The sequence below is a fragment of the Salipiger mucosus DSM 16094 genome (assembly GCF_000442255.1).
Taxonomy (GTDB): domain Bacteria; phylum Pseudomonadota; class Alphaproteobacteria; order Rhodobacterales; family Rhodobacteraceae; genus Salipiger; species Salipiger mucosus.
This window is the reverse complement of record NZ_KE557275.1, coordinates 381590-423528: the sequence shown is the minus strand read 5'-3', so window position 1 is coordinate 423528 and position 41939 is coordinate 381590. Positions and strand designations below refer to the sequence as shown.

The window sequence follows — 41939 nt, the reverse complement described above, 5'->3', positions numbered from 1 at the left end:
CGACCGTCTCGGTGCCCGGACCGGAGACCGACGCCACCGGCGCCGCGACCGGCGCGGCGGGCCTCGGCGCCGCCACGCGGCGCGCCGAGGGCGCGGGCAGCGCCTTGCGGTCGACCTTCTTGTTCGGCGTCAGCGGGAAAGCCTCGAGCCGCAGCAGGTGCGCCGGGACCATGAACTCGGGCAGCGCCGCAGCCATCGCCGCGCGCAGCGCCGCCTCGTCCAGCGGCGCGCCGGAGGTGTAGTAGCCCACGAGCCGCGTGTCGCCCGGCTGATCCTCGCGCGCCACCACGACGGCCTGCGCGATGCCGGGCTGCGCCTCCATCACGGCCTCGATCTCGCCCAGCTCGATGCGGAAACCGCGCAGCTTGACCTGCGTGTCGACGCGGCCGATGAAATCGATCCGCCCGTCGATGCGCCGCCGCACGAGATCGCCGGTGCGATACATCCGCCCGCCATGGACGGGGTTCGCGGCAAAGCGCTCGGCGGTCAGCTCGGGGCGGTTCCAGTAGCCGCGCGTCACGCCCCGCCCGCCGATCCACAGCTCGCCCGGCTGGCCCACGCCCACCGGCGCGCCCGCCTCGTCCAGCACGTAGAGCTGCTGGTTCGCCAGAGGGTGCCCGATGTTGACCACGCCTTCACCGGCCTGCGCCGCCTCGGTCGAGGACCAGATCGTCGTCTCGGTCGGCCCGTACATGTTGGTGACCGTGGCGTCGGTGATGCGGCCGAACTCCTCGACCAGCGCGCCGGGCAGCGGCTCGCCCCCGAGGTAGAGGTGCCGCACCTTCGACAGGGCAAAGCGCGCCTCGTCGTTCATGGCGATCATCCGCGCCATCGCAGGCGTGCACTGCATGTGCGTCACCCCGTGGCGCAGGATCTGCGCGGCAATCGAGAAGTCGTCCTCGGCCAGTTCCGGCGCCGCATTGGCGCGTGTCACCACCTCGGCCAGCGGGCGCAGCCCGTCCAGCACCTGCGCCCGGTCGATGCCGTAGTCGATCAGGCAGGCGATCTCGGTCACGCCGATGCGCTTGAGCTGCTCGGTCCGCGTCAGCGCATCCTCGACGGTGCCGAAAAGGCCGCTGTCGTTGAAATAGCGCTCGAAGGCGAAGTCGAGGATCGCGTCCAGCTCGTCGGGCTCGAGCACCTCGAGGTCCAGCTCGAACGGGTTGTTCACCCCCTGCGGCCGCTTGAACGCCGGGAAGGCCCAGGCGTACTGCTTGATGAGCCCGGCGGCCGAGCGCAGGTAGTCCTTCATCGGCTCGCGGGCGATCTCGCGGGCCTCCTCGCGCGTCGCGGCAAGGCAGGTGTGCAGCATCAGCGAGACGGTGAAGTCCGCCGGGTCGTGCCCGGCCGCGCGCAGCGCGTCGTGATACAGGCGGATCTTCCCGGCGACCTCCTCGATGGATTGGCCCAGCAGGTGCGTCAGCACGTTGCAGCCTAGCCGCCCGGCCTCCTTCCAGGTCTCGGGATTGCCGGCGGTGGTGACCCAGACCGGCAGCTCCGACGAGACCGGACGCGGCTGCGTGACCACCTCGTGCAGCGAGCCGTCCTTGCGCGGAAAAGCCACCGCCTCGCCGCGCCAGAGGCGGCGGACCTGCTCGATGCTCTCGATCATCGCGGGCTTGTTCGCGGGCGGCGTGTTCTCGGGGCGCAGGACGAAGTCGTCGGGCTGCCAGCCGGAGGCGATGGCCAACCCCGCCCGCCCGTTGGTGAGGTTGTCGATCACCGCCCATTCCTCGGCGATCCGGGCGGGATGGTGCAGCGGCGCCACGACCGATCCCGAGCGCACGGCGATGTTGCGCGTCACCGCCGCGACCGCCGCGCCGGTGACCGAGGGATTGGGATAGGGCCCGCCGAAGGCGTGAAAGTGCCGCTCGGGCGTCCAGACCGCCGAAAAGCCGTGGCTGTCGGCGAATTTCGCGCCTTCGAGCAGCAGCGCGTACTTGTCGCGCCCAACCCCGTCGTCGTTGCCCCAGTAGTAGAGCGAGAAGTCCATGCCGTGATCCGACATCGGCATCGGCCCGCGCGAGATCAGCCCGCGGTCCTCGTCCGAGGTCAGCACCACCTTGAACCCGCGCGCCGTGGTCCAGAACAGCTCCAGCACCGAGATGTCGAAGCTCAGGCTGGTGACGGCCAGCCATGTGCCCGGCGGATCGTGCGGCACCTGCGCGTCCATGCCGGTGTAGAAATTCGCCACGTTGCGGTGTTCGACCATCACCCCCTTGGGCGTGCCGGTCGAGCCGCTGGTGTAGATGAGATAGGCAAGGTCCTCCGGCCCGCTGGCCGGGGCGGGCGTGGCATCCGGCGCCTGAGCGAGGCGCGGGTCCGCGTCGATCACCAGCAGTTCGGCGGCATGGTCGGGCAAATCGCCCCTCAGCGCGGACTGGGTGACGATCACCGGGCAGCCGCTGTCGGCGATGTAGTGGCGCAACCGGTCGGCGGGATAGGCCGGGTCGAGCGGCAGGTAGGCGCCGCCCGCCTTGAGAATGCCCAGCGCGCCGACCATGAGGTCGACCGACCGGCGGGTGCAGAGCCCCACCACCGTGCCGGGCCGCACGCCCATCCCGCGCAGGACATGCGCGGCGCGGTTCGCGCGAGCGTCCAGATCGGCGTAGGTGAGCTGCTGCCCCTCGAAGACCAGCGCCACGGCATCGGGCGTGGCCTGCGCCTGCCGCTCGAAGGCGGCCTGCATGGTCAGCGCCTCGTCGCGCGGCGTTTCGGTGGCGTTCCAGCGGTTGAGCACCATCTCGCGCTCGGCCTCGGGCAACAGGGGCAGTGCGGCGAGCGGCGCCTGCGTGTCGACCCCGGCAAGAAGCTCCAGCCGCGCTGCCAGAAGCTCGGCCTGCGCCGCCTCGATCCGGCCGCTGTCGTAGAGCAGCTCGGCCGCGCCGTCGCGCAGCTCGACGGTCAGGATCGTGCCCGGGATGTGCCCCGCGCCAAGGCTCAGGCCGACGTGCGGCACCTGCGGCGCCGACAGCGCCGGATCGCGCGCGGGCAGATCGGTGGCAAAGCCCTTGCGTTTGCGCGCCTCGGCGAGCGCCTCGTTCAGCGCAGCGGAGACTGCCGTCAGCGTCTCGTCCTCCGGCACGCGCAGCGGCACCCAGGGCGCGACCATGCCGCCCTCGGCCAGCGCGGCAAGTTCTGCGTTGGCAAACGCGAGGTCGGCGTGATCCGCATCCAGCCGCGCGGCCCAGAGCGCAACACGCGCGGCGGCCTCTTCGCCCAGCGCGAGCGGGCGCTCCGCGATGGCGCCCGGGGTTCGGCCAAGGCCCTGAAGCTCGATCGGCGACAGGTCGGCCAGACGACGCCGCCAAAACGCCTCGTGAGGCGCCACGGCGGCGATCTTCGCGTCGATCCGCGCCCGTGCCTCGGCACCCGGCACGTCCAGCACGTCGCCCGGATGCGCGACCTGCGCCACCAGCGCCGGTGCCCCGCAGACCCGTGCGAAATGCGCCAAGCGCAGCGCCCCCGTTCCGCAGGCCACGGTCAGGTGGTCGTCGGTCGCCTCGATCACCTGACCCGGCGTGCCGGTGCCCGCCACCGCGCGTGCCTCGCCCACAAGCCAGAGCGCGCCATGCGCCCGCACCTTGGGCGCCGAAAGCGGGTTGGCATAGCCGCCGTGATCCAACGCGCGCACCAGCCAGGCCAGCTCCTCGGCGGGACGGGTGAAATCCAGCAGCCCATGCGCCGGGGGCCGGTCGGCCAGCGCGTGGTAGCTGCGCTGCGTCAGGTCCTGCGGCACGCGGCGCAGCCCGTGTTCCAGCTGCTCCAGAAGGTCGCCGAAGCTGTCGATGGCCGCCTCGAAGGCCTTGGTGTTCAGCGTCAGCGCCGTGTCCGTCGGCGCGATGTCGAAGCCGCGCGAGACGAGGATGTCGCCCTCGTCCACGCCGCCCTCGATCATGTGCCAGGTCACGCCGTGCCGCGTCTCGCCCTCGATCAGCGCCCAGACCGGTGCGTTGAGCCCCGCGTGGCGCGGCAACGGCCCGTCGTGGAAGTTGACCGCACCCTTCGCGGGCAGCGACAGCACCTCGCGCGGGATCATGTCGAGGTTGGCGATGGAGAGCAGCCAGTCGAAGGCCTGCGGCAACCGCGCCGCGAGGTCCGTGCCGGGCGCCACGACCGCCAGCCCCCGGCCCGTCGCCCACGCGGCCACGTCGGCGTTGCGCGTCACCACCGCGCGGATCGCGTGACCCGCCGCCAGCAGCCGCTCGCCGCACTGCACGAGCAGGGATTCGTTGCCGATCACCACGCAGGAAAACTGGGTCATCTCCGTCACTCCGCCGGGGCCTCTGTCGCGGCGGGCCCATTGCCCGCCTCGCGCCGGGCCGGCAGGGGCCGGACCAGCGCCGCGAGGTCATGTGAAACAAGGTCGCGCAGGAAGCGCGGCGGGTCCGCCGGCGGCTTGCGCTGGATCAGCATCCGCGCCCGCCACAGCAACCCGCCCGCGACATGCGCAAGCGTGGCCAGCGCCGCGTAGGCCCGGCCGTGCGTCTTGGTGAAATAGTGCCATCGGCTGTCGAGCCAGAAGCCCGGGATGCGCGCCCAGCGCTTCATCCCGGTCGAGACCGAGCCGATATGCGCGACCGCGCTCTCGCGCACGTAATGCGTCCGGTGGCCGGCCCGCGCGGCGCGGCGGCAGAGGTCGGTTTCCTCGAAGTAAAGGAAGAAGGTCTCGTCGAAGAGCCCGATCTCGTCCAGAACGCTCTGCCGGATCATCATCGAGGCCCCGGCCAGCCAGTCGACCCGCTGGCCGGTCTCGGGCACGCCGATGGGCACCGCCTTGCCGCGCAGCATCCGCGAGAAGGGCCCGAAGCGCGCCGCGCCCTCGAACTCTGACCAGGCCGAGGGGAAGCGGAAGGCCGTGACATGCGCCGCGCCGTCCTCGCCGTGGATGTAGCTGCCGGCGATGCCCGTCTGCGAGTCGGCCTCGAGATGCTCCAGCAGCGCCCGGACCGCCCCCGGGCCCGGAAAGGCGTCGGAATTCAGCAGGTAGACGTAGTCGGGCCGGGTGCCGTCGGACCAGCCCGCGCGGATGCCCATGTTGTTGCCCGCGCCGAAGCCGCCGTTGCGCGCCGAGCGGATCACCCGCACCGGCGCGCCCTGCGCGATGTCCCTTGCCAGACCGTCGCGCAGCGCCTCGAACGATCCGTCGCCGCTGTCGTTGTCGACGACCACCAGCTCGGCGTTGAGCCCCGCCATCTCGCGCAGCGCGGCGCGGACCGAGCGCAGTGTCATCGCGGCCGTGCGGTAGTTCAGCGAGACGATCAGCAGCTTCGGACCCATGCGCTACTCCGCCGCCCGGTGGCCGGGGAAGTCGAGGACCTCGCTGCCGTGCAGCTGCGCCTCGGCACCGGCGATGGCCTCGCGCATGAGCGCGGCCAGCACGCGCACGTTGGGCTCGAGCACCATCGAGTCGTGATCGCCCGGCACCTCGTGCACCTCGACATGCGGCACCGTCAGGCCCCAGTCGTTGTCATGCGTGACATAGGCGCGTTCCGAGTTCACCATCGCGCCCCCCGAGACCGGCCACTTGCCCACGAGCGGCGGACGGTAGAGCACCAGCCGCCCGTTCCAGGGCCGCACCTCGTAGGCGGCGACCGCCTGCAGGAAGGCCGCCTCGATCTCGGCGTTGTGGAAGCCGTGCTGCACCTCGGTCTCCGCCTGCGGGCGGCGCTTCTCGATCTCCCAGAGCACGCGGTTGCGCGCCCAGGTCAGCGGGTAGAGCGGCCCCCGCGCACGCAGCTCCTGCAGCTGGATCAGCGCCCGGTCGCGCCCCGAGAGCGGCCGCCGCCTGGGCAGCGGCGTGTCCAGCAGCACGCACAGCGCCACCTCCTCGCCCATCGCCTCGAGCTGGCGCGCGATCTCGTAGGCGGTGATCCCGCCGCCCGAGAATCCGCCGACCATGTAGGGGCCCTCGGGCTGCACCTGCCGCATCTCGGCGATGTAATCGCGGGCCATCGCCTCGATGCTGCGATGCGGCTCCTCGCCGCCGTAGAGCCCGCGCGCCTGCAACCCGTAGAAGGGCCGGTCGGCGCCCAGAAGGTGCGCGAGGTGACGCAGGTTCAGCACGTTGCCGAACATCCCCGCCACCAGGAAGAAGGGCCGGCGCGGCCCGCCCTCGCCGTCGTGCATGGGCACGATGTGGGTAAAGCGCCGCTCCGGCGCCCGCGGGCGCGCCTCGTCCGGCGTGCCGGTGTCGCCCGTCCGCTCCGCGATCAGCGCCGCGCAGGCCCGGATCGTCGGCGCCTCGAAGAGCACCGAGATCGGGAAATCGACACGGAAGGTCTTCTTGACCATCGAGAACAGCCGCACCGCGATCAGCGAGTGCCCGCCAAGGTCGAAGAAACTGTCCCCGACGCCCACGTCCTGCACGCCCAGCAGCTCCTGCCAGAACCCGGCGAGCGTGCGCTCGATATCCGTTTCCGGCGCCACGTAGTCGCTGTCGAGCTGCGGCCGCTCGAAGCCCTGACCGCCCGCGCGCTCCTCGGTGCCCGCCGCCGCCTGCCGGGTCAGCTGGTCGAGATCCAGCGAGGACACGACGACCTGCGGCTGCCCCAGCGCCAGTGCCCGTCGGAAGGCGATGACCCCCTTGGCGGGCCGGATGCCCTGTTCGAGGTTGTGCGCCAGCCGCTCCTCGGCAGCCGAAAGCGGCTGCGCCGGACCGCCCTCGTCGACCTCCAGCTCGGCGGCGGTCAGACGCGGGGCAGCCTGCAGGACATCGGCCGAGACCAGCTTGTGAATGGTGAAGCCCGCGATCTCGACCAGCACCGTGCCGTCGGGCGCGCAGAGCGTGACGTCGAAGCTGGCCGTCTCGGCATCGGCCCGGTTGTCGGCGGCATTGCGCACCCAGCTGACGATCTGCCCGGTCAGCGGGGCGTGCACCCGCACGCGGGAATAGGAGACCGGCACCCAGAGGTGCGTGGGCTGCCAGCCCTCGATCAGCTCCATCGCCCAGCCGGTCGCGATGTCCATCAGCGCGGGATGCAGCAGGCAGCCGTCGCCCCGTGCCTCGGGCGGCAGAGACAGCTCCGCGATGCCCTCGCCCGTGCCAAGTGCGCGGCTGTCCAGCACCTTCCAACGCGGACCGAAGGCCAGTTGCACCTCCTGCGCCGAGGCCAGTTTCTGCCCCGGCCCGGCGCTCACCGAGGCGCCGCAACGGTCGCGGATCGCCTCGAGGTCCAGCGCCTCGGGCCGCCGCATGGGCATCAGCGCCAGCGTCGCCTGCGCGGTCAGCGCATGGCCGCGCCGGCCGCCCAGCGTGGCGTCTGCCAGCACCTCGAAGCCATAGCCCTCGTCGCGGCGGGTGAGCCGCACGCGGACGTCGCGCGCGCCGGTCTCGGCCACCCGCAGAGGCCGCAGGAAGGCAAGGTCGCGGATCTCGAAGGGCGCCTCCTCGGCCTGCGCGCGCAGCGCATGGGCGGCCAGCGTCAGGTAGCCGGTGCCCGGCAGCAGTGCGTCGCCCGCCCGCGTGCGGTGCTCGTCGATGACCCAGTCGCCGGTCGAGTATTGCGCGGTGAACAGCCGGTTGCCATGCGCGTCGAAGGTCTTGTCCCCCAGCAGCGGCCAGCCCGCGGGCTCGACCGGCGGGGGCGGCACCTCGCCCCGGCGCGCGGCGACGCTCTCGGCGGCCATGCCGACCTCGGACCAGATGCCCCAGTTGATCGCGACCACCCGCGTCTGACCACCGGCCCGCGCCCGGGCGAAGGCGTTGAGGTATTCGTTCGCGGCGACGTAATCCACCTGCCCTGCGGGCGCCGTGACCGTCGAGGACGACGAGAGCAGCGCGATCCAGTCTGTCGCCCCGTCGGGAAAGACCTGCCCCAGCACCTGCGTGCCGTGGATCTTGGGCGTGAAGACATCCTCGATCCCGGCGGGCGTCTTGGCCAGCAGCGGGCCGTCGTCGATCACCCCCGCGCCGTGGATCACGCCGGCGATGCGGCCAAAGCGCGCCTCGGCCCGCGCGCGAATCTCCTGCATCTGGCCCAGGTTGCAGACGTCGGCGGCCGCCAGCATGACCTCGGCGCCCGCCTCTTCCAGCGCGCGGACGGCGCGGATGCGCCGCGCGACACGGTCCTGCGGCGCGTGGCGGGCGAGGTAGTCGTCCCACTGCTCCCGCTCGGGCAGCTCTCTGCGCGCCACCAGCACGAGGTTCGCGCCCCGCGCCGCGAAATCCTGCGCCAGCGTCAGGCCGATGCCGCCGAAGCCGCCGGTCACCAGGTAGGTGCCGCCCCGCTCGGGGATCGGCGCGGGCGCCTCGTCCAGCAGGGCCGGCTTCATCGCGCAGTCAAAGCGCCGCCCGCCGCGCAGGGCGGCCTGTGCCTCCGAGGGCTCGGAAAGCAGTTCCTCGAGCACCTGGACCGTCAGTGCCTCGACCGCCGCCGCCCGCGCCGCCTGCGCCCTGCGGCGCGACAGGACGCCGCCCTGTGCCGCTTGCGGCAGTGCGAGGTCCAGCGTCGAGACGCTGATGCCCGGCAGCTCGCGCGGGATCACGCGGGCGGGGCCGGCGACGGTGGCCTTGGCCGGATGCGGCAGCGCCTCGTCGCGGACCCTGGCCGCGCCGCTAGTGACCACGGTCAGGTGCAGCGGGCGCGGCAGATTTTCCTCGGCCATCGCCTGGGCCAGGAACAGCAGCGAGTAGAAGCCCTGCTCCTGCAGCCGGTGAAAGAAGCTCGAGCCGGGGCGGTGGGTCTCGCCCTCGGTCACCAGCCAGAAATGCGCGATCCGCGAGGGCACGTGGCCGCGCAGCGCGAGGTCCTGCATCAGCAGGTCGTATCCTTCGCGCCCCCGCTCGGGCGCCAGCATGTAGGAGGTGTCGGAAAGCCGGGTGAAGCTGTCGCCGGGGCGCACCTCGACCACGGTATGCCCCGCCGCCGTGAGCCGGGCCGCGGCGCGGGCGGCAAGCCCGGCCTCGTCCATGAACATCAGCCAGGTGCGCGGCTCGGCCTCGGACAGCCCCTCGGCGACGTCGACCTCGGCCTCGGCCGCGCGCGGGCGCCAGACGGGGCGCCAGCCCCACTGCGCAATGTCGTCGCTGCGTGTCAGGAAGCTGGGCGCCGCATCGGTCTGCGCCTTGCCCGGCGCGATGAAATAGGGGGCACGCTGGAAGGCGTAGGTGGGCAGCACGACGCGGTTGCGCCGCGCCTCGCCCCAGACCTGTCCCCAGTCGAAGCTGGCGCCCAGCGCCCAGAGCCGGCCCAGCACCTCGAACATGTGCCTGTCGTCGGCGATCGCCTCGTCGCGGTGCCGCAGCGAGGACAGAACCTGCTGCCCCGGCACGGCATCGTGCTGCCGCGCCAGCGCCGAGAGCGCCTTGCCCGGCCCCACCTCGAGGAAGATGCGGTTCGGTTGTGCCAGCGTACCGATGCACCCGGCGAACTGTACGGTGCCGCGCAAATGCGCGACCCAGTACTCCGGGTCGGTCGCCTGTTCGGGCGTCATCATCTGCCCCGTGCGGTTCGAGGTCAGCGGGATCTGCGGCGCGTTCAGGTCGATGCTGCGCAGGTAGGCGCGGAATCTCTGGAGGATCGGCTCCAGCATCCGGCTGTGCGCGGCGATGTCGATGGCGATGCGCTGGCAGTCGATGCCCTCGGCCGTCAGCCGCGCCTGCAGCGCGTCCAGCGCTGCCTGCGGCCCGGAGGCGACCGAGAGCCCGGGCGCGTTGACCGCGCCGAGGTCCAGTTCATCGCCCAGCCACGGCGCCAGGTCCTCGGCCGACAGGGCAACCGACAGCATCCCGCCCGCCGGCACGCTGTCGAAGAGGCGGCCGCGCAGGTGCACCAGCCCGATGCAGTCCTCGAAGGACAGGACCCCGGCAAGGCAGGCGGCGGTGTTCTCGCCCATCGAGTGCCCCACCAGCGCGGAAGGCCGGATGCCCCAGCTCATCCAGAGCTGCGCCAGCGCGTATTCGGCGATCATGATGAGCGGCAGCTGCCGCGAGGGCCGCGTGAGCGCCTTCTCCGCCTCGGCCCGGTCGGCATCGTCGGGCAGCCAGAGCGCGCGGATGTCCTCGTCGGTGATCTCGGCCAGGGCCTCCAGCCCGCGATCCATCCACTCGGCAAAAACCGGCTCGGTCTCGTAGAGATCGCGCGCCATGCCGGCGTATTGCGCGCCGCCGCCGGGGAACATGAAGGCCACGTCGGGCCGCTCCAGCGCGCTGTGCGAATGCACCCGGCGCGCGTCGCCCTGTTCGAGCAGGCGCGCGGCCTCCTCGTGGCTTTCCGCAACCACCACGCGGCGCGTCTCGAAGGCGGCGCGGCCCTCCTTCAGCGTCCAGGCGACGTCGGCCAGCGGCTGCTCGGGGTGGGCGCGCAGGTGCCCGGCCAGCCGCGCCGCGTTGCCGTCGAGCGCGGCCTTCGACCGCGCCGAGAGCGTCAGGATCTGGAACGGCCAGTCGCTGGCCTCCGACGCGGCGCGCTCGGGGGCCTCTTCCAGCACGACATGCGCGTTGGTCCCGCCCACGCCAAGCGAGTTCACGCCCGCCCGCCGGGGATGGCCCCGCCGTTCCCACGGCGTGAGCGCGTCGTTCACCACGAAGGGCGAGTTTTCGAAGTCGATCGCCGGGTTCGGCGCCTCAAAGCCCAGCGACGGCGGCATTTCCCGTTCGTGCAGCGCCAGCGTGGCCTTGACCAGCGAGGCGACGCCCGCCGCCGTGTCGAGGTGCCCGATGTTCGTCTTGACCGAGCCGATGCGGCAATGCCCCGTCGCGGCCGAGGTCTCGCGGAAGGCCTCCGTCAGCGCCGCCACCTCGATGGGATCGCCCAGGTAGGTGCCGGTGCCGTGGCACTCGACGTAATCCACCGTGTCCGCCGTGACACCTGCGATGGCCTGCGCGTCGGCGACGGCCTCGGCCTGCCCCTCGACCGAGGGCGCGAGGTAGCCGGCCTTCTGCGCGCCGTCGTTGTTCACGGCCGAGCCCTTGATGACCGCCCAGACATGGTCGCCGTCGGCCAGCGCGTCCGACAGGCGCCGCAGCACCACCACGCCCACGCCCGAGCCGAAGACCGTGCCCTGTGCCCTGTGGTCGAAGGCATGGCACTGCCCGTCGGGCGAGAGGATCTCGTTCTCCTTGTAGAGATAGCCGCGCCCCTGCGGCAGCTCGATCGTCGCGCCGCCCGCCAGCGCCATGTCGCACTCGCCGTTCAGCAGCGCCTGCGCGGCGTAGTGCGTGGCGACCAGCGAGGTCGAGCAGGCGGTCTGCAGGTTGATCGAGGGCCCGCGCAGGTTCAGCACGTGGCTGAGGCGCGTGGTCATGAAGTCCTTGTCGTTGCCGGTATGGCGCAGCAGGAACATGCCCGTGTTCTCGACCAGATCGGGGTTCGAGCAGACATTGAAATAGAAATAGCTGCCCATGCCGCAGCCCGCGAAGACGCCGACATCCCCATCGAAGCTTTCGGGCACGTGCCCCGCCGTCTCGAGCGCCTCCCAGGCGGTCTCGAGGAATTGGCGGTGCTGCGGGTCCATGATCGCGGCGTCCTTTGGACCCAGTCCAAAGAAGTCGGCATCGAACATCTCGAACCCGTCGAGCGGCGCGGCGAAGGGCACGTAGTCGCGGTGCCGCATCAGGCCCGGGTCCTCTCCCGCCGCGCGCAGGTCGTCCTCGCTCAGTTTCCGGATCGCGCTGCGGCCCTCGCGCAGGTTGCGCCAGTATTCGGCGATATCCGCCGCCCCGGGCAGATGCGCGGCCATGCCGACGATGGCGATATCGGTCTCGGTCTCGTCGTGCATGTCAGATGTCATGGTCCCGAAGTCCACCGCTTTACCCCAGGGTCACACCTAGCACCGGAATGCGGAGCAATTGCGGCGCATTTTAGCCTTCTGCCCGCTTCTTGCTGCAATTTAACCAAGCCGGCGGGTCATTGTCGCGCGCCGCGAAACGCTGCGGCACCATGTCCGGGTCCGCTTCAAGGCCGCGCGACTCACCCCCCGGCGCCCGCCAATGCCACGACCGGCGTCCAGTTCAGCCAGATCGCCAGCCCCCCGAGCGCGAGGCCCAGCGCGGCGAAGGCGGTGTCGTGCAGCGGGTCCCATGCGCCCATGCGCCGGGCCAGCCAGACCACCACCGGGTAGGCCAGCAGGAAGGCCGCGCCCTGCCCCAGCAGCGCGCCCACCAGGCCCCCCGCCTGCAGGCCCACCAGCAGGCACGAGACCATGAGCACCGCGCGCACCAGCGCCAGCACGAAGAAGCTGCGGCTGTCGCCTGCCGCCAGCGCCGCCTGGTCGTAGGTCTGCACGACGATCTGCGGCATCTGCATGCAGGCCAGCACCACCGCCACCGCCCCGGCGGCGGCGTAGCGCGGGTCGTACATGAGGTCGACCAGCCAGTGCCCCAGCATCGCAAAGCCCCCCACCATGACCATCAGCAGCGCGGTCACCGCAAAGCGCATCCGGCGCAGGCGCAGGAAGTTCGCGCGGCTCTCGGTCGGCGGGGATTCCCGGTAGATCGGGATCAGGATCTTGCGCGTGACCATGCCGCCCAGCAGCATCGGGAAGGAGGCGAGGAAGAAGCCGATGTTGTAGATCCCGAAGAGGTCCAGCGGCACGAAGCGCCCCACGAGGATCTTGTCCGCCTGGCTGAAGAAGAAACCGCAGACCGTCGAGAGAAAGATCCACTTGCCGAAGGTGATGAGCTCCTGCGCGGCGGCCTTCTCCCAGCGGAAGCGGTTGCGCTCGCCCGGCAGGAAGGCCGCGTTCAGCACCACGTCGCAGACGCTGTTGACCAGCCCGCTCGCCACCAGCGCCCAGACCGAGCCGGTCAGCCAGGCCAGCCCGATCCCCACCGTCAGCGCGACGATCTGGGTGCCGAACTCGACCAGCGTGACCCGGCCCAGCACCAGGTGCCGGTTCGCCGTGTCCAGCCGCGTCGGACGGAACCCCATGATCAGCAGCGTGAGGCTTGCCACCGGCAGAAGCTGCGCAAGCTGCGGCTCGTCGTAGAACACGGCCATCGGCCAGGACAGCGCGCAGGCCACCAGCCAGAGCCCGGCGCCCCGGATCACCTGGATCGTCCAGGCGGTGTCGAGGAAATCGCGCTCGTCGCCGCGCTTGCTCTGCAGGATGGCCGGCGTCACGCCCACGTCCGAGAACTGCGCCAGTCCCATCATGAAGACCGAGACCAGCGCCATGAGGCCGAAGGCTTCGGGAAACAGCAGCCGCGTCAGCACCAGGTTCGAGGCCAGCCGCAGCGCCTGGCTCCCGCCGAAGCCGCCCACGGTGAAGACCGACGACCGCACCACCCGCGCGCTGAGCGAGATGCCCCGGAACCGCTCGACGAAGGCCATGCTCATCGTCCCCGGCTCCAGCCCTGCGCCCGCGCGGGCGTCAGCCGCACCGCCAGCGCCACACCCGCGTAGACGGCAAAGCCCAGCGGATCGCGCAGTGCCAGCCGCAGCTTGTCGCGCGCCGGAAAGGGCGGCGTGTCGTCGTTGGCGCGAAGCTGCGGAAAGGCACTGCCGATCTCGGCGACGCCGGCGTCCTGCCGCCGGCGGACGCGCACGAGGTTCGCCAGCCCTTCGGCCACCGGCCAGCGGTAGGGGGCGGGCACGCCCACCCGCTCGGCCGGGGCGAAATTCAGCCGCACGAAGGTGTCGTCCGAGATGATCTCGGGGAAGGCGCCCCAGCGCGCGCGACCGGCGGCATTGACCGCGAAGACACCGCAGCCCGGCACGCCCCGCGCCATGAAGGGCACCTGCCGCCAGACCCGCGCATAGGCGCGCGCCATGACGCCGCCCGCCGTGATGTCGAGCCGCCCGCTGGCGTAGCGCGGCCGCGCGGTATCCAGCGCATCGTGAAGCTGCGCCAGCAGGTCGGGCGAGACGGTCACGTCGGCGTCGAGGTAGACCCGCACCGGCCCGCGCGCCGCCGCGTCGCCGGCGTTGAGCGCGCCCAGCTTGCCGCCCTCGGCCCGCTCGATCACCCGCAGGGGCCAGCCCCGCGCGGCAAAGGCGCCGGCCTGCGCGCGGGCGCGCCCGGCAGTGTCGTCGCGGCAGCCGTTGGCGATCACGAGAGTCTCGACAGGCGCCGCCGCATTCCAGCGCGAGGCGACGAGCGAGGACAGGCAGCGCGCGATCAGCGCGGCCTCGTTGCTGGCCGGAAGGATGACCGAAAGGGCCGGCATCGCCGTGGAGGTCGAATCGTCAGACAGGTTCCGTACCAATGCAGCCACACCCGGCAAAAATTATGCCCCCGACCGCCTGTCGAGTGCCAGCCAACTGTGGCCAAAGAATGAAAAGACTTGAACCCTTGTCGGAAAGGCGGAGCTGAACCGCCGTGCGGTGTCGATCGGAGGGATGCGTGGCGGATCCATTGCGCATCGGATATCTCGTGCCCCAATTTCCGGGGCAAACCCATATCTTCTTCTGGCGCGAGGTGCGCGAACTCGAGCGGATGGGCCACGAGGTGCACCTGCTGTCGACGCGCATGCCGCCGCCGGGGCTGATCTCGCACGACTGGTCGCAGGAGGCGATCGCCCGCACCACCTATCTGGGCGAGGTCGCGCCGCTCGATGCGCTGACTGCGCTCGCCCGGCTGCTTCCGCGCGGCCTGCCCGGCTGGATCCTGCGCGAGGGGCCGCAGTTCGGCCGCGACGTGGCGCTGACCCTCTCCGCGGCGAAGGCGCTGACCCGCTACGCGGCGGCGCACGGCCTCGACCACGTGCATGCCCATTCCTGCGCCCGCGCCGGGCTCATCGCGGCGCTGGCCGCGCGCATGGGCGGGCCGGACTACTCGCTGACGCTGCACGGGCCGCTCTCGGACTACGGCCCCGGCCAGCGCTTCAAGTGGCGCGGCGCGCGCTTTGCCACGGTCATCACCCGCAAGCTGCTGGACGAGGTGCACGAGGAGTTGGGCGATGCCGTCCCCGCCCGCACGCCGGTCCGGCCCATGGGCGTCGACACCGAGGAGCTGCGCCGCGAGACCCCCTATGAGCCGGCCGAGCCGGGGCGGCCGATCCGGCTCTTCTCCTGCGGCCGGCTGAACGTGGTGAAGGGCCACCAGGACCTTATGTCGGCGGTGCGGCAACTGCTCGACCAGGGCGTGAACGTTCGGCTCGAGATCGCGGGCGAGGACGACGCCGGCGGTTCGGGCTACCGGCAGGAGCTGGAACAGCACCTCGCCCGGCTACGGCTGCGCGATCACGTCAAGCTGCTTGGCGCGATCAGTGCCGACGCGGTGCGCGACAAGCTGCTGGAATCGCATGTCTTCGTGCTGGCCAGCTGGCACGAGCCGCTGGGCGTCGCCTACATGGAGGCCATGGCCTGCGGGCTGCCCACCATCGGCACCGACGCGGGCGGCGTGCGCGAGCTGATCGAGGACGACGTGACAGGCCGTCTCGTGCCGCCGAAGGAGCCCTCGGTGCTGGCCCGCGCGATCCGCGAGCTGGCGCAGAACCCCGAAACCGCCCGGCGCCTCGCCGACGCGGGCCGCGCGCATGTCGAGCAGCACTTCCGCGCGAGCCTCGGCGCCGAGACGCTGGTGGAGGAAATCCGCCACGCGCAGGCCACGCGCCCCTAGGCGCGCGTCACAGCCCTGCGGTCTCGATCGCGGCCTCCGACCCATCCTCGAAAGCGATGCGCTCGATCTCGGTGAGCCAGACCTCGATCCCCTCGCGGGTGGCGATCAGGCGACCGTCCCGGCGCGCAAAGCTGTAGCCCTCGCGCGTGCCCGGCAGGATCGCGGTATCGGTGCCCGCGCCACCGTGCAGGCGGTCGGCGCCGCCCGCGCCTGACAGCACGTCGTCGCCCGGCCCGCCCAGCAGCACGTCCTCCTCGGGCGTGCCCTCCAGCCGGTCGCCGCGCCGTGTGCCCTCGACGATCTCGCCCTCGGCAAAGGTGCCCTCCGGCCGCGGGTCCCAGTCGGTCGGCGCCGAGGCGTTGTAGGCCATCAGCATGTCCCAGCGCGGATTGGCGTCATCGAGATGCCGCAGCGCGCCCCAGCTGCCCCACTTCGTGGCCCCCGAGACGTCGACGAAGGCGTTGAACAGCGTGCCCCCCGCCGCGACCCAGCCGGTCAGCAGCGACTCGTAGAGCTTGGCCATCTCGGGCGAATAGTTCAGCGTCTCGAAGAAGGCGGTCAGGCGCTCGTCCTCGAGCCGCGTGCCGTGACCGACCACATGCGTGCCGCCCTCGTACATCACCAGCCGCAGGCCGGCGTCTTCGGCCGCCTCGGCGTGATAGGGAAAGAGCTCGTCGGTCAGCTCGGCCAGCGAACCCTCCTGCAGCGCCATGGCCGCCGCCGGGATCGCCGCCTCGAAGCGACGGTCGCGGACGAACTCGCGCAGGGCCACGCGCTGCAATCCTTGCGCCTCGCCCGCCTCGATGGCCTGCGCCTCGGCCCGGTCGAGCCAGCCCTGCACCTCGGCCTCCATCTCCGCGCCGCCCAGCTCGTAGCCGAAGTAGCCGGTCACCGCATAGGCGTCGAAGCTCTCGCGCGGAGGGCGGCCCAGCTCGAGAAAGGCCAGCGGCGCGGTCAGCACCTGCTCCTCCAGCCCCGGCCAGCCGGTGTGCATCGCCGCCACGCGCACCAGCCGCTCGTCGGCCGCCTCGCCGAAGACCTCGGTCCAGATGTCCATGATCTGCGCCGCGCGCAGCCCGTAGAACTGCATCCAGCCGGTCTCGCTGCGGCCCCAGCGCGCCTCGGCCTGCGCCCCCGCCCAGTCCGCCTGCGGAAAGATGTGGTTCCAGACCTCGTTGGAATACTCGACATACGCCTTCAGGCGCGGGTCCAGCCCGTCGCGCACTGCCCCGGCGAAGCTCCGGACATAGTCGTCGTCCGCCGCGTGGGGCATGTTGAACCAGGGATCGGCGCCGATCTCGTTCGCGAGGCGGATCATCACCGGCAGCGGCACGCCCCAGGCGGTCCAGGTGTAGTCCGACATCCGCGGCCGCGTGTCCCAGTCGGTGACGGCGGTGCTGTTGGTCTTCATCCAGTCCATGAAGCGCACCGCCCGCAGGTCGCGCACCCGCGCGATCCAGTGCGGATCGAAGAGCGCACCCGCCTCCCAGAGCGCCAGGTGCCGCTCCTGCACGACGTGGATGTCGCGGATCGGGTCCTCGGGGTCGAGCTCCGAGATCGCGATTCCGACCAGCCCCTCGCCGGGCGTGTAGTGGAACCGCGCCCATCCCTCGCCATAGCGCGCGCGGCGGGCACGACCGATCAGCTCGAGCTTGCCCTCGCCCTCCCAGAACACCCGGTAGTCGCCGCGCAGGTGCTGGGCATCCTCGGGCTGGTCGGTGAGGATCAGCGCCTCGATCCGCTCGACCCCCTCGGGCAGGCGCTGCGGCCAGCCGTCCGCGTCCAGCAGCCCGGCGGCGCGCATTTCGTCGGCGCCGACCCCGCCCCACTGGCCGGGCAGGTGGCCCACCCACTCGCGGGCGGATTTCATCTTGTCGATGAAGGGATGCTGCGTCGACCAGTCCGACAGCCCGTTGAGCCCCATCGCCAGCGCCGGTGCACCCTCGGGACGTGCGCCCGGCCCGGGCAGCGCCACGCGGCCGCGGCGGGGCAGCGGCGCGGGCTCCGCTTCGGCTTCGGCGCTCCGGGTCTCGGGCTCGGCATCTGGGGCGGCCTGCGCCTCGTCCACGGGCCAGGCCGGCGCGTCGCCCGCCTCCCGCGCGGCCTGCACCTGCTCCCGAACGAAGCCCGCCAGCTCCGGATAGTCCGCGACCACGCGCGGATGCAGCGTGTCCGGCGGCAGGAACCCCTCGGGCGGCGCCCGGTCGTAGAGCGTGGCATAGGTCACCATCGCCGCGAGGAAGTAGAGCGTCGGCGTGCCGTGCGGGTCCGCGTCGACGTAAAGCGCCTCGGCCGGCAACTCCTCGAGCGGCCCGTCCTCGCCCAGCAACCGCGCCAGCACCCGCGCCACCGGGATCACGCCCGGCCGCTTGCCATCCCGTGCCTCGGCCACGCCCTCGGCCAGGGCGCGATACCAGTCGTCGTAATCGCCCAGGTTGGCCGCCTGGTAGCGCCGCAGCCGCCGCGCGTTGGGCGGAAAGCTCCAGATGTGTGGCTCCATCTCGGCCCAGCCCTGGTAGATCCAGACCGGCGCCCCGGGCGTGCGGCTCTCCAGCCAGTCCACGATCCGCAGAACCGCGCCCAGCGGACTCTGTTCGTCGGGGTTCTCGCCGTCGTAGGGCGCGTCGGGCGCCTGGTACTGGGTGAAGTTCGCCGGCGTCACGACGATGGCGTCGTAGCCCGCGTCGCCGAAACTCCCGCGCCCCGGGCTCCAGAGGCTCTGCACCGCCTCGAAGGACCAGTTCGGCTTGGGCGGCAGATCCTCGGCGAAGTTGCGCAGAAAGCCCCACTGCCCGTCGAGCGCCAGGTCGCGGCCATCGGCCTCGGCCAGTTGGGCCATCCAGTAGGGCACGTTGCTGTGCGCCTCCTCGCCCAGGTGATGCACCAGCGAATTGCCGAAAACGTAGAGCGAGAGATCCTCGCGCCCCTCCTGCGCCCGCGCGGCGCCAGTCACCGACAGCGCAACCAGTGCCGCGCCGATCCACCGTTCAAACATCTGATCCCCGCCTGCCTTGCGCCCCCGCGGCCCGAGTATGCCGCAGACGCGCGGCCGCTCAACCCCCGGCCGGCGCGGATGCCGCGGCGCGGCGTGGAATTCCGGCAAGAATCTCACCTTTTGCGGTTTTCATTTAACCGTGAGTGCGTATATTCCGCCCTCATGATGACCCTTGGCCATACCACGTTCCCTGCTCGCGCATCCCGCGCGACGGCGTCGGCTGGCCTGCGTCTTCTCCTAACCCGCCTCTGAGCGCGGCGTCTCGGCGCGACCGCTCAGAGGAAGAACGTTTCGCGCCGTCGAGACCCGACCGGGACCCCAGGACGAAGACCGACAAGAGATCAGACCATGACAGACCAGACCAAAGACCGCGTGTTCATCTTCGACACGACGCTTCGCGACGGCGAGCAATCGCCCGGCGCCACCATGACCCACGAGGAAAAGCTCGAGATCGCGGAGATGCTCGAGGACATGGGCGTCGACATCATCGAGGCAGGCTTTCCCATCGCCTCCGAGGGTGACTTTGCCGCCGTGAACGAGATCGCCAAGCGCAGCCGCGAGTCGGTGATCTGCGGCCTCGCCCGCGCGCAGCCCGCCGACATCGACCGCTGCTGGGAAGCGATCAAGGCGGCGCCGCGCCCGCGCATCCACACCTTCATCGGCACCTCGCCGCTGCACCGCGCCATTCCCGACCTCACCATGGACGAGATGGCCGAGCGCATCCACGAGACGGTGACCCACGCCCGCAACATCTGCGACAACGTGCAGTGGTCGCCGATGGACGCGACCCGGACCGAGTGGGACTACCTCTGCCGCGTGGTCGAGATCGCGATCAAGGCCGGTGCCACCACGATCAACATCCCCGACACCGTGGGCTATACCGCGCCGGTGGAATCGGCCGACCTCATCCGCCGCCTGATCGCCACCGTGCCGGGCGCCGACGAGGTGATCTTCTCGACCCACTGCCACAACGACCTCGGCATGGCGACGGCCAACGCGCTCGCCGCGGTCGAGGGCGGCGCACGCCAGATCGAGTGCACGATCAACGGTCTCGGCGAACGCGCCGGCAACACCGCGCTCGAGGAAGTGGTGATGGCCATGCGCACGCGCGGCGACATCATCCCCTTCGACACCGGCATCGACACGCGCAAGATCATGCAGATCTCGCGCCGCGTGAGCACGGTCTCGGGCTTCCCGGTGCAGTACAACAAGGCCATCGTCGGCAAGAACGCCTTCGCGCATGAATCCGGTATCCACCAGGACGGCATGCTCAAGAACGCCGAGACCTTCGAGATCATGCGCCCCGAGGACGTGGGCCTTGCGGCGACCAGCCTCGTCATGGGCAAGCACTCGGGCCGCGCCGCGCTGCGTGCCAAGCTCAAGGACCTCGGCGTCGAGCTCGGGGACAACCAGCTCAAGGATACCTTCGTGCGGTTCAAGGAACTCGCCGACCGCAAGAAGGAAGTCTACGACGAGGACATTCTTGCCCTCGTGACCGCGACCATGGCCGACGAGCAGGCCAACCACCTCGACATCGTGTCGCTCAGGGTCGCCTGCGGCACCGGCGGTCCGGCCGAGGCGACGCTCGAGATGGAGGTCGGCGGCGAGACCATGACGACCACCGAAGAGGGCGACGGCCCGGTGGACGCCACCTTCAAGGCGGTGCGCAAGCTCTACCCGAACGAGGCGCGGCTGCAGCTCTACCAGGTGCACGCGGTGACCGAGGGCACCGACGCGCAGGCCACCGTCTCGGTCCGGCTGGAAGAGGACGGCAAGATCGCGACCGGCCAGTCGGCCGACACCGACACGGTCGTCGCCTCGGCGCGGGCCTACGTGAACGCGCTCAACCGCCTCTACGTCCGCCGCAGCAAGACCGGCGGCGACGTCAAGGAAATCAGCTACAAGGACGTGAGCTGACGGCTCTGGCGCCGGGATCACCCCGCCGCCATGCAGAATCGAAGGGGCCGCGCATTGCGCGGCCCCTTTGGCTTTGTCAGATCAGGAAGTCGGCCTCGGTGAGGTCCATCACGCCGGTCAGCTCGATCTCGAAGTCGGCCGCGCCGTCCCCGTCGAAGTCCGCCTGCACGATGGTATTGCCGCCCTCGTGCCGGTAGCCAAGCTGCCCCGCCGCGCTGAAGGCATCGTCGCCGATGAAGTCGAAGGCCTGCTTGAAGCCCTGGGTCGTGTCCGCGTCGAAGCGCGACAGCTCGATCCGGTCTTCGCCCGCGACGAAATCGGTGATGATGTCGCGGTTGCCGGCGCCGGTGCCCGACTCCTCGGTCTGGAAGTAGATGTAGCGGTCGCGACGGCCTTCGTCGTCGCCGCCGGTCATGGTGTCCGCCCCGAGGTTTCCGTAAAGCGCGTCGGCCCCGGTGCCGCCCATGAGCACGTCGTCGCCCGCCCGGCCGTAGAGCCGGTCGGAGACGCCGCCGCCCTCGAGCACGTTCGTCCCCGCGTCGCCGCGCAGGTTGTCGGCGAAGGCGCCGCCCATGACGTTCTCGATCCCCGCGAAGGTGTCACCCGAGGCGGCGCCCTGCGTGAAGAAGCGGGCATAGGCCTGGCCGCTGACGTCCTGCTGCAAATCGACCAGCACCCGGCCGTCGGCCATGTTGTAGTCCAGCCAGTCCACGCCCGCCCCGCCGTCGATGACATCGGCGCCCGAACCATGCGCATACAGCAGGTCGTTCCCCGCGCCCCCGAGCAGCGTGTCGTTGCCGTCCTCGCCCCAGAGGGTGTCGTTGCCGGCGCCGGCATCCATGAGGTCGTTGCCCTCCTGGCCGCGGACCCAGTCAGCGGCCGTACCGCCGGTGAAGCTGTCGTTGCCGGTGCCGAGGAAGGTGTAGGCGGTGTGGTTGTCGCTCGCCGTGACGCTGTCATCGCCTGCGCTGACATAGATCTCGGCCTCGACCGAGCCCGAGACATCGGCCGCGACGACCGAGTCGTTCTGCCGCGTGCCGACAAAGGCATAGGCGCTGTTCACCGCGTCGCCCATGTCGGTGATGATCAGCTGGCGCGGCGCCACGGTCGACTGGTCGGCGTTCGACCACTGCACGTATTGCACCGAGTCGGTCCCGCCGTAGATCTCGGTCACGTGGCCATGGTAGGACGTGCGGATCAGGTCGCCCGCGTCGTTGATGTAGAAGTCCTCGGCATCCGGGCCCGGCCCGTCGAGCAGACGCAGGATGTTGACGCCGCCGTCGTCGAAGATGCGGACCACGCCCTCGGCCTCGCTGCCATCGACGACATAGAGGTCGTTGCCGATGCCGCCGAGAAGCTGGTCCTCGCCGCCGCGGCCTTCGAGCGTGTCGTTGCCGCCGCGCCCTTCGAGCCGGTTGTCGGCCAGCGAGCCGATCAGAATGTCGTTGCCGTCGCGCGAACCGCGCGCGTCCTCGATGCTCGCGAGCGTGTCGACGAAGGTCACGCCATCCCAGCTGCCGACGGCCTCGCCCTCGGTGAGGTTCACGTTGACCTGGTCGACCTGCCGCCGGTCGTAGCGGACGAGGTCGCGCCCGCCGAGGCCGTCCACGGTGTCATTGCCGTTGCGGGTGATGAAGCGGTCATCCCCGTTCGAGCCGGTCATGCGGTCGGCGTAGTCGGTGCCCTGCAGCTCGATCCGGCCCTCGCCGGTCGCGTTGATCGTGTCGCGGCCGCCGTAGCCGTCCTGCGACACGATGCCGGTGTTCAGGTTCGCGACGATTCCGGTGGAGGCTCCCGCCGACTGGCCGACCCAGTCGTAGGTGATGCGCAGGTTCGAGTACTCGGCCAGCGTGGCGTTGATGACGTCGTTGCCGGCGCCCGGGTTCACGCCGATGAAGTCGTCCGTCGAGGTGGTCACGTCGAAGGTGTCGCCCGCCGTGGTCCCCATGATCTCGAGACCGCCAAAGCCATCGCCCACCGGCCGCGCGATGTCGACGATGGTGTCTGTCCCGGCGCCGGAGCCGGTGATGGTGGCGGTGTTGGCGGGCGTGTTCACCGTGACGCTGATCGGCGTCGCGATCGTCGAGTAGTCCAGCTGGTAGTAGCTGGAAGGCGTTGCGTTGGACAGGATCACCCGGTCGTTGCCGCCGCCGGGCACGATGATGTCCTCGCTATCGTTCGACAGCGGATTGATCGTGTCGTTGCCGGCGCCCCCCTTCGAGCAGGTCGCTGTCCGCGGTCCCCACGATCGAGTCGTTCTGGGTCACCGCGACGTCGAGCAGGCCGGCGAAGGAGATCAGCGTGCCGGGCGCGAAGGCGCCGCCGGCCGCGTCGAGGTAGGTGATCGAATCCAGGAAGTTGTCCACCTGCCCCGGGGAGGAGAAGTTCGGCAGATCGGCCCCGCCGATCGCGAAGACCCGCTCGAAGTCATCGGGGTCGGACTCCAGGTCGATGCTGAGGATGTAGGTCGTGCCGCCCGACCAGTTCGCCTGCCCGAGCGAAAACGAGAAGGGTTCGAAGTCTTCCTGTGTGTAGCGGACCCCGTCGACGACGAGGTTGTAAATCGGCCCCGTCGGGACGATATCGACCTCCGGCAGGCTGAAATCCTCGGTGTCGGAGATCGAATACCGGAAGCCGTCGGTCCTGTCGGCCATGACGAACTGGACGGTCGCGGACCCTACGGAGATGGTGGGGCCATCATCTGCGGGAAACTGGATGCCGTAGCCCTGGAGCGTGTATGTTGTCATGGGAAGACCCTCTTGAAACGCCTGTAATATCAGGCAATTGATTAGTATTTCAGGACATTCCAGGTGGGGGAGATACCCGGTCGACCCGACACTTTCGCGCGGCGGAGGTTACCGGCTCCGCCGTGCGAGGCAAGAAAAAGCTGACCGTGCCAGCGGGCTTTTTCAGATCAGGAAGTCGCTCGCGCCGAGGTCCATGACACCGGTCAGCTGGATCTCGAAATCGGCAGCGCCATCGCCGTCGACGTCGCCCATGACGATGGTCGCGTTCGAGGTCTGGCCGTAGCGCAGCTCGCCCGCCGTGCCGGAGAAGGCGTCGCTTCCGATGAAGTCGAACGACTGCTTGAACCCCTGCGTGGTGTCGGCGTCGAAGCGCGAGATCTCGATCCGGTCCTCGCCAGCGACGAAGTCGGTGATGATGTCCCGGTTGCCCGCGCCGACGCCGGTTTCGGACATGTTGAAGTAGATGAAACGGTCGCGGACGCCGGCCTGGTCGCCGCCGGACATCACGTCCGCGCCGGCGTTGCCGTAGAGCGCGTCGCCACCGAGCTCGCCCATCAGCGTGTCGTCGCCCTGGCGGCCGTAGACCCGGTCCCAACCGAGCCCGCCATCGAGGCGGTTGTCGTCGTTGTCGCCACGGAGCTGGTCGGAATAGTCGCCCGAGAGAACGTTGCTGATATTTTCGTACTGATCGCCCTGCGCTGCACCCACATCGTAGAAACGGGCATATCCCGCGTCCGAGACGTCGGCCAACAGGTCGACCAGCACCCGGCCCGCCGCGGCGGAGTAGTCCGCGAGGTCGTTGCCGGACCCGCCGTCGAGCATGTCGCTGCCGGAGCCGGGCCGGAGCGTGTCGTTCCCGCTGCCGCCCATCAGCGTGTCGTTGCCGGCGCCGCCCATGAGCACGTCGTTGCCGCCCATGCCCTCGATCATGTCGTTGCCCGCGGTGCCGGTCAGCGTGTCGGCTCCCGGCGTCGGACCGGGGGTCGCCTCATCCGCCTCGGCGTCGAGCTTGACGTTCGCGCCCCGGATCGTGACCGTTTCGGTCACCTGGCCGTCGAGGCCACCGCCCGAGAAGACGACCGTGTACTGCCCGGCGGGCAGTTCCATCTGGTAGCCACCCGCGGCCCAGGTCGTGGTGGTGAAGGTGCCGGCCGTGCCAGTGGCCGTAACGGTCACGCCGCCCATGCCCTCGCCCACGTCGTAGAAGGCATCGCCGTCGGCGTCGTCGATGACCACGCCCAGAAGCTGCGGCGCGTATTCCCAGGTCGTGCCGAGATGCTGCGTGATGACGAAGGGGCCCACGTCGGTCTCGGCATCGCTTTCACGGATGACCGAGATCCCGACTTCGGTGAAGACCGCGTTCATGATGTTCTCGCGGTGGCCCGCCGGATCCTGGATGCCGGTGGGGGTTTCGCCCCAGTCGATGAAGAAGCCCGCATGCGCGTGCAGGATGTTCTGGCCGAAGGTGTACAGGTTCTCGCTGACAGACCGAATCGAGCCGTATCCCGCGTTCGCGATCCGGTCGAGGAGACCGGGCTCGTCCGGGAGGTTGTGGCTCTGGGTGTCGAAATCGATCATCAGCTGGTTATGGGTGCGCGCGGAGTCCGCGAGCAGCCCGTCCCAGGCCAGCGGCGCCTGCGAGGAATAGCCGTCCAGCTGCGTCTGGAGCAGCGAAAGGTCCGTTCCGAAGAAATCAAGGGCGTTCTGGATGGGGGCATTGGCATTCGTGACCAGGTGGACGTATTCCCCGGTGGGATCGGCCCTTGCCCGGTTCAGCATTTCCAGCATCAACTGCTCGTCGGCGCTCGGCATACGCGGCATCGATATCTCCTCATGGCGGACATCCGTCCGCGAATCCTGTCTTCACCGCCGTGGGGCGGCCTGCAGCACCCCACGGTCTTGCACCGGAATGGTTGACCAAACCTTTCCGCCAACCTGTCCAAAGGGACAATTCGGCGTCCGGTCCGCCGGTAGTGACACACCATCCGACGCGGCGTCGTGGTAAAAGTGAAACGTGGTCGAATCCGGGCGGAACCCTGTCGAGAACGCAACCTTTGCGCAACAACTGGCCGATTTACGCAGCGTTGCCGTGTATGATCAGATCAGGAAATCGTCGGCCGTGAGGACCAGAACCCCGGAGAGCTCGACCTCGAAGTCGGCCGCCCCGTCTCCGTCGACATCCGCCTGCACGATGGTCGCGCCGCCCTCGTGGCGGTAGCCAAGCTGCCCCGCCGAGGTGAAGTCGACGTCGCCGATGAAGTCGAAGCGCTGCTTGAACCCCTGCGTCGTGTCGGCGTCGAAGCGGCTGATCTCGATCCGGTCCTCGCCCGCGACGAAGTCGGTGATGACGTCGCGGCGGCCGTCGCCGGGCCGGGATTCGGCGATGTTGAAATAGATGTAGCGGTCGCGCCGGCCTTCCTGCGCGCCGCCGGTCATCACGTCGGCACCGAGCCCGCCGTAGAAGGCGTCCGCGCCCTCCTGTCCGAAGAGCGAATCGTCGCCCCTGCGACCGTAGAGCCTGTCCGACAGCCCGCCTGTGTAGAACTCGTTGTCGCCATCGTCGCCGCGCAGCTGGTCGACGGTGCCGCGCGTCCGGAAGACCTCGATATCGACGAAGGTGTCGCCCACGGCATCGCCATACATCAGGGCGTCGTTGAGCAGGTCCACACGCACGGACCGCGTGGCACTGTCGTAGCTCACGGTGTCGCGGCCCGGCCCGCCGTCGAAGTGATCGGCGCCGGTCCCGCCCTCGAGCCGGTCGTTGCCCGCACCGCCCAGCAGCGTGTCGTCCCCCGCACCGCCGTCGAGCGTGTCGTCCCCGCCGAGCCCGGCCAGCCGGTCGGCGCCGCCTGCGCCCTCCAGCGTGTTCGCCAGCACGTTGCCGGTGATCGTGTCATCTCCGGCGCCGCCCATCGCCACCTCGATCGCGACGCCGTTGGCGATGGTGAAACCGCCGACCACCTCTTCGGCGTAGGAGGGCCAGCCACCCGCGCCGGCGCCCTCGAGCGTCGCGGCGCGCAGGTCGATCGTCGTGTCCCGGGTGCTGCCGTCGGCACTGATCGTGTCGGTGCCGCCGGTGTCCCAGATGCCGCGCCAGCCGGTGCCGGAGGCATTGACCAGCGGCAACGCGTAGAGGTCGTCACTCCCCGCATGCGTCGTGTTCGGCCCGTAGATCTCCTGGATCGCCGCGATGTCCAGCGCCATGGGTGTCGCCGGATATCCCCAGTCTTCGTCGCCGAGCCAGACGGCATGGTCGGGATACTCGGTGATCCAGCCGTCGTTGTAGGTCATGATGGTGAACACGCCCTGGTTCAGGTCGTGGTCGCCATAGTCGTCGTAGGGCGCCAAGACGCCGGGAAAGACGGTGCTGGTCCCGCCCGTGTCGTGCGGATGCGCGAGGCCCATACCGTGGCCCACCTCGTGCAGCAGCGTCAGGAAACCGTAGCCCCCGGGCATGAGGCCGGTCGTCGTCCAGCCCTGACCGTCGTAGGCGAAGACCCCGTAGACCGGCTCGGTCGTGGTGGAGGCATCGGGCACCTCGTGCCATCCCAGCGCCTGCACCTCGGATTCCCGGCCCTGCCAGTACCAGATGTCGGCGATATCCGGGTCCGAGGTCTCGCGGATCTCGATGTCGGCCACGGCGGACCAGGCCTCCATGACGGAGGCGACCGCCGCGCGTTCGGCGGGTGACCAGGGATCGCCCGAGCTCACGCCGCTGAAACCCAGCGGATCGACCCCGCTGCGCAGGACGTAGTCCACCACGATGGCCTGCGTGCCGGAGGTGGCGGTCCAGGCTCCGCCCCAGAGAAGCGCCGATATCCAGGGGTTGGTGCCGCTGTAGGTGAAGCGTCCGGTGGTGGTATTCAGACCCATGTAACACTCATGCTGCGCACGGCGGTGGGGATCTCCGCGCCGGGCGTCAGCATATAACCCGGGTGCTGTCCCCGACCAACCCTCGCCGCGCCACGGCGGCTCAGATCAGGAAATCCCCCGCCGTGAGCCGCATCACCCCGGTCAGTTCGATCTCGAAATCGGGCGTCCCGTCACCGTCGAGATCCGCCTGTACCAGCGTGATCCCCTCGGAGCTGACGGCGCCCGCGCGCAATTCGCCCGGGGTGCCGCTGAAGGACCGCGCACCGATGAAGGTGAAGCCCTGCTTGCCCCCGGTCAACGTGTCGGCGTCGAAGCGGCTGATCTCGATCCGGTCCTCGCCGGGGGTGAAATCGGTGATGACGTCACGGTTGCCCCGGCCCACGCCCGACTCCTCGGCATGGAAATAGATGAAGCGGTCGCGCCGCCCCTCGTCAGGACCGCCGGTCATCACGTCGGCGCCGCGGTTGCCGTAGAGCGCATCCGCCCCCGTGCCGCCGTCCAGTACGTCATCCCCGTACCGGCCGTACAGACGATCCGACACGCCGCCGCCCTTGAGCGTGTTGCGCCCCGCGTCCCCGCGCAGGTTGTCGGCGTAATCGCCGCCGATGAAGCGCTCGACGGCGGTATAGGCATCGCCCGAGGCATGGCCGAAGTCGAAGAAGCGCGCAAAGCCCGCGCTGCTCACGTCGGTCTGCAGGTCGACCAGCACGCGGCCCTGCACCTTGCTGAAATTCACCGTGTCGAAACCGGCCCCGCCATCGAAACGGTCGCCCCCTGCCCCGGCGAACATCACGTCGTTGCCGCCGAGCCCGCGCAGCTCGTCACCGCGGGTGCTGCCTTCGAGCCGGTCGTTTCCCATTGTGCCGGTCACGCGCTGGCCGGTGGTGATCTCGCGCAGCGGAATCCAGTCAGTGGCATAGTGCGAGGGGCCGAAGGTCACCGCGATGTCCTTGGACTCCAGGGGCTTGCCGTCGGCGCTTTCGATGGCGATCTCGAGGTCGCCGAAGACCAGCAGGGCGCCATCTTCGTCCGGCAGGACGGTGAGCTGGTCCATCGAGTAGAGCATCGGCACCAGCGACAGGTCGATCACGTCGCTGCCGGGGCGATAGTCGGCGACGCTGTCGCGCCCGCCCGCGCCGTCGAAGACGAAGACATCCGTCCCGGCTCCGCCGGTCAGCCGGTCGCGCCCCGCTCCGGCGACAAGCGTGTCGGGGCCGCCCGTTCCCGTCAGCCTGTCATCTCCCGAGGTTCCGGTCACGGGCCCGGCGCCCATCGCCACGTCGAAGGCACCGATGCCGGCCTCGGTCCCGCTGGCCGCGAAGATCCGCAGCCCCGCGCCGGTGGATACCGCCGCCAACGCCGAGACATTGTCGAGCGGCGTGTCCGTCGCGTCCGCGATGGCATCGAGGTGCAACAGCTTTCCGTCCGGCAGCAGCGAGAAGAGGCTCATCCCGTCATCCGCCCCCGCCGCGACAAGGTAGCCCTTCCCGTCGCGCGTGACGGCGGTCAATTCGCTGGCCCCGCCGAAACGGGTGTCGAGCCCGTCGACAAGGTGATCCACCGCACGCAGGCTGCCGCTCGCCCCGACGGACAGCACGCTCAGCGACGCGGAGTCCGAGGCCGCCACCACGACATAGGCCGCGCCCCCGGCCTCGGTCACCGTCAGCGCGACCGGCCCCGCGAGGCCCAGACCATCGTCCGGTCCGATGCGCGCGGCTTCGCTCAGCGCGCCGTTCGCCCCGATGCGCCAGCAGACCACGACATCCCGCGTGGCCGCGGTGCCCAGCAGGAAGGCCGTGCCCTGGACCTCGACCACCGCCAGCGCCGTCACCTGCCCCAGCTCCGAGCCCAGGCTGCGCAGCTGCGTGACCGCGCCCGAGGCATCGACGCGATTGACCGAGAGCCCGCCGCCGCGATGCCCCGCGAAGAGCAGCTCGCCCTGCACCGCGAGCGAGATCGCGTCGTCGATCCGCCCGCCCGAGATCGGCACCCGCGTCGCGGCCTCCGCCAGGGCACCGTCGCCCCCGACCGCGAGGCGCTGCAGGCCCGGCTCGCCGTGCAGCGCGGTCACGATCCGCGACCGGCCGTCGATCTCCATCAGCGCGATCGAGGCATCCGAGAAGGCGCCCGTGCCCTGCGCATGCACCGCCTGGTCGGCCAGTGTGACCGCCCCGGTGGCATCGACGCGATAGACGCTCGTGCCCGCCCCGTGCCCTGCCGCGGCGAAGAGAAAGGTGTCTCCGTCGATCTCGGCGACCTCCATGTCGCCGATGCTCGCGCCGAACCCCTGCAGCCCCTGCCGCAGCGACGCGCGATACTCCATTTCCGCCATCCCGGCCCCCGCAATGAAGGCCCTCACCCGAGGACGGGTCCTGTCACGCCCCACGGGCGGACGCAGGCGCGGGATGCGGCGATTTCCGGGCGTTTGCCTCGGCTTTTCAGACAAGTCGCGCGAATCCATGCGACATGCGCGCGGCTGGATGCGGCCTTGTGACATTTGCAATCGCGCCGCGTTTCTGACAAGCAACATGGAAGGACAGGGGACATTTCATGACGCAGCCACGGGCGTTCATCACCGGAGGTGCGGGCTTCATCGGATCGCGCTTGGCTGCGCGGCTGGTGGACCAAGGCGCCGAGGTCACCGTTTTCGACAGCTTCCTGCCGCAGGTTCACGCCGGCAACCCGGGCAACCGCGCGCGGCTCGAGGCCTGCGGCGCCCGCATCGTCGAGGGCGACATCCGCGACCGCGCCGCCGTGGACAACGCCCTGCGCGAGGCGGCCCCGGACATCGTCTACCACCTCGCCGCCGAGACCGGCACTGGCCAGAGCTTCGACCTGCCCGCGCGCTACAGCGAGGTCAACGTCATGGGCACGGCCCACCTGATCGAAGCCGTGCGCAGCCACGGCCCGCAGGTGCGGCGCATCGTGCTGGCGGGCACCCGCGCGGTCTATGGCGAGGGCGCACATGTCGACGCCGAGGGGCGGCTCGTGACCGCCAGCGCCCGAGACGACGACGCGATGGCCTCGGGCGATTTCGAGGTACGCGATGCGCGCGGCACCGTGCTGACGCCGGTCGCCACCAACGCGGACTGCTCGGTCGCACCGGCCTCGATCTACGCCTCGTCCAAGCTGATGCAGGAATACCTGCTGCAACAGGCCTTCTGGGGCACCGGCGTGGCGGTCGGCGTCCTGAGGTTGCAGAACGTCTTCGGGCCGGGGCAGTCGCTCAACAACCCCTACACCGGTGTTTTGTCGATCTTCTGCCGCCAGATCCAGGAGGGCGCGACGCTGGCGATCTTCGAGGACGGCGAGATCACGCGGGACTTCGTGCTGGTCGACGACGTGGTGCGCGCCTTTGCCATGATGGGCAGCGCCGCCGAGATGCCGGGCGAAATCCTCGACATCGGCTCGGGCCAGACGGCCACGATCCGCGACATCGCCGGGCGGCTTCTGGAACTCTTCGGGGCCTCGCGCGACCGGCTGCGGGTCACCGGCGCCTTCCGGCCCGGCGATGTGCGCCACGCGCTCGCCGACATCTCGCGCGCCCGCGACCGGCTGGGCTGGACGCCCGAGGTGACGCTGGACGAGGGACTTGCCCGGCTGGTCGAGTGGTCGCGTACCACCGCAGGGACCGAGGCCGAGGCCGCAACGGCACGGGTCGGCGCCTGACCGGTGATGTGGCCTTGCCCCGGTCGCGCGGCGGTCTCATGATGCGCGTCCGGACGCCCCGAGGCGGCCGGCGTTGTGCGACAGGAAAAACGAGTTCGACGCGATGAAGGGACAGGACTTCGGGAAACACTGCGGCGGGGACGCATGAACAGGCACACGCCGCTTCCCACGGTCACGATCCTGCTGGGGACGCACAACGGGGCGGCCCATCTCTCCGCGCAACTGGCCTCCATCGCCCGGCAGAACCACCGCGACTGGCGGCTCTGGGTCACCGACGACGCCTCGACCGACGCCACGCCCGAGATCATCGACGCCTTCGCCCGGGCCGTTCCCCAGGAGGTGCGGCGGCTGTCCGGGCCCGGCCGCGGCGTGGCGGGCAACTTCCTGGGCACGCTCTGCCATCCCGAGCTGCCCGAGGGGCCGGTGGCCTTCTGCGACCAGGACGACATCTGGTATCCGCACCGGCTGGGCCGGGCGCTGGACCGGCTGCAGGCTGCGGACGCGGTCCCGGCGCTCTACTGCTCGCGGACGGACGTGGGCATCGACCCGGACAGGCCCTGGGGCACCTCGCCGCTCTGGCAGCGGCCGCCCTGCTTTCGCAATGCGCTGATCCAGACGGTCGCGGGCGGCAATACCATGGTCCTCTCGACCGAGGGCGCGGCGCTCGCGCGGGCGGCTGGCTGCGATCCGCTGCCGGCCTTTCACGACTGGTGGTTCTACCAGCTCGTCAGTGGCGCGGGCGGGCGGATCCTCTACGACAGCCAGCCCACGCTGTTCTACCGGCAGCACCACAAGAACCAGCTGGGCCGCAACCGGGGCCTGCAAGCGCGCTACGCACGGCTGGGCACGATCTGGCAGGGCAAGTATCACCACTGGATCACCCGCAACCAGCGCGCCCTGCAACGCTGCGAGCATCTGCTGACCGAGGAGAACCGCGCCATCCTGGCCGAGTTCGTCGCGCTGCGCAGGCGCAAGGGGCTGGGCGTGGTCAGCGGCTGGCAGAGGCTGGGCTTGCACCGGCAGGGGCGGCTCGAGACCGCGCTGATGACCGGCGCGGCCGCGCTGGGGCGGATCTAGCCCCCGCTAGTCTCGGCGCTGGAGCAGGAGGAAGACGGCGACGTTCTTGAACGGCTTCAGGATCTCGCGCGAACGGGGATAGCGCGTCAGCGTGCGCCCGTAGACATCGCGCAGCGAGCGGTAGAGCGCGCGGCGCAGCGGCAGGCCGCGCGTGTCCAGTTCCAGCTTCTGGTCGACCACGTTGTTCGACGAGCAGTGGGCCGCGTACATCTGCGCCTTGTATTCCAGCCGGGCATAGTCCTGCGCCGCGCGCCGCGGCTGCATCACCTGCACGATGCGGTAGCCGCGGTCGTGCACCGCGTAGCCGATCAGCCGCTCCTGCACGTGGGCGACGCCGCCGTCGATGTGATGCGGCTCGGCGTTGTAGTCGGTCCACTTCCAGCGCCAGTCGAACATCTTGCGCAGCGCGTCCAGCCGGAACCAGTACATCGTGCCGTAGGGCGCCACCGGCGTGTGATCGTCGAGCGGCACGTCGATGTACATCTCGGCGGCGAGCGCGGCGAGCGTGCGCTTGTTGTTGTACCAGGCGTGCCCCAGCGTGCCGAAGCCCACGTGCACCAGCGGCGGCAGCACCAGGCCGAGGTCGGGCTGCGCCTCGAAGAGGTCGAGCACGTTGTTCACGTAGCCCGGGCTGGCGGCGAGGTTGTCGAAGAGGTGGTCCTTGAAGTTCTCGCCCACCTGCCGCGAGACCTGCGGCGTGCGCTTGGAGTGCAGCCGCAGCGCCACCTCGTAGCGGCCCGAGAGCGCCACGTCGCGCCAGGTGATGAAGAGCGAGGACATGTCCCGGCCCCGGTTCTCCTCGACCACGCGGACCTCGCGCGCCTCGGCGGGCCAGCCCTTGTCATCGAGGAAGGCGCGGATCGCCCCGGCGTTCGCCTCGGTGGCGGTGGTCAGGAAGAGATGCGCGTCCCCGGGCAGGCGCCCGATGATCTCCCAGAACTCGGGCATCATCTCGGCGTAGAAGGCGTGGATGAAGACCGCGACGGGCCCGAAGCGCCGGCCGCCGGCGCGCTGCGGGGCGCTGTCGGTGGTGGGCACGATCTCGTACTGGCCGGCGATGGTGCAGAAGTCGCGCGCCTTCACGTGGCGCGTGGCGAAGCGGATCACCGCGGCGTAGAGGTCGGGGTCTTCGGCGCGCAGCCGGTCGATGGCGGCGCGCAGGTCGATGGCGCCGACGTCGTGCAGCAGCGGGTCCAGCAGCAGCACCGAGACCGGCAGGCAGGGCGCCCCGGCGGCCAGCAGGCGGTCGACCTCGAAATGCCGCGGCTCGGCCGAGCCGGCGGTCTCGTCCGGCACGGCATAGGCCACCTCGTGCCCGCCGTCCTCGAGCAGGCGCCCCAGCGCCACCGGCCCGTCGAGCATGTCGCGCCAGGCGTCGGCGCGCGGCGCGAGGTCGCGCCAGAAGGCGCGGAAGGCCGCGTCCGCCATGAGCCCGGGCGAGATCACCGTGAAGTCGAGCATGGGCACGCGGTCCGGGGCCTCGGCGGCCGAGAGGCGGTGATCCTTGCCGCAGTCGTGCCAGTAGGGGGCCAGCAGGGCGGCGCCGTCCGGCCGCCCGTAGCCGCCCGGGGCCGAGGGGTCGGCGGGCCCGGTGGGGCCGAAGACATGGCTGCCGGTCAGCAGGACCTCGCCCGCGTGCCCGGCCGCGAAGAGCCGTTCCAGCGCCTCCTTCCAGCCCGCGAGCGGGGTGTGCACCGTGCCCTCGAAGGCGGTGACCTCGAGCCCGGGCAGGGCGCCCAGCAGCTTGTCGAACCGCTCGCGGTGGTCCGGCTCGGCGATCACCTCGACCCGCGCGTGGGTCCGCGCCAGCCGCGTCGCCGCCAGCCGGATCGCCATGTCCTCGTTCAGCCCCTGGCCGATGACATAGACGGCGAGGCTGTCGGTGCTCATGCCCTCGGTCTCCGGGCTCACGCGGTCTCGTAGCCGAGCGCGGCCATTTCCTTGCCCCACCGGTCGACGAAGCGGCTGACCTGCTCATCGCTCAGGTAGTTGCGGAAATTCTCGCGCTGGCGCTTCCAAAAGAACTTGCCGTTCTGCTTGGTGCGCTTGTCGGCCGCGCGGTAGACGGCGGCGAGATCGACCTCGCCGAGGCCGAGGAAGCCGCAGATTTCGGCGACCGAGCCGTCGAAGTCCTCGAAGAGGTCCTCGTAGCGCAGGATGTGCACCGGCTTGCCCGCCTCGCGCAGGTTGCGGAAGTTGGCGACATGCTCGAAGACGCCGCCGAAGGCCTTGTTCCGCGGCACCAGCGTCGCGTGCTGCAGGAAGATGCCGAAGAGCGTCTCCATCTGCTCGGGCGTCAGGTCCTCGACCCGGTCGAAGGCGAAGGGCAGCTGCTTGCCCGCGTTGGGCGAGACGTTGCCGGAGACGAAGTTGAGGTAGGAGACGAAGACGTCGAGCGGGTGGCGGTAGATGTAGACCACCTTGTTGGTGGTCAGCGGCTCGCCCTCGTCGTCCTCGAGGAGGGTCTTGCGGTGCGACTTGTAGAAATACCAGTCGGTTCCGTTGAAGGCCCAGGGGTTCTCCATCACGCGGCCGTAGTGCGTGTCGGTCACGTATTTCTGCATGACCCCGGCGCCCATCGGCATGCCCGTGGCCCCGGCGATGATCGCCCGCAGCCAGGTGTTTCCGCTTTTGGGGAAGGAGTAGAGGCCGACAACCTGTTTCGGCAATTCCTGGTCGTTCATCGAACCGCTTTTTCTATCATTTCCTCGTCGCAGATCAGGTCGAGCGCCTTTTCGACGCGATCCTGGAAGCTGCTCTCGTCCTTGCCATCCTTCGGCGCGGCGGGAGCCTCGCCTTCGGTATAGTGGCGCATGAATAGCCGCATCACGTGGTCGACGCCAGCCCGTTCCACCTCGCGCAGGTCAGGCCCGAAATAGGCGCCGCGCGCGTGGTTGCCGGTGATCACCTCGTAGGACGGGAAGTAGTGGCAGTCGGGCAGGCTCTGCGACAGCTGCTCGGTCGCAACCCGCAGCACCGCCTTGGAATAGGCGGTGGCGGCGATCACGCTCTGGTCCTCGCGCGCGGTGGCGATCAGCGGCACCGGCGAGACGGTCATGAGGATCTTCACCTCGGGATTCCGCGCGCGCATCAGCTCGACGAAGGCTGTGAAATCGGCGGTGATCTCGTCCACGGTGAAGTTGTGGAAGACGTGCCGCTCCGCATCGAAGGTGCCGCCGGCGACGCCGGGGGCCAGCGGAAAGACCGCGCCGTCCTCGGCCGAGGTCCAGGCCTCGGTCAGGCCGAAGGTGAAGACGAAGACATCGGCACTCTCGATCATCTCGCGCACGGCAGCGAAATGCGTCTCGCGGGCGGCGTCATAGTCCTCGCGCCCGGCGAAGGGCTCGGGCTGGATGTTGGGGCGGAAAGGGTCGATGAGCCCGCCCTCGGTCTCCCAGGCATCCTCGGCCGGACGGAAGGCGCCATAGGCGCGCCGGGCCAGCTGCAGGAGCTGGCGCACGGTGTAGATGTTGCCAAAGCGCGCCGTGAAGGTGCCGTAGCCGAAGCGCGCGGCGATCTCCGGCGCGATGATGGGATGCGCCCGCTCGGTCACGAGGTAGTTGTAGCCCTGCGCCTTGAGATGCCGCGCGATGTGCTGGGCAAAGCAGCTTCCGGCGGTGGCGATCTTCATCTCGGGCGTCAGGGTGAAGCCGCCCTTGACGACGGGGTCCACCTCGGAGGCGGGTTTGCCGCGGTGGCTGCGCGACCAGAAGCAGTGGTCCGGCAGGTCGGAATAGGGCGTCTCGCGGCTCATGCCTCGGCCTCCTCGTCCAGCGCCATCGAGCAGACGTGGTCGAGGATGACCATGCCATAGTCGACGTTCCCGTGCGTCGGGTCGCTCTGCCAGAACTGCCGCGACAGGCAGCCGTCGGTGAAGACCGCCGGAGGCAGTGCGACGAGCGTCGTGTTCGTGCCCGCGACGGCCTCGTCCAGGACCTCGCAGTAGAGCAGCCACATCTTGCGCCGCAGCGTGACGGGCGAAATGCCGTAGTCCGCCACCCGGTCGGCGAAGGCCCCGGGGAAATCGCGGATGTGCGCCTCGCTGGCGATGGGCGGGGGCGGCGGCAGCATGTAGATCGGCACGTCGCCCGCGACATCGTTGAAGAAGCGCCAGAACAGCAGCGCGTTGCGCTCGGCGGTCGCGCGCACCTGCGCCTTCATCAGGGCGTAGGGGATTTGCGTGACACCCTCTTCCAGCGGCAGATCGCTGCCGGGCAGATCGAAGTCGAAGGGCTCGGGGTGCCGCAGCATGCCCAGCGTGTTGTACTCGTTGCCCATGCAGGCCAGCACGATGCCCGCCGGATCGCGCTCGGCCAGAAGTTCGCGCAGGTGCGTCTCGAGCTTCTCCGACAGCACGCGCACCTTGTCGCCCTTGGCGATGTCGCGCGCGCCGGGCGTGCGCAGACGCGACATCAGGCGCGCGTGGGCTTCCTCGCCCGCCTGGCGGGCGGCCTTGACCTTGCCGAGGCCGACCAGCTCGAAGTTCGGCTGAAGCTGCTTCTCGCCCAGCCAGTGAAGCTCGACCGGCGGGGCGCCCTCCGGATCCTCCTCGACGTAGGTCTTGTGGGCGCGGGAGAGCGCCGAAAGGTGGGAATGGCCAAAGGCCAGGAGGGTCTTGCCCGACATCGCGGAGGTCCTTCAGGTCGTGCGCCGGGCGCCGGGCCCGGGCTAGAGCAGGCCCCTCAGATAGGCGCCGTACTTGTTCTTCTTGTAGCGTTCCGCCTGCGCGGCAAGCTGGTCGTCGGTGATCCACCCCTGCAGGTAGGCGATTTCCTCGGGGCAGCCAGTCTGCAGGCCCTGACGATTCTCGAGCGTGCGCACGAAATTGCCGGCATCCAGCAGGCTGCCGTGGGTGCCGGTATCCAGCCAGGCATAGCCGCGCCCCATGCGCTGCACGTGCAGCGTGCCGTCGGCGAGGTAGCTTTCGAGCAGCGTGGTGATCTCGAGCTCGCCGCGTTCCGAGGGTTGGACCTGTTTGGCGCGTTCCGGCGCCGTACCGTCGAGGAAATAGAGCCCGGTCACCGCCTGGTTCGAGGGCGGCACCTCGGGCTTTTCGACGATGGCCTTCACCGTGCCCGATGCGTCGTAGTCCACCACGCCGTAGCGTTCCGGGTCGGCCACCTGGTAGCCGAAGACCGTGGCGCCGGACTGGCGCGAGTCGGCGGCGCGCAGCAGTTCGGGCAGACCGTGGCCGAAGAAGATGTTGTCGCCCAGCACGAGGGTCGAGGGTGCGCCGTTCAGGAACTCCTCCGCGAGGATGAAGGCCTGCGCCAGCCCGTCGGGCGAGGGTTGCTCGATGTAGGTGAACTCCAGCCCCCACTGCGAGCCGTCGCCCAGGAGCCGCTCGAACTGGTGGCGATCCTCGGGGGTGGTGATGACCGCGATCTCGCGCATGCCGCCCAGCATCAGCACGCTGACGGGGTAGTAGATCATCGGCTTGTCGTAGATCGGCAGGAGCTGCTTGGAAACGCCCATGGTGATGGGATAAAGCCGCGTGCCCGAGCCGCCGGCGAGGATGATGCCCTTGCGTTGCGTCATGGCTTGAGTGCTCCGAGATCGTTCAGGATATCGCGCAGCCCGGTGCGCCAGTCGGGCCGGTCGAGGCCGAAGGCGGCCTTCGTCGCGCTGTTGTCGAGCCGCGAGTTCAGCGGGCGCTGTGCCGGCGTGGGATAGTCGGCGGTCGGAATGTCGGCGACCTCGCAGGTCAGCCCGGCCTGCGCGAAGATCTCGCGCGCGAAGTCCGCCCAGCTCGTGTCGGGGCCGCCCGAGATGTGGTAGGTGCCGCTCTTCGCCGGGTCGTCGCGCAGCTGCGCGGCGGCGGCGAGACAGAGCTCGGCGATGTCGCCGGCGGGGGTCGGTCCGCCGATCTGGTCCGCGACGATGGTCAGCCGGTCGCGCTCGGCCCCCAGCCGCAGCATCGTCTTGACGAAGTTCTTGCCATGCGCCGACACAACCCACGAGGTGCGCAGGATCGCGTGCACGCCGCCCGCGTTGCGCACCGCCTCTTCGCCCGCCAGCTTGGTGCGGCCGTAGACGCCCAGCGGGCCGGTCGGTGCGTCGGTGGCAAAGGGCGTCTCGCCCGCGCCGTCGAAGACGTAGTCGGTCGAGACATGCACTAAGGGCACGCCCATGTCCGCGCAGGCGCCCGCCATGGCACCGGGCGCCACGCCGTTGACCGCCAGCGCGGTGTCCTCGTCGCTCTCGGCCTGGTCCACGGCGGTGTAGGCGGCGGCGTTGATGACCGCGTCGGGCCTGTGCGTGCGGATCGCCTGCACGCAGGCCTGCGGGTCGGTCAGGTCGGCCTCGTCCCGGCCGAGGCACAGCGCGTCCGGGGCGCGGCGGCGCAGCTCCTGTGCGACCTGTCCCGTCTTGCCGAACACGAGGATCATGCCGTCACCCCCAGCCGCTCGCCCACGCCCTTGCGGGCCTGCAACGCCTGCCACCAGGGCTTGTTGTCGAGATACCAGCGGACGGTCTTCTCGAGCCCCTCTTCCACCGTGACAGAGGGCCGCCAGCCCAGTTCCTCGCGGATGCGCGTCGGGTCGATGGCATAGCGGGCGTCATGCCCCGGTCGGTCGGTGACGAAGGTGATGAGATCGGCGTAGGACCCTTCGTTCCGCGGATGCGCCTCGTCGAGAATTGCGCAGATCGTCTGCACCAGCTCGAGGTTGCTGCGCTCGTTCTCGCCGCCGATGTTGTAGGACCGGCCGAGCGGACCCTTTTCCAGCACCGTCAGCAGCGCGTCGGCGTGATCCTCGACGTAGAGCCAGTCGCGCACGTTCGAGCCGTCGCCGTAGATCGGGATCGGCTTGCCCGCCAGCGCGTTCAGGATCACCACCGGGATCAGCTTTTCGGGGAAGTGGTAGGGCCCGTAGTTGTTCGAGCAGTTGGTCATCACGACCGGCAGGCCATAGGTCTCGTGCCAGGCGCGCACGAGGTGGTCCGAGGAGGCCTTCGAGGCGGAATAGGGGCTGTTCGGCGCATAGGGCGTCTCTTCGGTGAACTGCCCCGTGGCGCCGAGGGTGCCGAAGACCTCGTCGGTCGAGATGTGGTGGAAACGGAAGCCCTCGGGTTTGCCGGCCTGCACCCAGTAAGCGCGGGCGGCCTCCAGCATGTTGTAGGTGCCGGTGATGTTCGTCTCGATGAAATCGCCCGGCCCGTCGATCGAACGGTCGACGTGGCTCTCGGCGGCGAGGTGCATCACCGTGTCGGGCGCATGCGCCGCGAAGATGCGGTCGAGCGCCGCGCGGTCGCGGATGTCGGCATGTTCGAAGGCGTAGAGCGGGCTGTCCGCGACCTCGGCGAGGTTGTCGAGGCAGGCGGCATAGGTCAGCGCGTCGAGGTTCACCACCTCGTGGCCGCGCGCCACGGCGAGCCGCACGACGGCCGAGCCGATGAAACCGGCACCGCCTGTGACGAGAATCTTCATGGCGGTCACCCCTCGTAGACGAACGGGCTGTCGAAGTCGCTCAGCACCGGGGCCGCGGCGTCCTTGTCCGACAGCAGCGGCTCGACGCCGTCGAGGCCCCAGTCGATGCCGATCTCGGGGCTGTCGAAGCGCACCGCACCGTCGCATTCGGGCGCGTAGAAATCCGAGCACTTGTAGATGATCTCGGTGTCGGGCTCGCGCGTGACGAAACCGTGCAGGAAGCCCGCGGGGATCAGCAGCTGGCGCCCGTTCTCGAAGGACAGCTCCTCGCCCACCCACTGGCCGTAGGTCGGGCTGCCCTTGCGGATGTCGACGGCCACGTCGAAGAGCCGCCCCCGCCCGCAGCGCACCAGCTTGGCCTGGGCATGCGGCGGCGCCTGGAAATGCAGGCCGCGCACGGTGCCCACCTTCGCGCTGAGCGAATGGTTGTCCTGCACGAAGTCGAAGTGCAGGCCCGCGGCCTCCATCGCCTTGCGGTTCCAGCTTTCCGAGAAGAAGCCGCGCGAGTCTCCGAAGCGGCGCGGCGTCAGGATCCTGACGCCCTCGAGTTTCGTATCTTCTACCTGCAACAATTCACACCTTGTCCAAATACCTGTCGGCGCCTGCTTAGCAAGCGTCGCCGACAGGCGCTAGAGCATGGCCGGCACGACCTGGTCCGGCGGGCGGTGTCCGTCGGCAAATGTCTTCACATTGATCAGCACCTTCTCGCCCATCTCGACTCGACCTTCCATCGTGGCAGAGCCCATGTGCGGCAGCATCACCACGTTGGGCATGTTCACGAGCTCGGGGTTGCCGCGGAAGCCGTGCTGGTAGACGTCGAGCCCCGCGCCGGCGAGGTCACCGGCCTTGATCATCCGCGTCAGCGCGTTCTCGTCGATGACCTCGCCCCGCGAGGTGTTCACGATCACCGCCGAGGGCTTCATCAGCCGCAGCCGGCGCGCGTTGAGCAGGTGAAAGGTCGAGGGCGTGTGCGGGCAGTTCACGCTGATGACGTCCATCCGCGCGACCATCTGGTCGAGACTTTCCCAGTAGCTCGCTTCCAGCGCCTCCTCGGTCTCGGGACGCAGGCGGCGGCGGTTGTGATAGTGGATCTGCATCCCGAAGGCCCGCGCCCGGCGCGCGACCGCCTGGCCGATCCGGCCCATGCCGAGGATGCCGAGCCGCTTTCCGCCGATCCGGGTGCCGAGGAAGGCCGTGGGCGCCCAGCCCTGCCATTCGCCGCCCTGCATGACGGTGAGCCCCTCCTGCATCCGGCGCATGACGGCCAGCATCAGGCCCATGACCATGTCCGCGGTGTCGTCGGTCATCACGCCGGGGGTGTTCGACACCATGATGCCGCGCGCGCGGGCGGTCTCGACGTCGATGTGATCGAAGCCCGCGCCGTAGTTCGCGATGAGCTTGAGCCGCTCGCCGGCCTGGCCGATCAGCCCGGCGTCGATCGTGTCGGTGATGGTCGGCACCAGCACATCGGCCTCGGCCATGGCCCCGGCGAGCTCGTCCCGGGTCATGGGCGTGTCGTCGTCGCGCAGCGTCACGTCGAAGAGCTCCTTGAGGCGGGTCTCGACCGCTTCGGGCAGGCGTCGCGTCACGACAACACTCAGGCGATTATTCGGCATGGCGCGCCATCCCTCCCTTTCCTCAGGCTCCTCGCGTTGGCACAGTGTCCCATGAGCGGACGGGGCACAAGAACCCCGCCGGAAAATTCGGGCAGGACGGAAAAAGATGCTCAGGACACTCCTGTTGGCGGCCCTCGCGGCGGGTCTTCTGACGGTGAAGGGTGCCACGGCCGCCGAGAGCCGCGGCCCTGTCACCAACCTGCCGCTGCCGCGGTTCGTGTCGATGAAGGCCAGCGAGGGCAACGTCCGGCGCGGCCCCTCGCTCACCCACCGGATCGACTGGGTCTACGTCCGCCGCGACCTGCCGCTCGAGATCACCGCCGAACACGGACACTGGCGCAGGGTGCGCGACCGCGACGGCGCGGGCGGCTGGGTGCACTACTCGCTGCTCTCCGGCGTGCGCACCGTGCTGGTGGAAGAGGACATGCTCGACCTGCACACGCGCCCGAACGCGGACATGCCGGTGACCGCGCGACTTGCGCTGGGGGTCATTGCCGAGCTGGGCGACTGCGAGGCCGACTGGTGCGAGATCTCGGCCGGAGGCTACGACGGCTGGGCGCCGAAGACGGCACTCTGGGGCGTGGACCCCGAAGAACTGCGCAACTGAGGGGCGCCTCGCGGCGCCCCCCGGGTCGCTCAGGTCTCGCTGCCGTAGCCGACGCGGCCGATGCTGTCGTAGGCCTCGAAGCCGGCGCGGCGCGCGTCCTCGGGGGCGTAGACGTTGCGCAGGTCCGCCATGCGCGGCACCGACATGCGCTCGGACAGCGCAGAAAGGTCCAGCGCCCGGAACTCGTTCCACTCGGTCAGCACCACCAGCAGGTCCGCGCCCTCGGCGGCCTCGTAGGGGTCGTCCATCCAGCTCACGCCCGGCAGCAGCGCCTCGCCCTCGCGCCGGCCCTGCGGGTCGACCGTGCGCACCCGCGCGCCGCCGCCCACCAGCGCCGGCACGATGGTCAGCGCCGGCGCGTCGCGCATGTCGTCGGTGTTGGGCTTGAAGGTCACGCCCAGCACCGCGACGGTCTTGCCGTTGAACGAGCCGCCGCAGAGATCGAGCAGCTTGTCGACCATGCGCCGCTTGGTGTCCTCGTTGATCTTGATGACCGTCTCGATGA

The 41939-nt window shown here is 70.0% G+C and carries 26 protein-coding genes; 5 read left to right on the top strand and 21 right to left on the bottom strand.

Annotation, left to right across the window (positions count from 1 at the left end; translation table 11 throughout):
* From SALMUC_RS11340 to SALMUC_RS11320, 5 genes are all read right to left on the bottom strand, one after another.
* Positions 1–4264 (bottom strand): MupA/Atu3671 family FMN-dependent luciferase-like monooxygenase (locus SALMUC_RS11340; protein WP_084513974.1); only part of this gene is annotated, 4264 nt, incomplete at its 3' end.
* Positions 4265–4269: 5 nt separating this feature from the next.
* Entirely contained in the window at positions 4270–5280 is a 1011-nt protein-coding gene (locus SALMUC_RS11335; protein WP_020042858.1) for a glycosyltransferase family 2 protein, read from the bottom strand.
* A gap of 3 nt (positions 5281–5283) precedes the next feature.
* Complete coding sequence (locus tag SALMUC_RS11330) at positions 5284–11733, bottom strand: type I polyketide synthase (RefSeq protein WP_021120259.1); 6450 nt, start codon at positions 11731–11733, stop codon at positions 5284–5286.
* A gap of 179 nt (positions 11734–11912) precedes the next feature.
* Complete coding sequence (locus SALMUC_RS11325) at positions 11913–13280, bottom strand: oligosaccharide flippase family protein (RefSeq protein WP_021120258.1); 1368 nt, start codon at positions 13278–13280, stop codon at positions 11913–11915.
* On the bottom strand, positions 13277–14110 hold the full coding sequence (locus tag SALMUC_RS11320; RefSeq protein ID WP_020042861.1) for a glycosyltransferase family 2 protein: 834 nt from the start codon (positions 14108–14110) through the stop codon (positions 13277–13279). Before SALMUC_RS11320 ends, SALMUC_RS11325 begins: the two co-directional genes overlap by 4 nt.
* Positions 14111–14298: 188 nt before the next feature.
* On the opposite strand from SALMUC_RS11320, the gene epsE reads away from it, so the two are divergent.
* A complete protein-coding gene (gene epsE, locus SALMUC_RS11315) occupies positions 14299–15504 on the top strand; it encodes an exopolysaccharide biosynthesis GT4 family glycosyltransferase EpsE (RefSeq protein WP_020042862.1) in 1206 nt (401 codons plus the stop codon).
* 7 nt (positions 15505–15511) lie between these two features.
* On the opposite strand, the gene SALMUC_RS11310 is transcribed toward epsE, so the two are convergent.
* Positions 15512–18499 (bottom strand): hypothetical protein, encoded by a 2988-nt coding sequence (locus tag SALMUC_RS11310; RefSeq protein ID WP_021120255.1) that lies wholly within the window; start codon positions 18497–18499, stop codon positions 15512–15514.
* Positions 18500–18847: 348 nt separating this feature from the next.
* Between SALMUC_RS11310 and SALMUC_RS11305 the strand changes: the two genes are divergently transcribed.
* Positions 18848–20416, top strand: a complete 1569-nt coding sequence (locus tag SALMUC_RS11305; RefSeq protein WP_020042864.1) for a 2-isopropylmalate synthase — start codon at positions 18848–18850, stop codon at positions 20414–20416.
* 76 nt (positions 20417–20492) lie between these two features.
* On the opposite strand, the gene SALMUC_RS11300 is transcribed toward SALMUC_RS11305, so the two are convergent.
* From SALMUC_RS11300 to SALMUC_RS11280, 5 genes are all read right to left on the bottom strand, one after another.
* The gene (locus SALMUC_RS11300) at positions 20493–22574 is read right to left on the bottom strand and encodes a calcium-binding protein (RefSeq protein WP_021120253.1); all 2082 of its coding nucleotides are present in this window, start codon (positions 22572–22574) and stop codon (positions 20493–20495) included.
* Between the two features lie 13 nt (positions 22575–22587).
* Positions 22588–23163 (bottom strand): hypothetical protein, encoded by a 576-nt coding sequence (locus SALMUC_RS30435; RefSeq protein WP_021120252.1) that lies wholly within the window; start codon positions 23161–23163, stop codon positions 22588–22590.
* A gap of 162 nt (positions 23164–23325) precedes the next feature.
* Complete coding sequence (locus SALMUC_RS31530) at positions 23326–24984, bottom strand: M10 family metallopeptidase C-terminal domain-containing protein (RefSeq protein ID WP_020042866.1); 1659 nt, start codon at positions 24982–24984, stop codon at positions 23326–23328.
* A 276-nt stretch (positions 24985–25260) separates the two neighbouring features.
* A complete protein-coding gene (locus SALMUC_RS31525; RefSeq protein WP_020042867.1) occupies positions 25261–27036 on the bottom strand; it encodes a M10 family metallopeptidase in 1776 nt (591 codons plus the stop codon).
* Between the two features lie 100 nt (positions 27037–27136).
* Positions 27137–29359 carry a calcium-binding protein gene (locus tag SALMUC_RS11280; RefSeq protein WP_020042868.1) on the bottom strand — a complete coding sequence of 741 codons (2223 nt, stop codon included), beginning with the start codon at positions 29357–29359 and terminating at the stop codon, positions 27137–27139.
* Positions 29360–29586: 227 nt separating this feature from the next.
* Here SALMUC_RS11280 and SALMUC_RS11275 point away from each other — a divergent pair, with 227 nt between their 5' ends.
* Both SALMUC_RS11275 and SALMUC_RS11270 read left to right on the top strand, forming a co-directional pair.
* Positions 29587–30705: an NAD-dependent epimerase/dehydratase family protein gene (locus SALMUC_RS11275; protein ID WP_020042869.1), complete on the top strand. Its 1119-nt coding sequence runs from the start codon at positions 29587–29589 to the stop codon at positions 30703–30705.
* A gap of 144 nt (positions 30706–30849) precedes the next feature.
* Positions 30850–31782 carry a glycosyltransferase gene (locus SALMUC_RS11270; RefSeq protein WP_020042870.1) on the top strand — a complete coding sequence of 311 codons (933 nt, stop codon included), beginning with the start codon at positions 30850–30852 and terminating at the stop codon, positions 31780–31782.
* A 6-nt stretch (positions 31783–31788) separates the two neighbouring features.
* Here the strand turns inward: SALMUC_RS11270 and SALMUC_RS28220 are convergent, their stop codons facing one another.
* Genes SALMUC_RS28220 through SALMUC_RS11225 form a run of 9 tightly spaced genes read right to left on the bottom strand, consistent with a single transcriptional unit; the run spans position 31789 to position 40827 of the window.
* On the bottom strand, positions 31789–33672 hold the full coding sequence (locus SALMUC_RS28220; RefSeq protein WP_156883475.1) for a rhamnan synthesis F family protein: 1884 nt from the start codon (positions 33670–33672) through the stop codon (positions 31789–31791).
* 17 nt (positions 33673–33689) lie between these two features.
* Complete coding sequence (locus SALMUC_RS11260; RefSeq protein ID WP_020041591.1) at positions 33690–34466, bottom strand: sulfotransferase domain-containing protein; 777 nt, start codon at positions 34464–34466, stop codon at positions 33690–33692.
* Positions 34463–35536, bottom strand: coding sequence for a GSCFA domain-containing protein (locus SALMUC_RS11255; RefSeq protein WP_020041592.1), 1074 nt, complete (start codon positions 35534–35536; stop codon positions 34463–34465). Before SALMUC_RS11255 ends, SALMUC_RS11260 begins: the two co-directional genes overlap by 4 nt.
* Positions 35533–36408 (bottom strand): hypothetical protein, encoded by an 876-nt coding sequence (locus tag SALMUC_RS11250; protein ID WP_020041593.1) that lies wholly within the window; start codon positions 36406–36408, stop codon positions 35533–35535. Before SALMUC_RS11250 ends, SALMUC_RS11255 begins: the two co-directional genes overlap by 4 nt.
* A gap of 42 nt (positions 36409–36450) precedes the next feature.
* Positions 36451–37320: a glucose-1-phosphate thymidylyltransferase RfbA gene (gene rfbA / locus SALMUC_RS11245; RefSeq protein WP_020041594.1), complete on the bottom strand. Its 870-nt coding sequence runs from the start codon at positions 37318–37320 to the stop codon at positions 36451–36453.
* Entirely contained in the window at positions 37317–38171 is an 855-nt protein-coding gene (gene rfbD / locus SALMUC_RS11240; protein WP_020041595.1) for a dTDP-4-dehydrorhamnose reductase, read from the bottom strand. Before rfbD ends, rfbA begins: the two co-directional genes overlap by 4 nt.
* A complete protein-coding gene (gene rfbB / locus SALMUC_RS11235) occupies positions 38168–39211 on the bottom strand; it encodes a dTDP-glucose 4,6-dehydratase (RefSeq protein ID WP_020041596.1) in 1044 nt (347 codons plus the stop codon). The genes rfbD and rfbB overlap by 4 nt, the downstream gene beginning before the upstream one ends.
* 5 nt (positions 39212–39216) lie before the next feature.
* Positions 39217–39780 carry a dTDP-4-dehydrorhamnose 3,5-epimerase gene (gene rfbC, locus SALMUC_RS11230; RefSeq protein WP_020041597.1) on the bottom strand — a complete coding sequence of 188 codons (564 nt, stop codon included), beginning with the start codon at positions 39778–39780 and terminating at the stop codon, positions 39217–39219.
* 60 nt (positions 39781–39840) lie between these two features.
* Positions 39841–40827 carry a 2-hydroxyacid dehydrogenase gene (locus SALMUC_RS11225; RefSeq protein ID WP_021120249.1) on the bottom strand — a complete coding sequence of 329 codons (987 nt, stop codon included), beginning with the start codon at positions 40825–40827 and terminating at the stop codon, positions 39841–39843.
* A gap of 106 nt (positions 40828–40933) precedes the next feature.
* On the opposite strand from SALMUC_RS11225, the gene SALMUC_RS11220 reads away from it, so the two are divergent.
* A complete protein-coding gene (locus SALMUC_RS11220; RefSeq protein WP_021120248.1) occupies positions 40934–41434 on the top strand; it encodes an SH3 domain-containing protein in 501 nt (166 codons plus the stop codon).
* Between the two features lie 29 nt (positions 41435–41463).
* On the opposite strand, the gene SALMUC_RS11215 is transcribed toward SALMUC_RS11220, so the two are convergent.
* Positions 41464–41939: UDP binding domain-containing protein (locus SALMUC_RS11215; RefSeq protein WP_020041600.1), on the bottom strand; the 476-nt coding region annotated here is incomplete at its 5' end.

What these genes read in the sequence shown, in the direction of transcription:
- SALMUC_RS30435 (WP_021120252.1), bottom strand. Translation starts at nt 23,163, where the DNA reads ATGACAACATACACGCTCCAGGGCTACGGCATCCAGTTTCCCGCAGAT.
- SALMUC_RS11275 (WP_020042869.1), top strand. Translation starts at nt 29,587, where the DNA reads ATGACGCAGCCACGGGCGTTCATCACCGGAGGTGCGGGCTTCATCGGA.
- SALMUC_RS11305 (WP_020042864.1), top strand. Translation starts at nt 18,848, where the DNA reads ATGACAGACCAGACCAAAGACCGCGTGTTCATCTTCGACACGACGCTT.
- SALMUC_RS11250 (WP_020041593.1), bottom strand. Translation starts at nt 36,408, where the DNA reads ATGTCGGGCAAGACCCTCCTGGCCTTTGGCCATTCCCACCTTTCGGCG.
- SALMUC_RS11225 (WP_021120249.1), bottom strand. Translation starts at nt 40,827, where the DNA reads ATGCCGAATAATCGCCTGAGTGTTGTCGTGACGCGACGCCTGCCCGAA.
- rfbD (WP_020041595.1), bottom strand. Translation starts at nt 38,171, where the DNA reads ATGATCCTCGTGTTCGGCAAGACGGGACAGGTCGCACAGGAGCTGCGC.
- SALMUC_RS11310 (WP_021120255.1), bottom strand. Translation starts at nt 18,499, where the DNA reads ATGTTTGAACGGTGGATCGGCGCGGCACTGGTTGCGCTGTCGGTGACT.
- SALMUC_RS11260 (WP_020041591.1), bottom strand. Translation starts at nt 34,466, where the DNA reads ATGAACGACCAGGAATTGCCGAAACAGGTTGTCGGCCTCTACTCCTTC.
- SALMUC_RS11270 (WP_020042870.1), top strand. Translation starts at nt 30,850, where the DNA reads ATGAACAGGCACACGCCGCTTCCCACGGTCACGATCCTGCTGGGGACG.
- SALMUC_RS11335 (WP_020042858.1), bottom strand. Translation starts at nt 5,280, where the DNA reads ATGGGTCCGAAGCTGCTGATCGTCTCGCTGAACTACCGCACGGCCGCG.
- SALMUC_RS11220 (WP_021120248.1), top strand. Translation starts at nt 40,934, where the DNA reads ATGCTCAGGACACTCCTGTTGGCGGCCCTCGCGGCGGGTCTTCTGACG.
- rfbB (WP_020041596.1), bottom strand. Translation starts at nt 39,211, where the DNA reads ATGAAGATTCTCGTCACAGGCGGTGCCGGTTTCATCGGCTCGGCCGTC.
- SALMUC_RS31525 (WP_020042867.1), bottom strand. Translation starts at nt 27,036, where the DNA reads ATGGGTCTGAATACCACCACCGGACGCTTCACCTACAGCGGCACCAAC.
- SALMUC_RS31530 (WP_020042866.1), bottom strand. Translation starts at nt 24,984, where the DNA reads ATGCCGCGTATGCCGAGCGCCGACGAGCAGTTGATGCTGGAAATGCTG.
- SALMUC_RS11255 (WP_020041592.1), bottom strand. Translation starts at nt 35,536, where the DNA reads ATGAGCCGCGAGACGCCCTATTCCGACCTGCCGGACCACTGCTTCTGG.
- SALMUC_RS28220 (WP_156883475.1), bottom strand. Translation starts at nt 33,672, where the DNA reads ATGAGCACCGACAGCCTCGCCGTCTATGTCATCGGCCAGGGGCTGAAC.
- SALMUC_RS11280 (WP_020042868.1), bottom strand. Translation starts at nt 29,359, where the DNA reads ATGGAGTATCGCGCGTCGCTGCGGCAGGGGCTGCAGGGGTTCGGCGCG.
- rfbA (WP_020041594.1), bottom strand. Translation starts at nt 37,320, where the DNA reads ATGACGCAACGCAAGGGCATCATCCTCGCCGGCGGCTCGGGCACGCGG.
- SALMUC_RS11320 (WP_020042861.1), bottom strand. Translation starts at nt 14,110, where the DNA reads ATGCCGGCCCTTTCGGTCATCCTTCCGGCCAGCAACGAGGCCGCGCTG.
- SALMUC_RS11325 (WP_021120258.1), bottom strand. Translation starts at nt 13,280, where the DNA reads ATGAGCATGGCCTTCGTCGAGCGGTTCCGGGGCATCTCGCTCAGCGCG.
- SALMUC_RS11330 (WP_021120259.1), bottom strand. Translation starts at nt 11,733, where the DNA reads ATGACATCTGACATGCACGACGAGACCGAGACCGATATCGCCATCGTC.